The 56,927-nt window shown below is 66.4% G+C and carries 56 protein-coding genes and 1 tRNA gene (1 of these 57 running past the window's edge); 26 read left to right on the top strand and 31 right to left on the bottom strand.

Features of this window, described 5'->3' with window-relative positions; translation table 11 throughout:
• Together ASE69_RS14060 and ASE69_RS14065 are read left to right on the top strand one after the other, a co-directional pair.
• Positions 1-5,026, top strand: partial view of a DUF11 domain-containing protein gene (locus ASE69_RS14060; protein WP_082453127.1) — the 3' portion only. The gene continues 2 nt to the left of window position 1, outside the view; 5,026 of the gene's 5,028 nt are visible here — the last part of the coding sequence; its start codon straddles the left edge of the window (only 1 of its three bases is visible, at position 1); it ends in the stop codon at positions 5,024-5,026.
• Between the two features lie 18 nt (positions 5,027-5,044).
• Positions 5,045-5,296, top strand: a complete 252-nt coding sequence (locus ASE69_RS14065) for a hypothetical protein (protein WP_056487781.1) — start codon at positions 5,045-5,047, stop codon at positions 5,294-5,296.
• Positions 5,297-5,412: 116 nt separating this feature from the next.
• Here the strand turns inward: ASE69_RS14065 and ASE69_RS22615 are convergent, their stop codons facing one another.
• From ASE69_RS22615 to ASE69_RS14075, 3 genes are all read right to left on the bottom strand, one after another.
• Positions 5,413-5,565 carry a hypothetical protein gene (locus ASE69_RS22615; RefSeq protein ID WP_165886441.1) on the bottom strand — a complete coding sequence of 51 codons (153 nt, stop codon included), beginning with the start codon at positions 5,563-5,565 and terminating at the stop codon, positions 5,413-5,415.
• 77 nt (positions 5,566-5,642) lie between these two features.
• Positions 5,643-5,729: transfer RNA gene (locus ASE69_RS14070), tRNA-Leu, on the bottom strand.
• A gap of 167 nt (positions 5,730-5,896) precedes the next feature.
• On the bottom strand, positions 5,897-6,664 hold the full coding sequence (locus ASE69_RS14075) for an MJ0042-type zinc finger domain-containing protein (protein WP_056487783.1): 768 nt from the start codon (positions 6,662-6,664) through the stop codon (positions 5,897-5,899).
• A gap of 165 nt (positions 6,665-6,829) precedes the next feature.
• Between ASE69_RS14075 and ftsE the strand changes: the two genes are divergently transcribed.
• From ftsE to ASE69_RS14095, 4 genes are read left to right on the top strand one after another with little or no spacing between them, the layout of a single operon-like run.
• A complete protein-coding gene (ftsE, locus tag ASE69_RS14080) occupies positions 6,830-7,549 on the top strand; it encodes a cell division ATP-binding protein FtsE (protein ID WP_056487786.1) in 720 nt (239 codons plus the stop codon).
• A complete protein-coding gene (locus ASE69_RS14085; protein ID WP_056487789.1) occupies positions 7,549-8,439 on the top strand; it encodes a cell division protein FtsX in 891 nt (296 codons plus the stop codon). The genes ftsE and ASE69_RS14085 overlap by 1 nt, the downstream gene beginning before the upstream one ends.
• Positions 8,436-8,972 (top strand): YdcF family protein, encoded by a 537-nt coding sequence (locus ASE69_RS14090; RefSeq protein ID WP_056487793.1) that lies wholly within the window; start codon positions 8,436-8,438, stop codon positions 8,970-8,972. The genes ASE69_RS14085 and ASE69_RS14090 overlap by 4 nt, the downstream gene beginning before the upstream one ends.
• Complete coding sequence (locus tag ASE69_RS14095) at positions 8,969-9,649, top strand: lysophospholipid acyltransferase family protein (protein ID WP_056487797.1); 681 nt, start codon at positions 8,969-8,971, stop codon at positions 9,647-9,649. The genes ASE69_RS14090 and ASE69_RS14095 overlap by 4 nt, the downstream gene beginning before the upstream one ends.
• Positions 9,650-9,788: 139 nt before the next feature.
• Here ASE69_RS14095 and ASE69_RS14100 read toward each other — a convergent pair whose 3' ends face one another.
• Positions 9,789-10,697 carry a prephenate/arogenate dehydrogenase family protein gene (locus tag ASE69_RS14100; RefSeq protein ID WP_056487801.1) on the bottom strand — a complete coding sequence of 303 codons (909 nt, stop codon included), beginning with the start codon at positions 10,695-10,697 and terminating at the stop codon, positions 9,789-9,791.
• Complete coding sequence (gene hisC, locus ASE69_RS14105; RefSeq protein ID WP_056487804.1) at positions 10,697-11,806, bottom strand: histidinol-phosphate transaminase; 1,110 nt, start codon at positions 11,804-11,806, stop codon at positions 10,697-10,699. Before hisC ends, ASE69_RS14100 begins: the two co-directional genes overlap by 1 nt.
• 283 nt (positions 11,807-12,089) lie before the next feature.
• On the opposite strand from hisC, the gene metX reads away from it, so the two are divergent.
• The 4 genes from metX (at position 12,090) to ASE69_RS14125 (ending at position 14,743) form a co-directional block, all read left to right on the top strand.
• Positions 12,090-13,241 carry a homoserine O-acetyltransferase MetX gene (gene metX, locus ASE69_RS14110; RefSeq protein WP_056488340.1) on the top strand — a complete coding sequence of 384 codons (1,152 nt, stop codon included), beginning with the start codon at positions 12,090-12,092 and terminating at the stop codon, positions 13,239-13,241.
• Complete coding sequence (locus tag ASE69_RS14115; RefSeq protein WP_056487807.1) at positions 13,238-13,672, top strand: GNAT family N-acetyltransferase; 435 nt, start codon at positions 13,238-13,240, stop codon at positions 13,670-13,672. The genes metX and ASE69_RS14115 overlap by 4 nt, the downstream gene beginning before the upstream one ends.
• Positions 13,669-14,256, top strand: a complete 588-nt coding sequence (gene metW, locus ASE69_RS14120; protein WP_056487811.1) for a methionine biosynthesis protein MetW — start codon at positions 13,669-13,671, stop codon at positions 14,254-14,256. The genes ASE69_RS14115 and metW overlap by 4 nt, the downstream gene beginning before the upstream one ends.
• Positions 14,257-14,359: 103 nt before the next feature.
• The gene (locus ASE69_RS14125) at positions 14,360-14,743 is read left to right on the top strand and encodes a response regulator (RefSeq protein ID WP_056487814.1); all 384 of its coding nucleotides are present in this window, start codon (positions 14,360-14,362) and stop codon (positions 14,741-14,743) included.
• On the opposite strand, the gene ASE69_RS14130 is transcribed toward ASE69_RS14125, so the two are convergent.
• The 6 genes from ASE69_RS14130 to ASE69_RS14155 all read right to left on the bottom strand — a co-directional run bounded on the left by ASE69_RS14130 (position 14,733) and on the right by ASE69_RS14155 (position 20,974).
• Positions 14,733-16,265: a sensor histidine kinase gene (locus ASE69_RS14130; protein WP_235518785.1), complete on the bottom strand. Its 1,533-nt coding sequence runs from the start codon at positions 16,263-16,265 to the stop codon at positions 14,733-14,735. The genes ASE69_RS14125 and ASE69_RS14130 overlap by 11 nt on opposite strands.
• A gap of 5 nt (positions 16,266-16,270) precedes the next feature.
• A complete protein-coding gene (gene ssb, locus ASE69_RS14135; RefSeq protein WP_056487817.1) occupies positions 16,271-16,873 on the bottom strand; it encodes a single-stranded DNA-binding protein in 603 nt (200 codons plus the stop codon).
• A 170-nt stretch (positions 16,874-17,043) separates the two neighbouring features.
• Positions 17,044-18,918, bottom strand: coding sequence for a ferrous iron transporter B (gene feoB / locus ASE69_RS14140; protein ID WP_056487820.1), 1,875 nt, complete (start codon positions 18,916-18,918; stop codon positions 17,044-17,046).
• Between the two features lie 9 nt (positions 18,919-18,927).
• Positions 18,928-19,203: a FeoA family protein gene (locus ASE69_RS14145; protein ID WP_056487822.1), complete on the bottom strand. Its 276-nt coding sequence runs from the start codon at positions 19,201-19,203 to the stop codon at positions 18,928-18,930.
• A 128-nt stretch (positions 19,204-19,331) separates the two neighbouring features.
• Positions 19,332-19,985 (bottom strand): COQ9 family protein, encoded by a 654-nt coding sequence (locus tag ASE69_RS14150; RefSeq protein ID WP_056487825.1) that lies wholly within the window; start codon positions 19,983-19,985, stop codon positions 19,332-19,334.
• The gene (locus tag ASE69_RS14155; protein ID WP_082453128.1) at positions 19,982-20,974 is read right to left on the bottom strand and encodes a DMT family transporter; all 993 of its coding nucleotides are present in this window, start codon (positions 20,972-20,974) and stop codon (positions 19,982-19,984) included. The genes ASE69_RS14150 and ASE69_RS14155 overlap by 4 nt, the downstream gene beginning before the upstream one ends.
• Positions 20,975-21,025: 51 nt before the next feature.
• Here ASE69_RS14155 and ASE69_RS14160 point away from each other — a divergent pair, with 51 nt between their 5' ends.
• Positions 21,026-22,114, top strand: a complete 1,089-nt coding sequence (locus ASE69_RS14160) for an alkene reductase (RefSeq protein WP_056487828.1) — start codon at positions 21,026-21,028, stop codon at positions 22,112-22,114.
• Positions 22,115-22,335: 221 nt separating this feature from the next.
• Positions 22,336-22,830: a hypothetical protein gene (locus ASE69_RS14165; protein ID WP_056487830.1), complete on the top strand. Its 495-nt coding sequence runs from the start codon at positions 22,336-22,338 to the stop codon at positions 22,828-22,830.
• 3 nt (positions 22,831-22,833) lie between these two features.
• Here the strand turns inward: ASE69_RS14165 and ASE69_RS14170 are convergent, their stop codons facing one another.
• The 11 genes from ASE69_RS14170 to gltX form a co-directional block, all read right to left on the bottom strand.
• Entirely contained in the window at positions 22,834-23,208 is a 375-nt protein-coding gene (locus ASE69_RS14170; RefSeq protein WP_056487833.1) for a hypothetical protein, read from the bottom strand.
• A gap of 161 nt (positions 23,209-23,369) precedes the next feature.
• A complete protein-coding gene (locus ASE69_RS14175) occupies positions 23,370-24,191 on the bottom strand; it encodes a DUF1206 domain-containing protein (protein ID WP_056487836.1) in 822 nt (273 codons plus the stop codon).
• A 418-nt stretch (positions 24,192-24,609) separates the two neighbouring features.
• A complete protein-coding gene (locus tag ASE69_RS14180; protein ID WP_056487839.1) occupies positions 24,610-24,810 on the bottom strand; it encodes a DUF4169 family protein in 201 nt (66 codons plus the stop codon).
• Positions 24,803-25,348: a GNAT family N-acetyltransferase gene (locus ASE69_RS14185; RefSeq protein ID WP_056487841.1), complete on the bottom strand. Its 546-nt coding sequence runs from the start codon at positions 25,346-25,348 to the stop codon at positions 24,803-24,805. Before ASE69_RS14185 ends, ASE69_RS14180 begins: the two co-directional genes overlap by 8 nt.
• The gene (gene ribH, locus ASE69_RS14190) at positions 25,345-25,767 is read right to left on the bottom strand and encodes a 6,7-dimethyl-8-ribityllumazine synthase (protein WP_056487843.1); all 423 of its coding nucleotides are present in this window, start codon (positions 25,765-25,767) and stop codon (positions 25,345-25,347) included. Before ribH ends, ASE69_RS14185 begins: the two co-directional genes overlap by 4 nt.
• Complete coding sequence (ribB, locus tag ASE69_RS14195) at positions 25,767-26,903, bottom strand: 3,4-dihydroxy-2-butanone-4-phosphate synthase (protein WP_235518787.1); 1,137 nt, start codon at positions 26,901-26,903, stop codon at positions 25,767-25,769. Before ribB ends, ribH begins: the two co-directional genes overlap by 1 nt.
• 13 nt (positions 26,904-26,916) lie before the next feature.
• Positions 26,917-27,528: a riboflavin synthase gene (locus ASE69_RS14200; RefSeq protein WP_056487850.1), complete on the bottom strand. Its 612-nt coding sequence runs from the start codon at positions 27,526-27,528 to the stop codon at positions 26,917-26,919.
• Positions 27,528-28,511, bottom strand: coding sequence for a bifunctional diaminohydroxyphosphoribosylaminopyrimidine deaminase/5-amino-6-(5-phosphoribosylamino)uracil reductase RibD (gene ribD / locus ASE69_RS14205; protein WP_156362352.1), 984 nt, complete (start codon positions 28,509-28,511; stop codon positions 27,528-27,530). Before ribD ends, ASE69_RS14200 begins: the two co-directional genes overlap by 1 nt.
• Positions 28,508-28,855 carry a hypothetical protein gene (locus ASE69_RS14210; RefSeq protein WP_056487857.1) on the bottom strand — a complete coding sequence of 116 codons (348 nt, stop codon included), beginning with the start codon at positions 28,853-28,855 and terminating at the stop codon, positions 28,508-28,510. Before ASE69_RS14210 ends, ribD begins: the two co-directional genes overlap by 4 nt.
• 55 nt (positions 28,856-28,910) lie before the next feature.
• Positions 28,911-29,576 (bottom strand): TonB family protein, encoded by a 666-nt coding sequence (locus ASE69_RS14215; RefSeq protein WP_056487860.1) that lies wholly within the window; start codon positions 29,574-29,576, stop codon positions 28,911-28,913.
• A gap of 509 nt (positions 29,577-30,085) precedes the next feature.
• Positions 30,086-31,411 carry a glutamate--tRNA ligase gene (gene gltX / locus ASE69_RS14220; protein ID WP_056487864.1) on the bottom strand — a complete coding sequence of 442 codons (1,326 nt, stop codon included), beginning with the start codon at positions 31,409-31,411 and terminating at the stop codon, positions 30,086-30,088.
• Positions 31,412-31,508: 97 nt separating this feature from the next.
• Between gltX and ASE69_RS14225 the strand changes: the two genes are divergently transcribed.
• Positions 31,509-32,447, top strand: coding sequence for a ribose-phosphate pyrophosphokinase (locus tag ASE69_RS14225; protein ID WP_056064113.1), 939 nt, complete (start codon positions 31,509-31,511; stop codon positions 32,445-32,447).
• 182 nt (positions 32,448-32,629) lie between these two features.
• On the opposite strand, the gene ASE69_RS14230 is transcribed toward ASE69_RS14225, so the two are convergent.
• Complete coding sequence (locus ASE69_RS14230; protein WP_056487867.1) at positions 32,630-32,959, bottom strand: PilZ domain-containing protein; 330 nt, start codon at positions 32,957-32,959, stop codon at positions 32,630-32,632.
• A gap of 340 nt (positions 32,960-33,299) precedes the next feature.
• Between ASE69_RS14230 and sucC the strand changes: the two genes are divergently transcribed.
• From sucC to ASE69_RS23235, 4 genes are all read left to right on the top strand, one after another.
• A complete protein-coding gene (gene sucC, locus ASE69_RS14235) occupies positions 33,300-34,502 on the top strand; it encodes an ADP-forming succinate--CoA ligase subunit beta (RefSeq protein ID WP_056053980.1) in 1,203 nt (400 codons plus the stop codon).
• A gap of 248 nt (positions 34,503-34,750) precedes the next feature.
• The gene (locus ASE69_RS14240; protein ID WP_056487869.1) at positions 34,751-35,497 is read left to right on the top strand and encodes an electron transfer flavoprotein subunit beta/FixA family protein; all 747 of its coding nucleotides are present in this window, start codon (positions 34,751-34,753) and stop codon (positions 35,495-35,497) included.
• Positions 35,494-36,423, top strand: a complete 930-nt coding sequence (locus ASE69_RS14245) for an electron transfer flavoprotein subunit alpha/FixB family protein (RefSeq protein WP_056487872.1) — start codon at positions 35,494-35,496, stop codon at positions 36,421-36,423. The genes ASE69_RS14240 and ASE69_RS14245 overlap by 4 nt, the downstream gene beginning before the upstream one ends.
• Before the next feature lie 432 nt (positions 36,424-36,855).
• Positions 36,856-37,617, top strand: coding sequence for an energy transducer TonB (locus tag ASE69_RS23235; RefSeq protein WP_056487875.1), 762 nt, complete (start codon positions 36,856-36,858; stop codon positions 37,615-37,617).
• Here the strand turns inward: ASE69_RS23235 and ASE69_RS14255 are convergent.
• Positions 37,556-38,722, bottom strand: a complete 1,167-nt coding sequence (locus ASE69_RS14255) for an acyltransferase family protein (RefSeq protein ID WP_235518792.1) — start codon at positions 38,720-38,722, stop codon at positions 37,556-37,558. The genes ASE69_RS23235 and ASE69_RS14255 overlap by 62 nt on opposite strands.
• 95 nt (positions 38,723-38,817) lie before the next feature.
• Between ASE69_RS14255 and ASE69_RS14260 the strand changes: the two genes are divergently transcribed.
• Entirely contained in the window at positions 38,818-40,068 is a 1,251-nt protein-coding gene (locus ASE69_RS14260) for a dipeptidase (protein ID WP_056488346.1), read from the top strand.
• 166 nt (positions 40,069-40,234) lie between these two features.
• Here the strand turns inward: ASE69_RS14260 and ASE69_RS14265 are convergent, their stop codons facing one another.
• The 5 genes from ASE69_RS14265 to ASE69_RS14285 all read right to left on the bottom strand — a co-directional run bounded on the left by ASE69_RS14265 (position 40,235) and on the right by ASE69_RS14285 (position 45,254).
• Positions 40,235-41,467, bottom strand: coding sequence for an MFS transporter (locus tag ASE69_RS14265; protein WP_056487879.1), 1,233 nt, complete (start codon positions 41,465-41,467; stop codon positions 40,235-40,237).
• The gene (locus tag ASE69_RS14270; RefSeq protein ID WP_056487882.1) at positions 41,457-42,461 is read right to left on the bottom strand and encodes a histone deacetylase family protein; all 1,005 of its coding nucleotides are present in this window, start codon (positions 42,459-42,461) and stop codon (positions 41,457-41,459) included. Before ASE69_RS14270 ends, ASE69_RS14265 begins: the two co-directional genes overlap by 11 nt.
• Before the next feature lie 90 nt (positions 42,462-42,551).
• The gene (locus ASE69_RS14275) at positions 42,552-43,109 is read right to left on the bottom strand and encodes a 2'-5' RNA ligase family protein (RefSeq protein WP_056487885.1); all 558 of its coding nucleotides are present in this window, start codon (positions 43,107-43,109) and stop codon (positions 42,552-42,554) included.
• A gap of 216 nt (positions 43,110-43,325) precedes the next feature.
• A complete protein-coding gene (locus ASE69_RS14280) occupies positions 43,326-44,891 on the bottom strand; it encodes a lysine--tRNA ligase (RefSeq protein ID WP_056487887.1) in 1,566 nt (521 codons plus the stop codon).
• 57 nt (positions 44,892-44,948) lie between these two features.
• Positions 44,949-45,254: a hypothetical protein gene (locus tag ASE69_RS14285; protein ID WP_056053958.1), complete on the bottom strand. Its 306-nt coding sequence runs from the start codon at positions 45,252-45,254 to the stop codon at positions 44,949-44,951.
• 262 nt (positions 45,255-45,516) lie between these two features.
• Here ASE69_RS14285 and ASE69_RS14290 point away from each other — a divergent pair, with 262 nt between their 5' ends.
• Complete coding sequence (locus tag ASE69_RS14290; protein WP_056487890.1) at positions 45,517-48,216, top strand: ATP-dependent DNA helicase; 2,700 nt, start codon at positions 45,517-45,519, stop codon at positions 48,214-48,216.
• 8 nt (positions 48,217-48,224) lie between these two features.
• Complete coding sequence (locus ASE69_RS14295) at positions 48,225-48,761, top strand: SixA phosphatase family protein (protein WP_056487893.1); 537 nt, start codon at positions 48,225-48,227, stop codon at positions 48,759-48,761.
• A 260-nt stretch (positions 48,762-49,021) separates the two neighbouring features.
• Here ASE69_RS14295 and ASE69_RS14300 read toward each other — a convergent pair whose 3' ends face one another.
• Both ASE69_RS14300 and ASE69_RS14305 read right to left on the bottom strand, forming a co-directional pair.
• The gene (locus ASE69_RS14300) at positions 49,022-49,546 is read right to left on the bottom strand and encodes a YceD family protein (RefSeq protein WP_056487896.1); all 525 of its coding nucleotides are present in this window, start codon (positions 49,544-49,546) and stop codon (positions 49,022-49,024) included.
• Positions 49,543-50,049: a ubiquinol-cytochrome C chaperone family protein gene (locus tag ASE69_RS14305; RefSeq protein ID WP_235518793.1), complete on the bottom strand. Its 507-nt coding sequence runs from the start codon at positions 50,047-50,049 to the stop codon at positions 49,543-49,545. The genes ASE69_RS14300 and ASE69_RS14305 overlap by 4 nt, the downstream gene beginning before the upstream one ends.
• Positions 50,050-50,183: 134 nt before the next feature.
• On the opposite strand from ASE69_RS14305, the gene ASE69_RS14310 reads away from it, so the two are divergent.
• From ASE69_RS14310 to ASE69_RS14335, 6 genes are all read left to right on the top strand, one after another.
• Positions 50,184-50,690 (top strand): outer membrane protein assembly factor BamE, encoded by a 507-nt coding sequence (locus ASE69_RS14310; protein ID WP_056487899.1) that lies wholly within the window; start codon positions 50,184-50,186, stop codon positions 50,688-50,690.
• 251 nt (positions 50,691-50,941) lie between these two features.
• Positions 50,942-52,390, top strand: coding sequence for a glycosyl transferase family protein (locus ASE69_RS14315; protein ID WP_235518795.1), 1,449 nt, complete (start codon positions 50,942-50,944; stop codon positions 52,388-52,390).
• Positions 52,391-52,581: 191 nt separating this feature from the next.
• A complete protein-coding gene (locus ASE69_RS21520) occupies positions 52,582-53,382 on the top strand; it encodes a hypothetical protein (protein ID WP_235518797.1) in 801 nt (266 codons plus the stop codon).
• Positions 53,383-53,430: 48 nt separating this feature from the next.
• The gene (locus ASE69_RS14325) at positions 53,431-54,345 is read left to right on the top strand and encodes a sulfite exporter TauE/SafE family protein (RefSeq protein ID WP_056487904.1); all 915 of its coding nucleotides are present in this window, start codon (positions 53,431-53,433) and stop codon (positions 54,343-54,345) included.
• A gap of 10 nt (positions 54,346-54,355) precedes the next feature.
• Positions 54,356-55,114, top strand: a complete 759-nt coding sequence (locus ASE69_RS14330) for a TIGR02186 family protein (protein WP_056487907.1) — start codon at positions 54,356-54,358, stop codon at positions 55,112-55,114.
• A gap of 124 nt (positions 55,115-55,238) precedes the next feature.
• Complete coding sequence (locus tag ASE69_RS14335) at positions 55,239-56,909, top strand: ATP-binding protein (protein WP_056488355.1); 1,671 nt, start codon at positions 55,239-55,241, stop codon at positions 56,907-56,909.
• Positions 56,910-56,927 lie beyond the last annotated feature (18 nt).

Genomic DNA, 56,927 nt, shown 5'->3' on the forward strand with positions numbered 1-56,927 from the left:
GTCCAGCTTCCTTCGCCTTTCGCGCCTTTGCGCGCTGCTCCTGGTGCTCCTGCTCGGGCTGATCGTCGGCACCCTGCCGGCGGCCGCGCAGACCGGTGTCCAAACGAGTCGTATCCAGAATACCGCGACGCTGTCGCTCGACGACGCGGGCAGCGATTCCGGCTTACGCACCGTTCCGTCCAACACGGTCTCGCTCGACGTAAACCGTGGCAAGCGTCCGACGACGCTCTCGTTCCGGCTGGCGCCCGCGAACTACGCTTTCACTGGAGCGAAATGTCAGACCGCCCCCACGTATCTCTTCACCCCGGCACCAATCGATGGAGCCACCTTCGCGGCGGCGCCGAAGGTCGCCGCGCTCGACGTCAAGGAGGACATGATCCTGGTGCTCGACAACCAGGCCGGCAATCATGACCCCGCCGTCCGCGAAACGTCGATCATCACCGCCAATATCGGCCAGAGCAACGTCACGCTGACGCTGACCGAAACCACGCCCGACAGCGGCATCTTCGCCGGCGGCGTTCCGTCGACCGCAACCGGCCGATACGCCGATCTCGAACCCTGCGAAGTGCGCACGCGCGGCGCGAAGATCACACTCAGCTTCGCCGAGGACGATTTCAGCTTCGCATCGACCACGTCGATCCTGATCGATCCGGCCGGCTATACGTTCGATTCGCGGACTGGTGCGCTGGTCGACGGCGCCACCGTGTCGCTCGTCGACGAGGCAGGCCAGCCGGCGATCGTGTTCGGCGACGACGGCGTCAGCAGCTACCCTTCTACGATGGTGACGGGCGAGAGCGTCACCGATGGCAGCGGGCGTGTGTATCCCGGCGAGACCGGCCGCTATCGCTTTCCGCTGACGGCACCCGGACGCTATGCGCTGAAGGTCACGCCGCCGGGCACCTATGTCGCGCCGTCGACCGTCGATCGCGCAACGCTGGCGGCGCTGAAGGACCCCAAGGGCGCGCTATTCATCCTCAAGGACGCCAGCTTCGGCGATACGTTCACGCTGTCGACGCCGGAGCCATTTTCGGCGGACATCCCGCTCGACGCACCCGGCGCCGGCACGCTGTTGCTGACCAAGGTCGCTTCCGTGCGTGAGGCGGCGCCCGGCGATTTCGTCCAGTATCTGCTCCGCATCACCAACCGAGATTCGGTCCCGGCGCGCGGGCTCCACGTTGCAGACACGCTGCCCAAGGGACTGCGCTACGAACGCAATTCCGCGCGCGGCGGTGACGAGCCGACCGTGTCGACCGACGGCCGCAGCCTCGACTTCGTCATACCCGTGCTCGCGGCGGGTGCGTCTACCGAACTCAAGTACGTCGTCAGCATCGCCCCCGGCGCACCCACCGGCGAAGCGCTCAACCGCGCCCGCGTTGTCGGCCAGGGCACCGTCACCAGCAACGAGGCCGCGGCCTCCGTTCGCCTGCGCCCGCTACTGTTCACCGACGCGATGACGATCATCGGCCGCGTGACCGAGGGGAATTGCGGCGATCCGGTCGACAAGCGCAAGGGCGTGCCCGGAATCCGCCTGCTGATGGAGGACGGAACGTTCGTCTCCACCGATCGCGACGGGCTGTACCATTTCGAGGGCGTCCGCGCCGGGCGTCACGTCGTCCAGATCGACACGTCGAGCATCCCCGCGACGCACGCGCCGGTCGCCTGCGACATCGACACGCGCCAGGCCAACAGCCCGATCTCGCGCTTCGTCGAGGGAGACGGCGGCCTGCTCAAGCGCGTCGACTTCCAGTTGAAGCCGACAGGTAAGGCCGCAGCCGCCGACGCCGGGCTCCCCGTCACGGTCGCCGATGCCGCCGTCGCCGCGGGCAGCCGCGACTGGTTGGCAGGCGAGCAGACGGCCGGCATCGACTGGCTGTTCCCCCAGGCCGACCACAACCCGCGCGCGCCGATCGTTCGCGCGGTCGTCAAGCACGCGCCCGGCCAGCGGGTCGCGCTGACGATCAACGGCAAGCAGGTCGAGCCGCTCGCGTTCGACGGCACCGATCAGCGCGACGGCACCGACATCGCCGTTTCGCGCTGGACGGGTATCCCGTTGATCGACGGCGACAATCGCCTCCAGGCACGCGTGCTCGCCGCCGATGGCAGCGTCGTGAAGACGCTCGACCGCGTGGTGCATTACTCCGGACCCGGCGTTCGCGCGGTGTTCGATGCCGCCAGCAGCCGGCTCGTCGCCGATGGCCTGACGCGCCCGCTGATCGCGGTGCGCGTGACCGACAAGACCGGTCGTCCCGTGCGCGCCGGCACGCTGATCCCCTTCACCGTCGACCAGCCCTATACCGCGGCGGTCGAGGCCGAACTCGAACAGGGCCGCCAGCTTGCCGGTCGCGAGCGGTCGTCCACTACCGCGCAGGTGGTCGGCGACGACGGCCTCGCCTTCATCGCGCTCCAGCCAACCACGCAGGCGGGTGCGGTGCACGCGATCGTCTCGCTGACCGAGGACAAGATCGTCCACAGCAGCGAAGTCCGCGCCTGGCTGGCTGCATCGCAGAAGGATTGGGTCGTCGTCGGGTTCGGCGCAGGCTCGCTCGGCTACGACATACTCAGCAAGCGCCAGTCGGGCCTGCCCAAATCGCAGCGCAACAGCGTGGTCACCGACGGCCAGCTCGCTTTCTATGCCAAGGGCCGCGTCAAGGGCTCGTGGCTGGCGACGATCGCCTATGACAGCGACCGCAAATACGATCCCGACCGCGGGCTGCTCGGCACGATCGACCCCGACCGCTATTACACCGTCTATGGCGACGGCTCGCGCCAGGGTTATGACGCTGCAACCCGCCGGAAGCTGTACCTGCGGCTCGAGCGTCGTGAGTTCTACGCGCTGTTCGGCGATTTCGAGACCGGGTTCACCGATACGCAGCTGACGCGCTACAACCGCACGCTCAACGGCATCAAGACCGCGTACGAAGGCAAGCGGGTCCGCGCGACCGGGTTCGCGGCGCATACTGACACGCTGTATTCGCGCGACGAAATCCAGGGCAACGGCCTCAGCGGTCCCTACCGCCTGTCGGGACGTAACATCGTCCCGAACAGCGATAAATTGCGGCTCGAAACGCGCGATCGCTTCCGCTCCGAGCTGATCGTCGCCAGCACCGAACTCACCCGCCACATAGACTACGACATAGACACGTCGATGGGCACGGTCCGTTTCCGCCAGCCGATCCTGAGCCGGGACGGCAACCTGAACCCCACCTTCATCGTCGCCGACTATGAGGTCGAGGGCGGCAGGTCCGCGAAACTGGCGGCTGCCGCGCGCGTGGCGACCAAGCTCGCGAACGGCCGCGTCGAAGTGGGCGCTGCGGTGATCCGCGACGAGACCGTCGGCAAGGCCACCGTGCTCGGCGCCGATATCAAGGCGCACGTCACCGCCAATACCGAACTGCGCGGCGAGATCGCCAAGGGCGGTCGCGGCGGGCTGGGCCAGGGCCTCGCCTATCTGGCCGAGGTCGATCACCACGGCACCAAGCTCGACCTGCTCGCCTATGCGCGCCAGCAGGATACCGCGTTCGGCGTCGGCCAGCAGAACCTCGTCGAGGCGGGGACGCGCAAGTTCGGGCTCGACGGCCGGCTGCGGTTGACCGACCGGCTGAGCGTGACCGGGGTCGCCTGGTACCAGCAGCAGTTGACCAACCCCGGTACGCGCGCAGCCGGCGAGGCGCGCCTGGAATATCGCCGCGACACCGGCACGATCTTCGTCGGCGGCCAGTTCGCGTCGGACCGCGGCATGGACGGCAAGAACCGCGACAGTCGTCTGCTGACGGTCGGCGGCACGCAAGCGCTGTTCGGCAATGCGGTGACGCTCACCGGCCAGACGCAGTTCGCGCCCGGTGGCGACAGCGACAGCGTCGACTTCCCTATCCGCCACCAGATCCAGCTCGCCTACCGCATCAAGCCCGGCATTCGCCTGATCGGCGGGTACGAGATCGCGAACGGCGACGGCTATGTCGCGCATACCAAGCAGTTCGGCGTCGACGTCGCCCCCTGGACCGGTGCCAAGCTGATGAGCACACTCAACCAGCAGGCGATTGGCGAGAACGGCGCGCGCACCTATGCGCAATACGGGCTCAGCCAGTCGGTGCCGCTTGGCAAGAACTGGACCGTCGATGGCACGCTCGACGCGAGCAACACGCTGAAGGGGCAAATTCCGGACGGCGCGGTCGTCAACGCGTTCCAGCCGGTCACCTCGGGTGGCTATGTAGGGCAGGACCAAACCAATGGCGATTATGCCGCGGTGACGCTGGGGGCGACATACCGCCAGGCCCGCTGGTCGGTGAACGGGCGCCTGGAATACCGCAACGCCGACAGTGGCGATCGCTGGGGGATCACGACCAACTTCCTGCGCACGCTGGGGCAGGGCAAGACGCTCGCGTCGAGCATCAAGGCGTACACGATCAAGGACAAGACCGGCGCGGTCGCGACCTATGCCACCGCCGACGTCGCGCTCGCGCTGCGGCCGCTCGACAGCCGCTGGTCGGTGCTCGAACGGCTCGAACTGCGGCACGAGAGCGCGGATGCCGGGTTCACCGACACCAATTCGCTCGGCGTGCCGGCGTATGGCGGCGGCGATCAGGTGACGTCGCGGATCATCAACAACCTCGCGGTCAACTATCGCACCGGCCCCGAAGGGCTTGGCCACGGTACTGAGGCGACGCTGTATTACGGCGCGAAATACGTCGCCGGACGCTTCGCCGACGATACCTATGACGGGTATATCGACGTGACCGGGTTCGAGCTGCGCCAGGATGTCGGCACGCGGTTCGACATCGGCGTCAGCGGTTCGGTCCAGCATGCGTGGGAGCGTGGTGCGTGGTCGTGGAGCGGCGGACCGTCGGTCGGCGTCTCGCCCGCGCAGAACACGTGGATCAGCGCCGGCTACAACGTGTCCGGCTACCGCGACCGCGATTTCGAGGACGACCGCTACACGCGGCAGGGGCCGTACGTCACGATGCGGCTGAAGTTCGACCAGACGACGATCGGTGGCGCCACGCGCGCCCTGTTCGGTGGTCGACGTTAATTACAGGGAGAGATATATATGCCGATGCCGAACCAGCCCACACCCATGCCGCTGCCACGCGACTTTACCGACCACGGTCCGTGCGTCGAGGACCTCGCACGGGCGTTCGCGGCACAGGATGCGGCGACCAGCGAGGCGCTGATCGAGACGCTGGCGACGCAGGCGATCCGCCAATGGCGGCTCGACGACGCGACGTTCTGGCAGCGCGTAAAGTTCCAGGCGCGGATGATCCGGGCGAGGCAGGGGTCAGGGAGTTCGGGGAAGCACTGACCTTCTCCCCCCCCCTTGCGGGAGGGGTCGGGGTAGGGCGTGGCCGCAAATGCCGTAGCCAAGGAGGCCAGCCCCTCCCCTAACCCCTCCCGCAAGCGGAAGGGGAACAGGCCCCACTACTTCTCGTCGGTGGTCAGCTTCACCTTGTTCGGCAGCTTCTTCCCCTTGGTCCGGCGCGAAGGCAGCTGAACCGGGTTCTTCTTCTTCCACTGCGCAAACGTCATCGGCCCCTCGGGCGTGTCGATGATCGTGTCGTCGATCGAACTCATGCAATGCCTCCGCCAAGCCCAACGCACGGCCGCGAAAGGGGGACCCTCGAAGGGGGTGTTTACTCTAATCTGAAAAATGGTGCGGCCAAGAAGACTCGAACTTCCACGGGCTTTCGCCCACAACGACCTCAACGTTGCGCGTCTACCAGTTCCGCCATGGCCGCCCATGAAACATCACCGGGCGGACCCGGCATCTGGTAGGCGAGCGCCACTAGCAAGGGTTTCTGCATCGTGCAACGCCCTTTGCGAAAAAGCCGCTATCCAAATCCGATCGGCACGTTTTTTCCAGCGCCAACACGATGATTTTCCGCTGGTGGGGGCGAACGTAGACTTAGCGTGTCGCCTCGCCGGCAAAGCTCAACTCGAGGCGCTTCGAGTTCGCGGGCACGTTCAGCGTCGCGGAGTTAAAGTCGATCGCACCGCCCGGCGCCAACGTCCGCTGCTGCGGGGTGATCGTCCAGCTATACACCAGCCGTCCCTGCGCATCGCGGAGTTCGGCGCGGATGTCGGGCACGCGCTGGCGCTGGTTCGACGGGTTGGTGACCTGGCCGCTGACTGCGAACAACTCTGAGCCATTATCCAGTTCGCGCCGCTCGATCGGATTGTCGCGCAACCGCAGAGGTGTCTCGTCGCTGCCGGTCCCAAGACCGAGCTTCGCCGCGACTCCGGGCGCACCGAGATAGACGATCGCTCCCGCCGCGATCAGCATCAGCAGCCCGGCCAGCACCGCGACGATCGTCCAGCGCCGCGTCGTGTTGCGACGCAGGCGAACCGGCAGGTTCTCGATCTGCGGCGTTGCCGGCGGAACGAATGTGGGTGCTACGACCGCAGGCTCGGGCGCGACCGGTGCGGCAGGAGCGAAAGGTGCGAACCGTTCGGCCGGCTCCGCGATCGGCGGCCGCGCCAGAGGGGCGAGCGGTGGCGGCGCAGGTGCAAGCGGAGCAGATTCCGGGATCTCCAGCGCATCCTCGACCTCCGGTGCGGCGGCCTGGAACCAGCTATGCTTGCAATTGGCGCAGCGCACGGTGCGCCCCTCGGTCCCGATCGCGCTGTCGGGGACCAGATAGCGCGTGCTGCACTCGGGACATTGGAGGATCATGGATACGCTTCACCAGCGGTCGCCGGAGCGCGACCGTATCTCGCGCCGAATAAGCACGCGGCCCGCATATGTGGCAAGCTTGAAGCGGCGCGGGCTTTCATGCGAAAGCGCCGATACGGGCATTGGCACGGGCAACAAGCGGGCGAGAGCGGGCGCAACCACGTCATGGCGAATATCGTCCAATTCGAGAATGTCGGGCTTCGCTACGGCACGGGTCCGGACGCAGGGCCGGAGACGCTGGCGGACCTCAGCTTCACGCTGCGCAGCGGCGCGTTCTATTTCCTGACCGGTGCGAGCGGTGCGGGAAAGACCTCGCTGCTCAAGCTTCTCTATCTCGCACAGCGCCCGACACGCGGCGTCATCCGGCTGTTCGGCGAGGACGCTGTGGTGTTGTCGCGCGACCGGCTGCCCGGATTTAGGCGTCGGATCGGCGTCGTCTTCCAGGATTTCCGGCTCGTCCCCCATCTGTCGACCTGGGACAATATCGCGCTCCCCTTGCGCGTGGCGGGGATGCCAGAGGCGGACATCGAGCAACCGGTGCGCGAAATGCTCGCCTGGGTAGGGCTCACCGAGCGTGCGGATGCGCGGCCCGCGACGCTGTCGGGTGGCGAGCAGCAGCGCGTCGCGATCGCCCGCGCGGTGATCGCGCGCCCCGAGATCCTGGTCGCGGACGAGCCGACCGGCAATGTCGATCCCGACATGGCGGAGCGACTGCTGCACCTGTTCGAATCGCTCAACAAGCTGGGTACGACCGTCGTCGTCGCAACGCACGACTTCCACCTGCTGGGGCGGATACCGGGGGCACAGATGATGCGGCTCGATCGCGGGCGGTTGCTCGATCCGACCGGCTCGCTCCGCTATCCGCCGACGCGGCCTGATTCGTGATGCGGTCGAAGGCGCGATCTTCGGCAGAACGCCGCGTGCTCGACGAAGCGGGCGGACTGCGCGCGATGACGTGGGTGATGGCGATCATGCTGTTCCTGACGATGCTCGCTGCGGCGTTGGGTTTGGCGACGGCGGGTGCGGCGCGGTTGCTCGACCGGCAGTTGGCGGGGCGGTTGACGGTGCAGGTCGTCGATGGCGATCCGGTGCGGCGTGACGCTGTCGCGGCGCGCGTGCTGGCTGCGCTGCGGAGAATGCCGGCGGTGGCGACGGCAACGCCGGTCGATCGCGCCGAACTCACACGACTGCTGCAACCCTGGCTCGGGTCCGATGGCGCCGATCCGCAATTGCCGGTGCCGGCGATGATCGACGTCGACCTTGGCAATCAGGACGAGGCGGTCGCGGCGCGGGTCGCGACCAGTGTCCGCCGCCTGAGCCCGATCGTCCGCGTCGACCGCCACGAAAGCTGGATGTCGCCGGTCAACGACGTGATGGGCTCGCTGACGTTTCTCGCACTGGCGCTGGTCCTGCTGATGGCGAGCGCGACAGCCGCGGTGGTCGTGCTCGCCGCACGCGCTGGGTTGGAGACGCACCGCGAGACGATTGCGGTGATGCACATGCTCGGCTCGACCGATCTCCAGGTCGCGCGGCTGTTCCAGCGGCGGATCGCGCTCGACGCGACCATCGGCGGACTCGGCGGCGGTGTCGCGGCGTTGCTGGTGGTCGCGTTCGTCGGGATCCGGTTGCACGGACTGGGTTCGGAACTGCTCGGCGGGGTGACGCTGGGCGGGGTGGACTGGGTGGCGCTCGCGATGCTGCCGATCGCGTTCGTCGTCCTCGCCACGCTCGCCGCCCGCGTGACGATCGTCCGTGCACTGAGGCATATCCTGTGATCGTCCGGCTGTTTGGCATCATGGCGCTCGCCTGGGCGTTCGGGTTCGCGTTGTTCATGCTGTTGCTGCCCAAGCCGCTCGACGGTTTCACGTCCGACGCTATCGTCGTGCCGACCGGCGGGGCAGGGCGGATCGACCGCGGCATCGCGCTGCTCCGCGATCATCAGGCGAAGCGAATGCTCGTGACGGGTGTCGCGCCGGGGGTGCGGCCGATCGATCTTGCGCTGGAATATCGGACATCGCCGGCGCTGTTCGCGTGCTGCATCGATCTCGGCGCAGACGCGGTCGATACGCGCTCGAACGCCGAGGAGACCGCGCAGTGGGTGCGCGTCCACAGATACCGCTCCGTGCGGCTGGTAACGTCGGACTGGCACGTCGCCCGCGCGCGGATGGAGCTGGCGGCGGCGCTCGACAAGAACGTCGTGATCCTCGGCGATGGGGTGCCTGGCACGCCGCGGCTCGGGACCTTGGTCAACGAATATAACAAGTTGATCCTTCGCCGGATCGCATTGTGGATTGGATTTGGCGGATGATCTGGCTGCGCAACTGGGCGTTCATGCTCGTTTTCTACACGATTTCGGTGCCGATCGTGGTGACCGTGCCGATCTCCGCGCTGTTCGGCTCGCGCGCGGTGATCGTGCATTCGACGATCTGGACGCGGTTTCATCGATGGTGCGCGCGGGTGATCCTCGGCGTGCATATCCGGGTCGAGGGGACGCGACCGACCGAGCCGGCGTTCTATGCGTGCAAGCACCAGGCGATGTTCGAGACGCTCGAATTGCAGGCGTTGCTCGACGGCCCCGCGATCGTGTTGAAGCGCGAACTGGCGGATATCCCGGCCTGGGGTTGGGCGGCGCGGCGCTACGGCGCGATCGTCGTCGACCGCGAGGCTTCGGCCAAGGCGATGCGGAACATGATGCGGGAAGCGACCGCGGCGAAGGCGACCGGGCGTTCGATCCTGATCTTTCCGGAGGGGACGCGGGTGTCGCCGGGCGAGCATCCGCCGTTGAAGCCGGGGTTTGCCGGGCTGTACCGTGCGTTGAAGATGCCAACGGTGCCGATCGCGTGCGACAGCGGGCTAGTGTGGCCGAAAAAGGGTCCGAAGCTGCCGGGGGTGATCACCTTCCGGTTCGGCGAGGTGGTGCCGCCGGGCCTGCCGCGCGAGGAAGCGGAGCAGCGCGTCCATGCGGCGATGAACGCGCTGGATTAGACCAAGCAGTCCACCACCCCGGCGAAGGCCGGGGCCCAATTGGGGGACGTTTTTTAATGTGCGTTGCTCGCGGTTACTCGAGCCTACCCAATTGGGCCCCGGCCTGCGCCGGGGTGGTGTTCAGGTAAGTGGAGCGCCCTTACCCGTGCGTTCGCCCAAAATCCTGGACGTCATCGTCCTGCCCCTGCTCGACGATACTCCGCCGGATCGCCCGCGTTCGCGTGAACAGGTCGAACAATGCATCGCCATCGCCCCAGCGGATCGCGCGCTGGAGATGACTCAGATCCTCCGAGAAGCGCTGGAGCATCTCCAGCACCGCCTCACGGTTGTTGAGAAAGATGTCGCGCCACATCGTCGGGTCCGACGCTGCGATCCGCGTGAAGTCGCGAAAACCGCCCGCGGAATATTTGATGACCTCCGACTGCGTCACTTCCTCCAGATCCCCCGCCGTGCCGACGATCGTATAGGCGATCAGATGCGGCAGGTGGCTGGTAACGGCGAGGACGCGGTCGTGATGCTCGGGCGCCATCGTCTCGACCTGCGCGCCGAGCCTGCGCCAGAATTCGGACACGCGCTCGACCGCGACCGGGTCGGCGCCTTCGGGGGGCGTGACGATGCACCAGCGATGGCGGAACAGCGTCGCGAAGCCAGCCTCCGGGCCGCTTCGCTCGGTGCCGGCGACCGGGTGCGCGGGGATGACGGTTGCGTTCGGTAGTGCTTCAGTCAGCGCGCGGACGATCTCGGCCTTGCAGCTGCCGACGTCACTGACGATCGCATCCGCCGGCAGTTCGGCCGCGAACTCGGCGGCGACCTCGCCCATGATGCCGACGGGCACGCACAGGATCACGAGGTCGGCGTCGATCACCGCCGCGCCGGCCGAATCCGCGACGTCGTCGCAGAATTGCAGCCGGTCCGCGGTCTCGCGCACGCTCGCGTCGGCATCGTAGCCGGTGACGCGCACCGTCGGCATCGTCGCCTGCACCGCGCGCGCCACCGACGAGCCGATCAGTCCCAGCCCGATGATCGTGACGCGCGCGAACGGGAGCATCAGGCGGCTTCGACCAGGTTGCGCAGCGCCGCAGTAACGCCGCGCGTTTCCTCCTCGGTGCCGATCGTGATGCGCAGTGCGTTGGGCAAGCCCTGACCCGGCAGCCAGCGGACGATGTAGCCCGCGTCCATGAGCCCGTGATACGCAGCGTCGGCGGTCAGCTTGCCCTCGAACAGCACCAGCACGAAGTTCGCCTTCGACGGTACGGCGCGAAGCCCGGCGTTGCCCATCTGCCCGATCTGCTCGACGAACCAGCCGCGCCAGGTGTCGTTATGCGCCCGCGTCGCGTCGACGAAAGCGGTGTCGCCGATCGCGGCGACCGCCGCCGCTTGGCCTGCGGTGGTGACGTTGAACGGCGCGCGGATGCGGTGCATCGCGTCGATGATCGGCGCGCAGGCATAGCCCCAGCCGATCCGCTCGGCGGCGAGGCCGTGGATCTTCGAGAAGGTCCGCGTAACGAGCACGTTCGCCTCGGTCATCGCCAGCGCGAGGCCGGCATCGTCCTCTTCGGGCGACAGATATTCGGCATAGGCCTGGTCGAGCACCAGCAGCACCGACTTCGGCAGCCCGGCATGCAACCGCGCGATTTCGGCGCGCGGCGTGAACGTGCCGGTCGGGTTGTTCGGGTTGGCGACGAACACGACGCGCGTACGCTCCGTCACCGCGGAAAGGATCGCGTCGACGTCGGTCGCATAGTCGCGGTCGTCGACGATCACCGGCTCCGCCCCCACCCGGCGCGTGGCGATCTCATACACCGCGAAGCCGTAGCGGACGTGGATGATCTCGTCGCCGGGCCCGGCATAGGCGCCCGCGACGAGATGCAGGATTTCGTCCGAGCCTGTGCCGTAGATCACGCGCGCCGGGTCGAGGTCGTAATGCGCCGCCAGCGCCTCGCGCAGTTCGACCGCGCCCGCATCCGGATAGCGTTCCAGCGTGCGGTCGGCGGCATCGAACGCAGCCTTCGCGGCTGGGCTGGTGCCGAGCGGGTTCTCGTTCGACGACAGCTTGATCACCGTGCGGCCGTCGTCGGTCGTCGAACGGCCGGGGGTGTACGGCGCGATCCCCAGGATCCAGGGCTTCGGCGCAGGGGCGGGCGTGATGTTTGTCATGGCCGCGGGACATAGCGGGCGCGGTGGCGCGGTGGCAAATCTTTGTGCGTGGGGGTGTGGGGAGGGCGGCATAGAGCCGGACGACAATCCCATCCGTCATCCTGACGAAAGTCAGGATCCAGAGCCACGGATGTCACCGCTCGTTACCCTGGGTCCTGACTTTCGTCAGGATGGCGGTGTGGTCCGGACGGTCCGCGCCCGACAGGGGTAGGGGTAGGATCGTACCCAAGTCCGGACCACCACCGCGCTGGCATGACGGCGGTAGCCTATGGTAGCGCGCGGCATGCTCGACACGCCTGCCATCGACCCCGAGACCGGCCATGACACCGACCAGCGCTTCGGCCTCGCGCGGCGCGTCACGTTGCCGGGGCCGCTGCGCCTAGACGGTGGCGTCCTGCTGTCGCCAGTCGATATCGCCTACGAGACCTATGGCACGCTCAACGCAGACGCCTCGAACGCGGTCCTGATCTGCCATGCGCTGACCGGCGACCAGCACGTCGCCTCGCATCACCCCCGCACCGGCAAGCCCGGCTGGTGGACGCGGATGGTTGGCGAGGGCAAGCCGATCGACCCCGCGCGACACTTCGTCTTGTGCGCGAACGTGCTCGGCAGCTGCATGGGCACCTCGGGGCCCGCGACGATCAACCCGGCGACCGGACGGCCCTGGGCGATGAATTTCCCGGTCATCACGATCCGCGACATGGTGCGCGCTCAGGCGATGCTGCTCGATCATCTCGGCGTCGGCGTGCTCCACGCGGTGGTCGGCGGATCGATGGGCGGGATGCAGGCGCTGAGCTGGCCCGCCACCTTCCCCGAGCGCGTGAAGGCGTGCGTGGTGATCGCCTCGACCGCGCGCCATACCGCGCAGAACATCGCGTTCCACGAGGTCGGGCGGCAAGCGGTGATGGCCGATCCGAACTGGCGCGGCGGCGAGTATCATGACGATGCGGCACCGACTGCCGGGCTCGCGGTCGCGCGGATGGCGGCGCACATCACGTACTTGTCGGAAGCCGGGTTGACCGAGAAGTTCGGCCGCCGTCTACAGGCGCGCGACGCCAAATCGTTCGGGTTCGATGCGGATTTCCAGGTCGAGAGCTATCTGCGCCACCAGGGGCTCGCGTTCACCGACCGGTTCGACGCGAACTCCTACCTCTACATTACGCGGGCGATGGATTATTTCGACTTGGCTGAGGAGCATGGCGGGCTGCTCGCCAACGCCTTCCGCGCAACGAAATCGCGGTTCTGCCTCGTCAGTTTCGACACCGACTGGCTGTATCCGACCGCCGAGTCGCGTGCGATCGTCCAGGCGCTGAACGCAGCCGGCGCGCCGGTCAGTTTCGTCGAACTGTCGAGCCCGTATGGCCATGACGCGTTCCTGCTGGAGGCGCCCGATCTCAACCGCGTCGTCGACGGCTTCCTGAGGGCCGGCCGATGACGATCATCCTGTCGGACGACGCAACCAGGTTGCAGGTCGACCGCATCCACGGGTGGCTTGCGAGCAGTTACTGGTCGCCAGGGATCGAGCGCGGTCTGGTCGAACGGGCGATCGCCGGCTCGCATTGCCTCGGCGCATACCAAGACGAAGCGCAGGTCGGGTTCGCGCGGATGATCACCGATCACGCGACCTTCGCTTGGCTGGCGGACGTATGGGTCGAGGAATCCGTGCGCGGGCAGGGGCTAGGGCGCCAGATGGTAAGCTGGTTCCTCGAGCATCCGTCGTTTGCCGGGTTGCGCAGGTTCGGGCTCGTCACCGCCGATGCGCACGGCGTGTATGCGGGCCTCGGTTTCCATCCTCTCGTGCGCGCCGATCGCTACATGGAGAGGCTCGCGCCGGGCTTGGCCGAGCAACTGCGGACCGCACCATGAACTTACGTGCCGACCTTGCTGTAATCGCCGAGAACGTCGCGCAGGGCAGTCGGGTGCTCGACATCGGCTGCGGCGACGGCGCGCTCATGGCTGCACTCCGCGATACGCGCGAAGTCGACGCCCGCGGGCTGGAGATCGATGCGCACAACGTGGCGTCGGCGGTCGCGCGCGGCCTGTCGGTGATCCAGGGCGATGCCGATATCGACCTCGCCGGCTATCCCGACGCGAGCTTCGACTACGCGATCCTGAGCCAGACGCTGCAGACCGCACGCGCGCCCGATCTCGTGCTCGATCACCTGCTGCGGATCGGCCGGCGCGCCTTCGTCAGCTTCCCCAATTTCGCGCATTGGCGTGTGCGGCTGTCGCTATTGTGGGGCGGCCGCATGCCGGTAACGCGGCAATTGCCCGAGAGCTGGTACGACACGCCGAACATCCACCACGTCACGATCGACGATTTCCGCGCCTTCGTGAAAGCGCGCGGGATCACCGTCGAGGACGCCTGGTTCCTGTCGGGCGACAAGCGCACCGGCGCGGGCGGTGCCAACCTGCTTGCCGAGCACGCGGTATTCCTGCTGAGACGGTAATCGATTGCGGAAATCGGCAACGATCAGGCCATATCGGGACAAGCGGTTGATCTAAATCACCGATTTGGCGGAACCGATTAGCGGGCGACTGGTTACTTCGCCGATGACCAAGACCGCCCTCATTGTCGAAGACGAAATCTTCGTCGCGCTCGACCTCGAGAGAATCCTCATGGATGCCGGCTACGGCGTCGCGGGGATTGCGGCTGACCGCGACAGCGCGATCGCGGCGGCGCCGGGTTGCAACTTCGCGTTCGTCGATATCAACCTGCGCGACGGCCCGACCGGGCCTGAGATCGCCAGGCGGATGGCGCAGGACTACGGCGTAAAGGTCGTGTTCGTGACTGCAAACCCCGCCCAGATCGGCGATGCGGATTGTCTGGGGTATATTCGCAAGCCGTTCAGCGATGCCGCCATCCTCGCCGCTGCCGCTTTGGCGTGCAACGACGACACAAGCGCGCACGACGACGTCATTCGCGTCAGCGGCTGAACGCGGTCTTCGGAATAGTCAGGGCGACGATCAGGCCGTCGTCGTTCCACGTCCGGTTCACGTTGCCGCCTAACTGACGCACCGCGCTCATTTCGATCAACTGCGTGCCAAAACCCGGTGGCGTCGCAGGCTGGGTGACGGACGGACCTCCCACCTCTCGCCAGTGCAATGTCACCGTATCGGTATTAGCCGCAACGGTGATCCGCACCGTGCCGAGTTCGGTCGCGAGCGCACCGTATTTGGTCGCGTTGGTTGCAAGTTCGTGAAACATCAACGCGAGCGGAGTCGCGGAACGATCATCGATCGTCACATCGTCGCCCACGACGCTGACACGGGCGCCATCGATTCGCTGATACGGCTCGAACAATTCGTGCAGCAAGCCATGCAGGCTATTCTGCGCCATCGATGGTCGTGAGTTGGCGCTATGCGGGCGGACGAAATCATGCGCGCGACCCAGCGCGTTGATGCGGTGACGCAAATCGGTCGCGATCCCGGCAAACTCCGGCTTTCCCCTCGCCGAGAACGCGATGAGTCCGGCGATCACCGCGAAGATGTTCTTGATGCGGTGGCTCAGCTCCTGGCTGATGACCTCGCGCTCCTCATAGGCCAGCTTCTGTTCGTGGATGTCGGTACACGTCCCGAACCAACGCGTAATCGCGCCGCTCGCGTCACGCACCGGCAGCGCACGGCCGAGCACCCAGCGGTACGTGCCGTCGAAATGCCGAAGCCTGTATTCGATGTTGTACGGCTCTCCGGTGTCGAGCGACTGGCGCCAGATCGCCCAGGCGCGATCCTGGTCGTCGGGGTGGAACATGTCGTTCCAGCCTTCGCCATCGGTCGTTCCTACCGGCGTACCGGTGAACTCGTACCAGCGCGCGTTGAAGTAATCGTGGAAGCCGTCGGGCAGCGTCGACCACACCATCTGCGGCATGGTGTCGGCGAGCGTGCGAAACTTGAGGTCGCTCGCCTCGAGCGTACGACGCGCCTCCGCCTCGGCCATAGCCTGCTCGCGTGCGGTGCGGCGATCGTCCAGCCGGCCCATCGCCGCCTTGGCCAGCAGCGTGAGGCCGTCGCGCTGGAACCGGGTCAGGCCTTCGCGAGGCTCGTTCGCGAGCACGCAGAGCGCACCCAGCGGCACGCCCTCGCTGGAGACGAGCGGCGCGCCGGCGTAGAAGCGCACATACGGCTCGCCCGTCACCAGCGGGTTGTCGACGAAGCGCGGATCGGCCTGCGCGTCGGGCACTTCCATCACCTCGTGATGGTGCATCGCGTGCGCGCAGAACGACATGCTGCGCGGAGTCTGCTCCAGGTCGAAGCCGGTCCGCGCCAGGAAACGCTGATATTCCTCCTCGACCAGGCTCAGCAACGCGACCGGGGCGCCGCACAGCTCGGCTGCGAACGCCACGATATCGTCGAGCTGGCCCTTCGCGCGCGCACCGGCGACGTCGTAGGCCGAGATCACGCGGGAGCGCTCGGCCTCGTCGAACGTGGCGGTATTGGGAACGGAATACAGCGTCGTCACGGCAATCAGAACGGCACGTCGTCGTCGAGATCATCCGAGAAGCCGCCGGTCTGGCCGAAGCTGCCGCCGCGTGCGCCGCCACCGCTACCGCCACCCGAGGGTGCGCTGCCGCCGCGACCGCCACCGCCACCGCCGTAACCGCCGCCGCCACCCGACGAACCACCGCCGAAGTCGTTGCCGCCGCCACCGCCGGCCCAGTCGTCGCCACCGCCGCGGCTACTACCTCCGCCGCCTGCGCCGCCACCCTGGCCGCCGTTCGGACCGTCGAGCATCGTCAGCACGCTGTTGAAGCCCTGCAGTACGATCTCGGTCGAATATTTGTCCTGACCCTGCGCGTCCTGCCACTTCCGGGTCTGGAGCGCGCCCTCGATATAGACCTTCGAGCCCTTGCGGAGGTACTTTTCGGCGACGTTCGCGAGACCTTCGTTGAAGATCGCGACCGAATGCCATTCAGTCTTTTCCTTGCGCTCGCCCGACATCTTGTCCTTCCAGGACTCGGATGTCGCGATGCGCAGGTTGACGACCTTGCCGCCGTTCTGGAACGCCTTGCTCTCCGGGTCGCGACCCAGATTGCCGACGATGATGACCTTGTTGACGCTGCCTGCCACGAACCCAGGACTCCACTAGTAAGGTTTGATTGCTCAGACGAGCATGAACGAATATACGGTAGCGGCGTAGGACCTGGGTGCAGATTACCCGGTGGAAGGGATGATCGCTTCTGGGGAGAAGGACCAGGACCTACGCCTTGAACGGATTTGGAGTCCGCTCAGTGCATCACCTACAAACCAGCGGCTACCGCCAGCCAATATGTGATTCCGGCCATGATGTAGGCGGCGGCGAACAAATAGCCAACCATGAAGGCGGGCCATTTCCACCCATTTGTCTCGCGGCGGGTGACGGCGATCGTCGAAATGCACTGCGGCGCGAACACGAACCACATCAGGAAGGCAAGTGCGGTCGGGAGGCTCCAGCGACCGCGCAGGTTCTCGATCATCGCCTTGCCGCCCTGGTTGCTGGCGGGATCGTCGATCGCATAGACGGTGCCGATCGCCGCGACCGCGACTTCGCGCGCGGCCATCGCCGGGATCAGCGCGAGGACGATGTCGCGGTTGAAGCCGATCGGTGCGAATACCGGCGCGATGCCGTTGGCGATGCGGCCGGCGACAGAATAATCGACGGCCGAGATCTTCGGTGCGCCAGCGGGCTGTTCGGGCGGCTTGGGGAAGCTCAGCAGCACCCACAGGATGATCGTCGAGGTGAGAATGATGCCGCCGGCGCGCTTCAGGAAGATCTGCGCGCGGCTCCACAGGCCGATGCCGACGTCGCGCCACTGCGGCCACTGGTATTTCGGCATCTCCATCATGAAGCCCGACGATACGCCCTTGGTGACCGTCCGGCGCAGCACCAGCGCGGCGACGAACGCGCCGACGATGCCCATCACGTACAGCCCGAGCATCACCAGACCCTGCAACCCAACGAAGGGCAGCACCTGCGTGTTCGGGATGAAAGCACCGATGATCAGCGTGTAGACCGGCAGCCGCGCGGAGCACGTCATCAGCGGCGCGATCAGGATCGTCGTCAGGCGGTCCTTCTCGTCGTCGATCGTCCGCGTCGCCATGATGCCGGGGATCGCGCAGGCGAAGCTCGACAGCAGCGGGATGAACGCGCGGCCCGACAGCCCGACGCTCGCCATCACCCGGTCCATCAGAAACGCCGCGCGGACCATATAGCCGCTCGCCTCGAGCACGAGGATGAAGAGGAACAGGATCAGGATCTGCGGCAGGAACACGATCACCGCACCGACGCCGGCGATCACGCCGTCGACCAGCAGCGAGCGAAGCAGCGAGTCGGGCAGTTCGGCGGTCAGGAACCCCTGCAACGCGGTGAAGCCCGCATCGATCGCGTCCATGAACGGCTGCGCCCAGCTGAACACCGCCTGGAACATCAGGAACATGATCGCGAGTAGCAGGATCGGCCCGGCGACGGGGTGCAGCGCGACCGCGTCGAGCATGTGCGTCCAGCGGCGGACCTGCGTCTCGGACACGGTCGCCGAGGTGGCGATCTGGCGCGCGCGACGCTGGAGCGTGACGATGTCGTCCTGCACGCTGCCGTCCGATTTCCGAAGGCGCATCGGGCCGTTGACGACGATGCCGGACAGCGCCGCCTTCAACTCGTCGAGGCCTCGCTTGCGCACCGCGACGGTCGAGATCACCGGCACGCCGAGTTCGCGTTCGAGCACCTTGGGGTCGAGCTTCAGGCCGTCGCGCTCGGCGAGATCGACCATATTGAGCGCGACCACGACCGGCAGGCCGAGTGCGATCAGCTGGAGCGTGAAGCGCAGATGGTTGTCGAGATTGGCGGCATCGACGACGACGACCAGCGCGTCGGGCAGGCGTTCGCCGTCCTGCGTGCCGGTGACGACGTCGCGCGTGACGCGCTCGTCGGGGGAGGAGGGTTCGAGGCTGTACGCGCCGGGCAGGTCGACCAGTTCGATCGGCCGGCCGTCGTCGAGCATCAGCCGCCCGACTTTCCGCTCCACCGTGACGCCGGGATAATTGCCGACCTTCTGGCGCGCACCCGTGAGCGCATTGAACAGCGCGCTTTTGCCGGCATTGGGATTGCCGACCAGCGCAACCAGCGGTGCTGCGTTCATTTTAAAGGATTATTCAGCCGCGGCAGGCATTGGCGAGACGTGGATCGCGCCGGCGACCGCACGGCGGAGCGCGACGGTCATCCGGCCGATCCGGCAGGCGATCGGGCCCTGGCCCAGCGTCGCGCGGTGCAAAACTTCCACATCGACACCCTCGTCGAAGCCCAGTTCGCGCAACCGGCGCGCCTCGGGATCGGCAAGTCGTGCCCATTCGATCGCGGCAACGATGCCATGCTGCTTGCGAGGCAGCGTTTCGAGGCTGACGGAACGATCGGGGCGAGTGTCCATGATGCGAGTGATTATCAGTAACGCCCGGGGAAGGGAAGCCCTAACCGTCGTGGGTTACGACCGTCTCAACGCCTCGCGATCCTGACGAAAGCTTGGCGCCAGAGGTACTTAGCGGATCGTTGGTGGCTTCAGGCAGTCGGATAGCGCAGGCGGCCAACGAATCGCGACAGGCTGAAACCGTGTTCGGTGCGCTTGAGGAACCCGGCCTTGGCCTTCTCGAACTGCATGATCCCGTTGATGCGACGACCGAGGAACGCACGGGTGTCGGCGAGGCTTTCGCTCTCGTCGTCGAGGAAGACCGTGATCGTCGACGCGTACACGCCGAGCAGGATCGTCCGCTTGGTGTAGTAATTATAGTCGGTCGCGACATCGCCGGCCGCGCGCCAGATCGTGTCGACCGTCCGCCAGCCAAGCCGCGTCGCTTTCGCCAGGTTCTGAGGGAGTGCGAGGATCGCGAGCGCACGCCGCAACGATTCGCGATCGATCGACGTTGCGTCGAGCCGCGCCGCGACCAGCGCGGTGATCTTCTCGCGGACCTTCATCAGCGCGAGCCGCTCGGGCGGCACCGCGGCCAGCATCACGTCATCGATGTGCGCGAACCACGCGTCGATCATGTCGACCGGGCCGTCCTTGAACGCGAGCGCGGCGATGTCGGTGTCGACCCCCTCGGCCTGCGCAGCCATGTCGCGCGCGGCATCGCTCCAGCCGTCGAACGCCGCGTTGGCGGCGATGCCGGGTGCCAGCAGGGCGCGGATTTCGTCGAGCGTAAGGTCCTGGGTCATACCGTCTCCTGCCGTTCAAAATCAGGCGTATCAAGCGTGTCTTCAAGGGGGACTTCCGGGGGAGGTCCCCGGCGGACGAGCACCAGCGCGACCCCCACCATCACGACACCGACCAGATCCGCCGCGCCAAGCCGCTCGCCGTACACCAGCCACCCTACCACGCCGGCGACCACTGGCTGGATCAGCAGCGCAATCCCGATCACCAACGGCGAGAAGCGGCCGAGCGCGTAGATCATCAGGCCTTGCCCGAGCACCTGGCTGCACAGAGCGAGCCCGATCAGCGGCCCCCAGTGCGTCGGCATCACGCGCTCGCCCATCGCCAGCGCGAACACGAGCAGCGGCACGATCCCCGCCAGCGTCGACAAGGTCAGCGCGGACAGCGGCGCCAACGTCGCCCGCGCGCGCGCCATCAGGATGAAATAGACGGTATAAAGCAGCCCCGCGAGGATGCAGAGCAGATCGCCCACGAGGTTCTTCGCATCGAGCTGATACGACCGCCCGAGCAACAGCGCAGCGCCCGTCGCCGCCAGTACCAGCGCCCAGCCCTGAGTCCGCGTCGGCCACGTCTTCGCGATCAGGAAGCCGTAGATCGGAAAGATCAGCGTCGCCGCGTTGCCGAACAGCGTCGCATTGGCGAGCGTCGTGCGCCGAATGCCGAGATGCCACGCGCCGAGATCGGCCGCGAAACACACGCCGCCGACGATCAACCCGATCCACACGCCGCGGCTCAACCGGGTCGGCCGCGCGCCCTGCTGGACCGCCAATGCGATCAGGAACGGCACCGCCAACGTCAGCCGCCAGAACCCCGCGGCCACCGGGCCGACCTCGGTCGCACGGACGAACCACGGCCCGAACGCCAGCGCGACATTCGCCACCACCAGCGCGGCGAAGGCGATAAGTCCCGGCGCGGCAACACTTTCCGCAACCGGCGTCAAACCGTGCGGCGTATCGGGCACGCTAGATAATCTTTGCGGGTCGGGGCGATGCATGCCGCCCTGTAGCCTCCTATCTTCCGCCCGTCAGGCCAATAAGGAGCTTCCATGCCTAGCCTTTTCGATCCGATTACCCTTGGTGCCGTCGAAGCGCCGAACCGCATCATCATGGCGCCGCTCACCCGCGGGCGTGCCGACAGGGATGCGGTGCCGTCCGACATCATGGTCGAGTATTACACGCAGCGTGCGAGCGCCGGCCTGATCATCTCGGAAGCCACCGGCATCAGCCGCGAAGGTCTCGGCTGGCCGTTCGCGCCGGGTTTGTGGACCGATGCGCAGGTCGCCGCCTGGAAGCCCGTCACCGACTCGGTTCACGCCGCCGGCGGTCGGATCGTCGCGCAGCTGTGGCACATGGGTCGCCAGGGCCACTCGTCGGTCTACGAGACGCAGCCCGTGTCGTCGTCGGCAACCGCGACCGAAGGCCAGGCGCACACGTTCGAGGGCAAGAAGGATTTCGAGGTCGCGCGTCCGCTCGAGACCAACGAGATCCCGCGCCTGCTGGCCGATTACGAGCTGGCAACAAAGAACGCATTGGCGGCCGGCTTTGACGGCGTGCAGATCCACGCGGCCAATGGCTATCTGATCGACCAGTTCCTGCGCGACAACGCCAATTTCCGTACCGACGAATATGGCGGCTCGATCGAGAACCGCGTCCGCCTGCTCCGTGAAGTCGCCGAGCGCGTGATCTCGGTTGCCGGCGCCGACCGCGTCAGCGTCCGCCTGTCGCCCAACGGTGATTCGCAGGGCGTCGACGACAGCAACCCCGAGGCGCTGTTCACCGCCGCCGCAAAGGCGCTGTCCGATCTCGGCATCGCGTTCCTCGAACTGCGCGAGCCCGGCCCCGACGGCACGTTCGGCAAGACCGACGTCCCGAAGCTCAGCCCGGCGATCCGCAAGGTCTTCAACGGCGTCCTGGTCGTGAACTCGGACTACACGACCGTCGAGGAAGCGCAGGCCGAGCTCGATTCGGGCAATGCCGACGCGATCACCTTCGGCCGTACGTTCATAGCGAACCCGGACCTCCCCGAGCGCCTGCGCACCGGCGCGCCGCTCGCGAAGGACGATGCGAAGACGTGGTACAGCCAGGGCCGCGAGGGCTACATCGACTACCCCGCGCTCGAAACCGCGAACGCCTAAGCTTGATCTTCCCTCGCAAGGGGGATGTGGCAGGCGCCAGCCTGACGGAGGGGGAGGCACGCGAAACGCAGGTTCCGTGTCCCCCCCTCCGTCACCTACGGCGACACCTCCCCTAGGCGGGGGAGGATCGTGAAGACGAATCCCTAGTCACCGGAGATGTCATCGCCTAGCAGCGCGCTTCTGCGCCTCTAGGTGGCGCACCGGTGACGACAGGATCAAACATGACCGACGGCTGGCCGAGCGGCGGCAGGGGAACGGGACCGCTCACGCCGGGCGCCGCCGACCGTGCCGCAAAGCGGGCGGAAGAGCGCGCCAATGGCCGCGAGCAGCGCGCGAAGGAACGGCTTGCCGCGTCCGAACAGCGATCCGAATCGCGCGCCGCGCAACGTGATCTTCAGTCCCAGGAGCGCGAACGTGCCCGCGAAGACCGCCGAATCGAAGAGGATCAGCGGATCAAGGCGCGGCTTGATGCGCCGCCGACCAACGATGTCGAGGCGCTGAAGATCTCCAAACGCCGCCGTTCGGGCGCGCTTGCGCGCAGCGGCGAAGAATCGAAAACTGATCGCGACACGCGTAGCTACAAGACCATCGTCGACACCGTGCGTATTCGCACGCTCGCCGATCGCGGCGCGTCGGTGGCAGGGCTCGCCGGCGCGTTCGGCATCACGATCGAAGAGGTCGAGGCGGCTTTGCTGGAAACGGCCCCGCAGGACTAGGGGTTAGGTGGCGGTACGACCCCCGGCCAGCCACGCCTTAGCCTCGTCGATATCGAGGAACGTCCGGCAATTCTCGGCCTTCAGATAGCGTTCGGTCTGGAGCTTCGCCAAATGCGACGCGACCACCGCCGCGATCGGTGCCGACGTCACCTTGAGCGCCTTGGGCATCATCGCCTCCAGCGCATCGACGACCTTCAACGGCTGGATCGCGGCCTTGCGCAGGTCGGCAAGCACGACGAACCGGCCGTGATACAGCCGCGCTGCCGATCCCCGAGCTAGCAGTTCCGCAGAGAACGTCGCCGTCGTCGCGACCGACCAGAACCCCTCGGTGACGATGTTGAGTGTCTTGGTCGGGACGTCGAAGCTGATCGTGTACATAGTGGTTTCCGGTAACATCAGCGTCTTAACGAGACCCTGATGACTAGGGATCTTTCGCCGCCGGCTATCTTTCTTGTTCTCCCGCGAAGGCGGGAGCCCAGGGTCACGAACGCCGTCGTGTCCCGCCTGTGCGGGGGAACGGATATGGGGATAAGAAAGCTTTAATCCGTACCCGGCAGGTCGACATGGATCCGGCGGAAGCGCGCCTCGACCAGACTGTACGTACCGAACAGCGCCAGCCCGATACCGGTCAGCGCCAGCAGCCACTTGCCGCCCGGTTGTGATTGCAGCCGCTCCAGCGCCTCGGCCACGCCGCCCGCGTCGCTGGCATGTGCGGTCCAGGCAGCCAATCCGAACAGCCCGGCGACGATCAGGAACACTAGCGCCCGCGCACCGTAGCCGATCCGGCCCATCGTGCAGACATAGCCGGGCGCAGGGGCGTCGCCGCGCAGGTCGTGGATGAAGTCGCCGCGCCACGCCTTCTGGGCCTGCTGGAACGCAGCGACGAGCACGCCGACCGCAACCGCGCCAACCAGAACCCGTCCCGCCGGCTGGTCGAGCAGCAACGCGGTCCAATCACGCGCGCTCTCGTCTCCGGGCGAGACGGCGACGTCGCGTGATCCGGTCTTCACGGCCAGCTTGGCAGCGGTCCAGGCGAGGATCAGGTGCGCGATCCCGCTGACGACATGACCGATCCGCTTGAGGCTGCCCTCGACGTCGCTGCCGATCTGCTCGGGGTTCGCCGCCGCCGCCGCCTCCGTCAGTCGCCAGACCGCATAGCCGAGCAGGCCGGCGGCGACGATCGCGAGCAGTACCGGGCCGAACGCCTCGTCCGCCATCGACCCGATCGCGCCCTGGTTGTCGGCGATCTTGCCACCGCGCAACGCCGCGTCCACCGCGAACCACCCGACGAGAATATACACCACCCCGCGCGCGGCGAAGCCGAGTTTGGCGAGCAACGTCGCATTCGCATCCGAAATCATGAGCGCCCCTTTGTTACGGAGGCATAACGGCGCGGCGCGCGTGACGTTCCTGTGGTGAGGCAGTAGAGGACTGTGGGGGGCGGCTATCCCTTCCGAGCAAGCAAGATTTGTTTTCCCGCGAAGGCGGGGATCCAGTCTGGGCTCCCGCCTTCGCGGGAGAACAAGGAAGGGCATCATGCCGCGCAATTACCGACACGTACTTGCTCAACGGACATCGGCACCGTGGTTGTTGCGGGCGGCGCGCCGACCTGCCTTCGGTCCCACCGAAGCTATCACCATTTTCGCCGTTCTAGGGCGCAGACCTGATCGATCCTTCCTGTGGCGCGTCAGGATCGTAAAATCGAACGTTGGTTCGGTCTCACGCTGCCAAGGGAAGGGGCCCCGGGGCGACTTCGCTGTCGGAAGGGTGAGATCGAGGTTACTCATCGGACGTTTCCGTCGTGGGATTATCGAGCTTCGCGCCGTCGAGCGTCCTCTCGATCCGAGTCTTCGCGGCCGCGTCCGCCGCCTTTTCTGCCGTGGTCCGCCCGAACAGCCTGCGGTTCCGATCCGCCTTCGATGAAGCCTCGTCACGAGCCCGCTGCTTCCGAACGAGCCGCAGGTTGATCACGTCACCCACGCTCTGCTCTCCGCGCCCGCCAGTCGGCGAAGCTCTGGCCCCAATCGTCCACCGGCAGCGATTCGAGCGGCGGGGGAAGTGTCGTTCGGCCGCGGTTGGTTGACCCGAGCCGTTGCGCGAGCGCGATAGACTCCACGTTGTCGGGTGCGATGGTGTGGATGATGTCGGCCCAGCCGAGCACATCCACCGCATAGTCGATCGTCGCCGTCGCGGCCTCGCGCGCCAATCCGCGTCCGGCAAACTGCGATGCGAGTCCCCAGCCGATCTTCGTACCCGGCCAGTCTTCGGGCTGCCACGGACCGACGCGGCCAATCCATTCGCCGGTATCGCGCAGCGTCACCGCGAACATCGAGAAGCTGCGGATGCTCCAAGCCCCCGCCATCGCGCACAGCCCGCGCCAAGCGACGCTGCGCGACTGCACGCCGCCGAGATGGCGCATCGTGACGGGATCGGCGTGGAACGCGTACCATGCTTCGGTATCCTCCGGTCCCAAGGGCCGGAGCAACAGGCGCTCCGTCAGGAGCACCGGCGCGGTCATACGATGAAGCGGTCCTTCAGCGCTAGCATCGCCAGCGCCGCATTGGCCGCGCCGCCGCCCTTGTCGCCTTCGGTGGGCTTCGCACGCGTCAACGCCTGTGCTTCGTTCTCGGTGGTCAGGATGCCGTTGCCGATCGGCAGGCCATCCATCGTCAGCTGCATGATCCCGCGTGCGCTCTCGCCCGCGACGATCTCGAAATGATAGGTCTCGCCGCGGATCACGACGCCGAGCGCGACATACGCGTCGAACGTCTCGCTCTCGGCCGCCAGCGCGATCGCGCCGGGGACTTCGAGTGCGCCGGGCACGGTGATCGTCTCGTGCGTGTGGCCGGCCGCTTCGATCGCGGCCTTCGCACCCTCGACCAGCAGGTCGTTGAGGTGATCGTAGAACCGGGCTTCGACGATGAGGAGATGCGCCATCAGTTGCTCTTTTCCGTGTTCAGGGACGCGATCGGGCGCTCGCCGACGATCGACAGGCCGTAGCCGTCGAGGCCGACCAGCGTGTGATGCGTGTTGGTGATCAGTACCATGTCGTGGACGCCGAGTTCGGTCAGGATCATCGCGCCGACGCCGTAGTCGCGCAGTTCCTCCATGTCCGGGGTGATCTCCGCGCCGGCCTTCTTCATCACTGCGGAAGTGAAGGTGTTGCTGCGCGGACGGTTGATCACGACGATCACGCCCGCGCCCTCGTCCGCGATCATCTGCATCGAGCGTGCGAGGATCCGGCCGCGATCGCCCGATTCGCCGAAGATGTCCGCGAACGGCGACAGCGCGTGCATGCGGACGAGCGTCGGCTTGGCGGGGTCGATCTTGCCCTTGACCAGGGCGACCTGCTCGGTGCCGGTCGCCTTGTTCCAGAACGTCAGCGCGCTCCAGTCGCCACCCCATTCGGAGGTGAACTTGGCCTCGGCGCGCTTCTCGACGAGGTGATCGTGGCGGCGGCGATAGGCGATCAGGTCGCGGATCGTGCCGATCTTGACGTTGTGGAACTGTGCGAAGGTGACGAGGTCGTCCATCCGCGCCATCGTGCCGTCCTCGTTCATGATCTCGCAGATTACGCCCGAGGGGTTGAGCCCGGCGAGCCGCGCGACGTCGACCGCGGCCTCGGTATGGCCGGCGCGGATCAGCACGCCGCCGTCGCGCGCGACCAGCGGGAAGACGTGGCCGGGAGTGACGATGTCCGGCTTGCCCTTGGTCGCATCGACCGCCACCGCGATCGTGCGCGCGCGATCCGCGGCGGAGATGCCGGTGGTGACGCCTTCGAGCGCCTCGATCGAGACGGTGAACGCGGTCTCGTGCCGCGTTCCGTTGTTGCGGCTCATCAGCTCGAGCCCGAGTTCCTCGGTGCGCTCCCGGGTCAGCGCGAGGCAGATCAGCCCGCGACCGAACTTCGCCATGAAGTTGATCTTTTCGGGCGTCGCCATCTGCGCGGGGATGACGAGGTCGCCCTCGTTCTCGCGATCCTCGTCGTCGACCAGGATGAACATCCGGCCGTTGCGCGCCTCGTCGATGATCTCTTCGGGGCTGGAGAGGTAGCCGTGCTTGAGACGGGCCAATTCGGAAGAACGTTCAGCTGGCTTTGACACGGTAATGCTCCATGCGTTGGAGATAGCGGGCGAGGACGTCGATCTCGATATTGACCGACTGCCCCATCTGGATCGTCCCGAGCGTGGTGACTGCCCAGGTATGCGGGATGATGTTGAGGCCGAACTCGACCTCGCCGTCGATGTCGCGCACCGTGTTTACGGTCAGCGAGACCCCGTCGATCGTCACCGAACCCTTGGGTGCGATGAACGGCGCGATGTCGGCGCCGGCGCGGATGGTGACGCGGTGCGAGCCGCCTTCCTCCGCCAGCGCGACGACGGTGCCGAGGCCGTCGACGTGGCCCGTGACGATATGGCCGCCGAGCTCGTCGCCGAGCTTCATCGCGCGTTCGAGGTTGAACTTGCGGCCCTCGGTCCACTGGTCCTTGGCGGTGCGGCTGATCGTCTCGCCGGAGACATCGACCGCGAACCAGTTGGGGCCTTTGTCGACCACGGTCAGGCAGACGCCCGAACAGGATATCGACGCGCCGAGATCGACGGTGGCGGTATCATAGGCGGTGCTCACGACTACCCGCGTATCGCCGGGCGATTCCACGGTTGTGACGGTGCCGATGTCGGTGACGATTCCGGTGAACATTATGCCTCGTTTCGTTCGCGCTCGTAGACCTCGAGCCGGTCCATGCCAAGTTGCCGCGCATCGACGATTGCCCATCGACCATGCGCATCGGCCAGGTCGGTGAGGCCGATGTCGCGGAGTGCGGGCTTGCCGCCGCCGATCAGGATCGGTGCGCGGTAGAGAAGAAGCCGGTCGACCAGATCGGCGGCCAGGAACGCCGACGCTACGGCCGCGCCGCCTTCGACGAGAATGTGGTCGACGTTGGGGAGGGTGGCGATGGCGTGCGGAGCGGTGACGACTGTCCAACCGGGCAGGTCTTGGACGGTCGAAGATAAAAGCACGCACATCGGTCCGCGAGCTTCCAGCCCCGGTAGCCGTACGTCAAGTCGCGGTGAATCGGCGTCATACGTGCCGCGACCGACGAGGATCGCTTCATGCCTGCTACGCTCCAGATGCGCGTGGGCGCGGGCCTGCGGGCCGGTAATCCAGCGACTCGACCCGTCCGCCATCGCGATACAGCCGTCGAGCGACGTCGCGAGCTTCAGAGTGACTAGCGGGCGATCAAGTGCTTGCCGAGTGAGAAAGCCAGCCATCGAACGTCTGGCTTCGTTCGCGCGAACACTGCGCGCGACGATAATGCCAGCGACCTCCAGCCGGGTAAAACCCTGGCCTGCCGTTCGTGCGTCGGGGTCTTCGAGGGCGGCAACGACACGCGCAACGCCTGCCTCGATCAGCAGTTCGCTGCACGCGGGCCCACGCGGAGACTGATGCGCGCACGGCTCCAGCGTCACGTAAGCCGTAGCCCCCCGAGCGTTCGTGCCAGCCTCGGTCAACGCCATCGCCTCGGCATGCGGTCGCCCGCCCGCCTGCGTCCAGCCGCGCCCGAAGACGCGGCCGTCGCGCACGATCACGCAGCCGACGTTGGGATTGGGCGCGGTACGCCCTCGGCCGCGCTCGGCGAGTGCCAGCGCGGCGCCCATCCAGCGCGAGTCGGCCTGGGTCAGATCCCCATGGCCTTTAGCTTGTCGTCCAGCCGCTTGAACGACTCGCGCTGCGCGTCCTCTCGGGCCTTTTGTTCCGCGAGCGCCTTGGCCTTGATCGGAGCGTCGATCTTCTGCTGAGCTTCGATCTGCGCATCGGTGCGATCGGCGGGCCATTGCTCGACGTAGATGATCTTCGGGCGGTATTCCTTCTCGACGTACGAATCCTTCATGAACGCGTAGATCAGGAAGCTGGTGACGCCGAGCGCTGCGACGAGAAAGATGAGCTCGTACGGCCGGCGCTGGCTGAGGAAGAGCCGCAGGTCGCGATAGGCGACGATCGGCGTGAAACGACTGAAAAAGCCCATGCGCGCCAAGATAGGGGGGCGGAGCCGGCTAGGCCAGCCCCGCACCCCTCAAGCTTTAGTTCTGGAGCACGAACGTCAGCGCCATCGATCGCCACGCCTCGACCGGAACGCCGTCGCGAGTCGCAGGCTTGAACCGCCATTTCGCCAGCGCGCGGTCGAGCGTCGCGCGGTAGAACGCGTCGGTGGTCGCGCTGACCCGCTCGACCTGCTTCACGCGACCGTCGACACCGACGAGCACGCGCACCACGACCCGGCCCTCGCGTTCGGCGCGGCGTTCTTCGGACGGGTAGCTTGGCTGGAACTCGGCGGCGTATCGTGGGTCAATGCCCGGCTGGACGAATACCGGTGCGGCTTTCGGCGGCTCGACCGCGACGGTGCCTGTTCCAGTGCCTTCGACCCCGATCGGCGGCGTATAGGGGAGCGGATCGGGGGCGACCGTGAAGCCGTCGGTTTGCGGTATCTGCACTACCGTAATCGGCGCGTCGGGACGCGGGGCGGGGCGCGGCTGCTGGCGGACCAGAGGATCGGCGGGCGGCACTGGCTCGGGCGGCGGCGGCGGTGTGTACGGCACATAGGTCACGAGCGGTGGGTCGGGGGTGAAGGGCAGCACGTTAGGCGCCGCGATGAACAAGGCTCCGATCACCGCGCAATTGATCGCCAGCGCGACGCCGAGGCTCCCGGGATTAAATCCGCCCGTCCGGTTCAGTCGATCCGCGTACATTACCGTCTCCTTCGCTTCTCCTTGAGGATGGCGGCGAGATAGGTGCCGCCGGGCTGGGATGGTACATCATTACATTTCGGGGGCAAGGGGTTTGGGGGGTGGGGTGGGCGAGGTGAGCTAACCCCGTTTCGCCGCTCTCGGGCGATGTTTGCCGGTCGGCCCCAATTGGCTCGGCCAACCTACCGTACTGCGCTGGCGGTCACATTCTTCGGCCAAGTGCACCACCCCGGCGAAGGCCGGGGCCCAATTGGAAAGGTTGGAATAATGGAGCGCGGCGCCCGTTCGCGACGTCCCCCAATTGGGCCCCGGCCTTCGCCGGGGTGGTGATTAGGGTGTGGTGCGTTACTTTTTCCGACCGCCGGCCAAGTGACCGCCAGCAAAGTATAGTCTGCAACTATCGGATCGGCCGCAGCCCGCCCTCCTTGTTCTCCCGCGAAGGCGGGAGCCCAGGCTGGACTCCCGCCTTCGCGGGAGAACATGCTTTTTTGGCGACCTTCGGAGAGGCTCGATCAGCGCGCCGCCAACCGCTCCAAAGCCCGCTCCCGCCCGATCAGCGGCAGCAACGCCGCCATATCCGGTCCATGATCGCGGCCTGTCAGCGCGCGCCGCAGCGGCAGGAACAACGCCTTGCCCTTGCGCCCGGTCTCCGCCTTCAACCGAGCGGTCAGCGCGTGCCAGGGATCGCTCGACCAGTCGATCTCCCCAGCCGCCACCAGCGCCTGATCGAGATACGCCGCGTCGATATCACCCTCGACGGCAACCGGCCCCTCGATCACCCCCCACCAATCCGCCGCATCCGCCAGCGTCACGAGGTTTGGCCGCACCGCCTCCCACGCCGCCACGTCCATGCCCCCAGGCAACCGTTCGGCCACCGCATCGAACGGCAGCGCATGCAGAATCCGCGCATTCAACGCCGTCAGTTCCGCCTCGTCGAACCGCGCCGGCGCTCTTCCGAACCGCGCGAAGTCGAACCCGGCGATCAGCGGCGCGGCGTCGGCGATCGGCTCGACCGGGTCGCTCGTCCCGATCCGCGCCAGCAGCGCCCGCACCGCCTGCGGCTCGATCCCGACCTCGCGGAAATGATCGACGCCGAGCGACCCGAGCCGCTTCGATAGCTTGCCCTCCGCTCCCGTCAGCAACGCCTCATGCGCAAACCGTGGCGGCGTCACGCCGAGCGCGGCGAACATCTGCAACTGGAGTGCGGTGTTCGACACATGATCCTCGCCGCGCACGACGTGCGTCACGCCCATCTCGGCATCGTCGATCGCCGACGGCAGCATATACAGCCACGACCCGTCCGCGCGCCGGATGACCGGATCGCTCATCGTCTTCGCCTCGAAGTGCGCGGCGCCGCGGATGAGGTCGTCCCAGGCGATCGGCGCCTCGTGATCGAGCTTGAACCGCCAATGCGGCTTCACGCCGCCCGCTTCCAGCTTAGCCCGCGCATCGTCGTCCAACGCCAGCGCGGCGCGATCGTAGATCGGCGGCAACCCGCGCCCGGCCTGGATCTTGCGCTTCAGGTCGAGCTCCTGCGTCGTCTCGTACGCCGGATACACGTGCCCGCTCGCGACCAGTGCCCCGAACCGCGCCTCGTACAGAGCGAACCGCGCCGACTGCCGCTCTTCCGCATCCGGCGTCATCCCGAGCCAGTCGAGATCGGCGCGGATCGCGTCGACGAAGCGCTCTTCGCTGCGTTCGGGATCGGTATCGTCGATCCGCAGCACGAACTTCCCGCCATTCGCCCGCGCGAACATCCAGTTGTGGAGCGCGGTGCGGATGTTGCCGACATGCAGCCGGCCGGTGGGCGAGGGGGCGAAACGGGTGATTACGGTCATCCTGCCGCTGTACGGAGCGGCGCGGCGGCGGGCAAACCCTTCCACCAAAGGGAAGCTGCGCCTAAGGGGTGCGGAATATCGAGCGGGAAATAGCTTCATGAAACTGATGACCGGCAATTCGAACCTGCCGCTGGCGCAGGAAATCTCCGCCTATCTCGAGATCCCGCTGACCGACGTCAGCGTGCGGCGCTTCGCCGACGAGGAGGTCTTCGTCGAGATCAACGAGAACGTCCGCGGCGAGGACGTGTTCGTGATCCAGTCGACCGGCTATCCCGCCAACGACAATCTCATGGAACTGCTGATCATGATCGACGCGCTGAAGCGTGCGTCGGCGCGGCGTATCACCGCTGTGATCCCGTACATGGGCTACGCGCGGCAGGACCGGAAGCCAGGCCCGCGCACGCCGATCTCGGCCAAGCTGGTCGCGAACCTGATCACCGTCGCGGGCGCCAACCGCGTGCTGTCGGTCGATCTGCATGCCGGGCAGATCCAGGGCTTCTTCGATATCCCGACCGACAATCTCTACGCGGCGCCGGTGATGTCGGCGGACATCCTCGCGCGGTTCAAGGGCAAGAACCTGATGGTCGTGTCGCCGGACGTCGGCGGTGTCGTCCGTGCACGCGTGCTCGCCAAGCGACTCGACAACGCCCCGCTGGCGATCGTCGACAAGCGTCGCGAGCGCGCGGGCGAGTCGGAGGTGATGAACATCATCGGCGAAGTCGAGGGGCGGTTCTGCATCCTGGTCGACGACATCGTCGATTCGGCCGGGACGCTGTGCAACGCGGCGGCGGCATTGAAGGAAGCGGGTGCCGAGGACGTTGTGGCCTATGTTACACACGGGGTGCTGTCGGGTGGTGCGGTAGCGCGAGTCGAAGGCTCGGAACTGCGTGAGCTGGTGATCACCGATTCGATTGGGAACCACGAAGTCATCAAGGACGCGCACGGCAAGATCCGCCATCTCCAGATCGCGCCGCTGCTCGGGGAGGCGATCAAGCGGATTGCGGACGAGACGAGTGTCTCGAGCCTGTTCGACTGAGAGAGATTTGTTTCCTCGCGAAGGCGGGGACCCAGACTGGGCTCCCGCCTTCGCGGGAGAACACATTAAGGCAAGTCACCGTCGGCAAAGCCGCCGTCGGATGGGTTCGCTTGGGCAACCCACCGGCCAAGCCTGCGATTGCGCATCGCTACGCTCGCGCATCGGCGCGGACGTAGCCGCGCCTATCGCTGGCTTAATGCTACAATATGCTCGAACACCGCCGGATGCAGCGGTTTCGCGAACGCGCAGCCGTATTTGAACTTGTCGCGCCAGGCGACCACCGCCTCGAGCGCAGCGAGACCCGGCAACGTCAGCCACACCACAGTTCCCGGCCACAACGTAAAGCTCGTCTCCGCACGAAATCCCGAGAGCGACAAATCCGTCACCTCGATCTCGAATCGCGTCTGGCCCCGATCGCGCAAATGCGCGCGCATCTTGACGGCCTTGCGTAGCGCCTGACGGAGCTCCTCGCCTTTCGGTTCGGCGGGGGGGATGGGGACGGGCTGTGTCATGTCCGGAACACTGCTCCCCAAGTGGTTACTAATCTCCAAACGCCTTACGATTCGGCCGCTTGAGGTTTGGCCGCGCGCGGCTGGACTAATGTACCATTGGCACCGTCGAAGTAGGTTCGGAACGCAATGATGCGGAGTCGGATCGCCATGGTCCTGCTGTAGAGGCGGCGGAGCGCGACGCCAAAGGAATTGCTTTAGATCAGGCCATTCGCAGTCGATAAATCCATCTATTGATAACGACACGCAACTGCAAATGCCTTAAGGGTGGATTTGCTGGCCGCCCTGTGCTTTACGCCCAACCAATTCCCGAGTTTCCTAAAAATTGCGTGGAGCCTTCCCGATGAACATCCATGAATACCAGGCCAAGGAACTGCTGGCCAAGTTCGGCGTCCCCGTGCCTGCCGGTTTCGCGGCACTGACCGTCGAGGAGGCCGTTGAGGCCTCGAAGAAGCTTCCCGGACCGCTCTATGTCGTCAAGGCGCAGATCCACGCCGGCGGCCGCGGCAAGGGCAAGTTCGTCGAGCTCGGCCCCGATGCCAAGGGCGGTGTCCGCCTCGCCAAGACCGAGGATGAGGTTCGCGCGGCCGCGACCGACATGCTCGGCAACACGCTCGTCACGATCCAGACGGGTGACGCGGGCAAGCAGGTCAACCGCCTGTACGTCACCGACGGCGTCGACATCGACAAGGAATTCTACCTCGCGCTGACGCTCAACCGCACCACCGGCCGGGTGATGATGGTCGTCTCGACCGAAGGCGGCATGGACATCGAGGCCGTCGCGCACGACACGCCCGAGAAGATCCAGTCGATCGACATCGACCAGGCGACCGGCTTCATGCCGCATCACGGCCGTGCCGTCGCTGCCGCACTGAAGCTGACCGGCGATCTCGCCAAGCAGGCCGCGAACACCGCGTCGAAGCTGTATGACGCGTTCATGGGCACCGATGCCGAGCAGATCGAAATCAACCCGCTCGCGGTCACCAACGACGGCAAGCTGATGGTGCTCGACGCGAAGGTCGCATTCGACGGCAACGCGCTGTTCCGCCACAAGGACCTGCTCGAACTGCGCGACGAGACCGAGGAAGATCCTGCCGAGCTCGAAGCGTCGAAGTACGACCTAGCCTACATCAAGCTCGACGGCGACATCGGCTGCATGGTCAACGGCGCCGGTCTCGCGATGGCGACGATGGACATCATCAAGCTCAACGGCATGTTCCCGGCCAACTTCCTCGACGTCGGCGGCGGCGCCAACAAGGAGAAGGTGACGGCGGCGTTCAAGATCATCCTCGCGGATCCGAACGTGAAGGGCATCCTCGTCAACATCTTCGGCGGCATCATGAAGTGCGACATCATCGCCGACGGCATCGTCGCCGCGGCGAAGGAAGTGAACCTCTCGGTGCCGCTCGTCGTCCGCCTCGAGGGCACGAATGTCGAGAAGGGCAAGGAGATACTCGCGAACTCCGGTCTCGCGATCGTTCCGGCGAACGACCTTGGCGATGCGGCCAAGAAGATCGTCGCAGAGGTGCAGAAGGTCGCAGCGTAATCGCGACTGACCCACGCATACTGATTCTGCGAAAAACAGGGCTCGGGCGGAAACGTCCGGGCCCTTTTTCGTTGATGTCGTACACTATCCGGCAGGTGGTCCGATCGGCATCTCGCCGTGACGCTACGGCATAGCGATGTTTCCATACCGGACTTGCGAAAACGGCTCGAAACGGCCATCTGTCGCGCCAACGCCGCCATACTGTGACGGTGATCGAAACGAATGATTTCACCTTGGAAGGAACCCCGATGAAGGTGCTGGTGCCGGTCAAGCGCGTGCTTGACTACAACGTGAAGCCTAGAGTGAAGGCGGACGGAACGGGCGTCGATCTGGCGAACGTCAAGATGAGCATGAACCCGTTCGACGAGATCGCGGTCGAGGAAGCGATCCGTCTCAAGGACAAGGGCGTCACCGAGATCGTCGTCGTCTCGATCGGCGAGCAGAAATCGCAGGAAACGCTCCGCACCGCGCTCGCGATGGGGGCCGACCGCGCGATCCTCGTCGTCAGCGAGACCAAGGTCGAGCCGCTTGGTGTCGCCAAGATCCTCGCCAAGATCGTCGAGGAGGAAAAGCCTGACCTCGTCATCCTCGGCAAGCAGGCGATCGACGACGACAACAACCAGACCGGGCAGATGCTCGCTGGCCTCCTGAACTGGGGGCAGGGCACGTTCGCGTCGAAGGTCGAGATCGCCGACGGCTCGGTCAACGTGACGCGCGAAGTCGATGGCGGCGCGGAGACCGACACGCTGAAGCTGCCCGCAATCATCACCACCGATCTTCGTCTCAACGAGCCGCGCTATGCCTCGCTGCCGAACATCATGAAGGCGAAGTCGAAGCCGATGGCGCAGAAGACGCCCGCCGATTTCGGCGTCGACGTGACGCCGCGCCTGACCACGTTGAAGGTAATCGAGCCCGCTAAGCGTTCGGCCGGGATCAAGGTCGCCGACGTCGACGCGCTGGTCGGCAAGCTCAAGGAAATGGGAGTCGCCAAGTGAAGACGCTCGTCTGGGTCGAACATGACGGTCAGGCCGTCAAGGATGCCACGCTGTCGGCGGTCACGGCCGCCTCGCAGCTCGGCGAAGTCCATCTGCTGGTCGTCGGCCAAGGCGTCGACGGCGTCGCTGCCGAAGCGGCGAAGATCGCTGGCGTCGGCAAGGTGCATGTCGCGGACGACGCTGCGTTCGCGCATGCGCTCGCCGAGAACGTCGCGCCGCTGATCGTCGAGCTAATGGGGCATCACGATGCGTTTGTCGCGCCGTCGACCACGCACGGCAAGAACATCGCGCCGCGTGTCGCTGCGTTGCTCGACGTCATGCAGATCAGCGACATCCTGTCGGTCGAGAGCGAAGACACGTTCACGCGCCCGATCTACGCCGGCAACGCCATTGCAACCGTGCAGTCGACCGACGCGAAGAAGGTCATCACGGTGCGCGGCACGGCGTTCGCCAAGGCTGCGACCGAGGGTGGCTCGGGCGAGATCGAGGCAGTCGCATCGACCGGCGACAAGGGTCTCTCGACCTTCGCCGGCTCGGAGATCGCCAAGAACGAGCGTCCCGAGCTGACCAGCGCGAAGATCATCGTCTCGGGCGGCCGCGCGCTCGCCTCGAGCGACCAGTTCCATGCGATGATCGATCCGCTTGCGGACAAGCTCGGCGCCGGCGTCGGTGCCTCGCGCGCGGCGGTCGACGCGGGCTATGCGCCGAACGATTATCAGGTCGGCCAGACCGGCAAGATCGTCGCCCCGGAAGTGTATGTCGCGGTCGGCATCTCGGGCGCGATCCAGCATCTCGCGGGGATGAAGGACTCGAAGGTCATCATCGCGATCAACAAGGACGAGGACGCACCGATCTTCCAGGTGGCGGACATCGGCCTGGTCGGCGATCTGTTCAAGATCGTGCCGGAATTGACGGCGAAGCTGTAGGCGAATGCCGCTGCGCACGGCGAAGCCAAGCGCAACAGCAAGCCTGGCCGGCGGCGCTCCAGCGCCGACCGACGACGCGGGATTTACTCCCGCGTCGCGTGCCACGAACGGGCGGTGTGACTTTGGTCACGCCGCCCGCTATTGTGTCTACCGAACATGCAGGTCTGCCGGCGTCGAACCGATACGCTTACAAACCGCGGTCTATCTGACAAAGGAACCACCTCCCCGGCGAAGGCCGGGGCCCAATTGGGAAACGGCGGTAACGACCAACGGTCCTTCGCTACATCGACCTTTCCAATTGGACCCCGGCCTGCGCCGGGGAGGTGCATCTATCGAAGCGGGATACGTACCGAATACGTCTGGAGTACCGAGATCCTCCTCGTGCCCTCACGCACAGTTGCCGCACAATACCCGCCTCCCCAATTACCCTGCATGTACGGCGTCCACCCGAACCCGCGCGACCGCCTGATATCCGCGGCCAGCGCGGCGATACTCTGCGCCGTCATCGGCTACGCGCTGATCCTCGAGCTTGGCGTCAGCATTCCCACCGCTATCCCCGATGCGCTGAAGACCTTTTCGGTTGGCCCGAATCCCCCTCCACCGCCACCGCTTGAAAAGATCGTTCCCCGCCCCGCGAAAAGCCACCGCCCCGAAGGCGCGGCTTCCCCCGCCAACCTGCGCTCGAAGGCGACCGAACTCGTCGTTCCCAAGCCGATCATCCCTCCGATCGTTCCACCGCCCCCGGTTATCGCTGCTCTCAAACCGGGCCCCGGCAGCGACGCCACCACGGGCGCTGCCCCCGTTCCCGGACCAGGGACCGGCGCAGGTGGCGAAGGGAACGGGACCGGTAGCGGGCGCTCCGGAAATGGCGACGGCGATGGTGGCGACGAGACTCCGCCCCGCCTTCTCAAAGGCCGTTTCAAGAACAAGGATTTCCCCAACGCCGAGGCGGTGATCGGCGCAGGCGGGGTCGTCGGCGTACGCTACACCGTCGAGACGGACGGCGGCGTAACGCACTGCATGGTCACGCGCTCGAGCGGCAATGCGGTGCTCGACGCGACCACCTGCCGCCTGATCGAACTGCGCTTCCGCTACCGCCCCTGGCTCGACGCCACCGGTCGGCCGGTTCGCTCTACCGTCGTCCATAACCAGGAATGGGTGAACCAACTCGATCCGCCGTCACGCGGTAATTGAAGCCGATCGCCCCAGCCGCCCGCCACTGAGCACCCGCGCGACGGTCGGCGAGAGCGCCATCAGCACTCGCCCCAGCACGACCGTGACGCCGAGCACCAGCAGCGGCTGGACCAGCAGATATGCGGGATAGAATCCCGCCCCCAGCGCGCCAGTCGCCAATCCGATCACCGGCCCGAACAGCCACAGCAGCACCAGATGATCGCAGAATGCGAGAAACCCGTAGCGCTCGATCCCGCGCAATCGGTCCGCAACATTGCTCCCAGCCAAGCCGCCAGAACAGCACCGCGGAGGCCAATCGAAACACGATATCGAATGCCGCCATCAGATGCGGATATGCGTCGAAGAACGCGTTCCCCAGCAGCGCGGTCCACAGCCGTGGCGCAATCAGGACGACGAATGGCAGCCCGCATAGGGCGATGGGCCAACCCGCCGCCCGCTCCGCCAGGCCAAACCGTCGCACGGCGACTCCCGCGGTAAAGAACAACAGGATCTGCGGTCGCAGCAATGGCGGAACGTGTACTCCGGACACGCTCCACACGACCACTATCGATGCGACCAGCGCCAGCCAGGCATTCGACGCGCGTACCAGACCGGGCGCGATGACCATGCAGACGAACAGGTCGCGCAGGAATGGCATCTGCACGTTGACGTCGTTTGCCTGCACGAGCGGCACCGGTTCGTTGAGTGTCCAGCCGATGCTGGTCGGCGTCGGCGCTTTCAGGTCGCCGAACGTCGCCGCCGCCCCCACCAGCACAATCGCGATCGCGTTCCACAGAACCATCGGCAGCAGGATCGTCCGCGCCTTGCCGAGCACGAACGCCGCGTAGCCCTGGCGCGTTGCGGTCGAGACGACCAGCCAGCCGGAGATCATCCCTAACAGCGGCACAGCGCTACGTCCGAACACTTCGCCGAGCACCGTTCGCAGCACCGCCTGCCAACTGAACGCCTCCGCCGCCAGTTCCTCGGCAGTGCGTCCGGTCCAGGCGTGGACGTAGACGATCCCCATGATCCCGATCAGCCGCGCGATCGCGATCGCAGTGGACAAGCGCGTGTCGCTGGTCCGGGCACTGCTTCCGACGGGTAATTCGGTCGATCTGGTCTTCAAGTCCGCCACTTCGCTCTGGTTCGGCGCGGCGTACCCGGCTTGTCGCGCGCGAACACCTCCTTCAGGATGAAATGGACGTTACGGGGGACCAAGAGATGATCGCCGCCTTCCTGCTCATCGCCGCGCAGTCGAGCCCCGCCGCGGTGCCGGACCCGAAGATCGCGCAGCGCGTCGCGCGCGTGCTGGAGCGTAGCCCGGTGATCGACGGGCATAACGATCTCGCCTGGGAAATCCGCGACCTGCACGACGCGAAGGTCGAGGCGGTCAATCTCTCCGTCGACACCGCGCGACTGCCGAACCCGTTGCAGACCGACATTCCCCGCCTGCGCAAAGGTCATGTCGGCGGCCAGTTCTGGTCGGTCTACATCCCCGCCGACGCGCCGCGCGCGGTGGAAATGACGCTGGAGGAGATCGACATCGTCCGCCGTTTCGTCGCGGCGAACCCGGCGACATTCGAACTGGCCACCAATGCCGCGGACATCCGTCGGATCGAGAAAGCGGGGCGGATCGCGTCGCTGATCGGCGTCGAGGGCGGACACCAGATCGACGGGCGGCTGTCGGTGTTGCGCCAATATCGCGCGCTCGGTGTGGCGTACATGACCCTGACGCACGGCAAGAGCCTGAACTGGGCGGACAGCTCGACCGACACTCCGCGCGCCAACGGGCTGAGCGACTTTGGGCGGCAGGTGGTCGCGGAGATGAACCGGATCGGGATGATCGTCGACGTGTCGCACGTGTCCGACGCGACGATGGCGGCGGCGCTGGCGGCGGCCAAGGCGCCGGTGATCGCCTCGCACTCCAGCGCGCGAGCGATCGCCGATGCGCCGCGGAATATCCCCGACGACCTGCTCCGCGTGATCGGCGCAAACGGCGGCGTGGTGATGGTGAACTTCTATCCGTCGTTCCTGTCGGGCGAGTGGCGGGCCTGGGATGTGGCACGCTCGGCCTATGCGAAGTCGGTCGGCGTTCCGGCGAGCGTCTATGGCGCCAAATCACCTGCGCCGTTGGTAGCGTGGGATGCCGCGCATCCGGAGCCGCGGGTCACCGCTGCAACGGTGGCAGATCATGTCGAGCATATCGCGAAGGTCGCGGGCCATGATCATGTCGGGATCGGCGGTGATTTCGACGGCATCCAGGGGACCGGGCCGATCGGTCTAAAGGGCGTCGACGGCTATCCGCTGCTGTTCGCCGAACTGGCGCGGCGGGGGTGGAGCGATGGGGATCTGGCGAAGCTGTCGGGCGGCAACGTTCTGCGTGTCATCGAAGCGGTCGAAGCGGTCGAAGCGGTCGCCAAGGGGATGACGGGTGTGCCGCCGGTCGACGCTACCGATTTGGCGTCTCGGTAGGGCAGGTTCCCGACACATACCCGATCGTCATCCCCGCGCAGGCGGGGATCCATATCCTCAGCGCTTTGCGATTCCTTCGTGAAGCCAGCCAATATGGGTTCCCGCCTCCGCGGGAATGACGGTTATCTGCCTGCTGCGAGAGAATACGAGGACCGTTTATCGCGCTTTAAGGATCCGGCATCCGCTGCGGCACCGGCGGCTCCACCACCAGCGGCGGCACCGTGCGCAGAACCAGCCCGATCACCAATGCCGCCACGCCGAGCAACAGGCAGAACGCCGTCACCCCGGGCCAGCCTGCATGCGTCCACGCGAACCCGCCGGCCGATCCCAGCACGCTCGATCCCATGTAATAGAAGAACAGGTAGAACGCCGCCGCCTGTCCCCGCGAACCCTGCGCCCGCCGGCCGACCCAGGCGCTCGCAATCGAATGCGCGCCGAAGAAGCCGATCGTCACCACCGCGATCCCCGCGATCACCAGCATCAGCGGTGTCATCGCGGTCAGCGCGACCCCGTCGATCAGCAGCACGACAGGTATCCAGAACACCTTCCGCCGCCCGAGCCGCCCCGCTAGCGTCCCGAACTTAGCCGAACTCACCGATCCTAGCACGTATAGCAGGAATACCCCGCCGACCGCCGCTTGGCTGAGGTTGTAAGGCGGGCTCATCAACCGGAAGCCAGCGTAATTATAGATCGTGACGAACACGCCCATTAGCAGGAACGCCTCGAGGTACAGCAACGGCATCGCGCGATCGGTGAACAGCGACCCGGCACTACGCAGCAGCGCGCCTGGCCGTCCCACGCTCGGCGTGAAATTGCGCGAGAGCGGCGCAAGCCGGCGGAATGCCTCCGCCATTGCGAGCCCTGCGACGCCGACCGCGGCGAGCGCCCAGCGCCAGCCTTCCAGATCGGCGACGATGCTGACGACAAGTCGCCCAGCCATGCCGCCGAGCGCGCTGCCCGCGATATACAGCCCCATCGCTGCGCCGACCGAGCTGGCGTCGACCTCCTCCGCGACATAGGCCATCGCGACCGCCGGCACGCCCGCAAGCGCTACGCCGGTCAGGAAGCGGAGCACGAGCAACCCGCTCCACCCCGGTACGACCGCCACCGCCAAGGTCAGCGCGCCAGCCGCGAACATCGCCGCGATCATCAGCGGACGCCGGCCGACTCGGTCCGAGACGAACCCTGCGAACAGGATGCCGATCGCCAGTGGCCCCGTTGCCAGCGACACCGCCAGCGACGCTTCTTCCGCCGTCAGCCCGAACTGCGCGGCGAACAGCGGCAGCAACGGCTGTACCGAATACAACAGCGAGAAGGTCGAGAAGCCGGCGAACAGCATTGCCAGCGTCAGCCGGCGGTACGCGGGCGTGCCTAGAGTGATAGGTGCTTCAGAAGCCACTCAGGAAACTCGCGACGTTGTGGCCAAGCGCGTCCACTGCATACCCGCCCTCCATGACGATGACAGTCGGCCAACCGCGCGCGGCGATGTCGTGCGCGAGCACCGCGTAATCGGGCGTGGTCAGCTTGAAGTGGGATATCGGGTCGCCCTCCCACGTATCCGCGCCGAAGCTGACGACCAGCAGGCCGGGGTCGAACGTGGCGATCGCGTCGAGTGCGGTCGTCTGCGCGGTGCGGAAGGCATCGATCCGTGTGCCATGGGGGAGGGGAATGTTCAGTGTCGTGCCGAGCCCTTCGCCTTCGCCCGTCTCGTCGGCATGCCCCCAGTAGAACGGGTAGTCGGTCTTCGGATCCGCGTGGACCGACGCGTAGAACACCTCGCCTCTTGCGTAGAAGATGTCCTGCGTGCCGTTGCCGTGGTGATAGTCGATGTCGAGCATCGCGACGCGGGCGACACCGGCGTCGTGCGCGGCCTGCGCGGCGATCGCGGCGGTGTTGAGGTGGCAGTATCCGCCGCAATAGTCTGCGCCGGCATGGTGGCCGGGCGGGCGACACAGCGCGAACGCCGCGCGGTCGCCGTCCAGTACGGCGTGCGTCGCGGCGAGCGCGGACTGCGCGCTGCCATAGGAGGCGGCCCAGGCCTCGGGCGTGATCGGCGTGGTCGCGTCGAAGCTGTGTGCGCCGATCAGTGCGTCGATCCGGGTGAGATCGAGCGGACGGCGGCCGCGGATCGGGAAGGTGTAGGGGATTGCGTCGCCGTCTCGCCCCGCCTCGCGCCACAGCCGCGCAGCGTTCTTGAGGAACGCGGCATAGGCGGGTGAGTGCACCGCGAGGATCGGTCCTTCACCACGATCCTCCGGCGGCTCGACCGGACCGATTGCACGCAGGATCGCGTCGACGCGCGCGGGCGTCTCGGCATAGGCGGTGAACGCGCCGTTATGGAGTTCGCGCGCAGGGGCGTGGGTTCGCTGGGCGTCGTCGAAGAACAGCCGCATTGTTGCTCCTTGGTGCGCGGTCACGAGGGAAGAACCAACCGAACGCGTCCGGGGTCCTACGGGATCGCGCGGGTACGGCAATCCGAAGGCTCAGAACAGCGCCAGTTGCCGATCGTCGTCGCCGCTCAGCAGCCAGCGCCCGAGTACATCGTGCCGAGTCCGGCCGACATGGCTGTGGACCAGTACGAACGCATCCACGTCCCAGCCGATCGGCGCAATGGGTTGCGTGAACGACACGCCGTCGCGGTAGCCGAGCGTCATGTGCGGACTGAACCGATAGCCTTCGCGGGCGCGTAGCCCTGCCGCCTCGCGTGCCACCGCAATCCGCTGATGCAGTGCCGCGAGCGAGGCGTTCTTGTGGCGCGGACGCAGGGCGATGGAGCGATCGCTGCCGACCGCGGTATCGAACTGGAGTGCGAATGGCGCCCCTTCGACCGCATCGCCGATCGCTTTCAGGTCGCGTTCCAGCGTGGTCGAGACGCGATCATGGTCGTCGAGGATATCGATCGTCACGTGCAGATGCTCGGGGCGCAGCTTGTCCCGGTCGGTTTCGAACCACGACGCTGCAGCGGTGATCTGGCGCGCTAGCGGGAGTGGCGGGCGGAGCGCGAAGAACAGGCGATGACGCGCGAGTGGTCGATGAAACATGCCGGTTTCCGAATCGGGGGAGGCGGACTTGTTGCTAATATGTTCTCGTTAAGCTGTCGAGGCGATACGGCCGCTCGGCCAACCTGAAACCACACCCCGGCGAAGGCCGGGGCCCAGTTGGAAGGGTCGTGGTAACGGCGCTCTGCGCCCGGTTATGAATCTTCCCCGACTGGGCCCCGGCCTCCGCCGGGGTGGTACTTCTTCGAACGCGTCGTCTTACCGGGCGAGCGCTTCCGCGATCAGTTTCCGCGAGTTCGCGACGCCGTACAACGCGATGAAGCTGCCCATTCGCGGACCTTGCTCCGAGCCCAGCAACGTCTCGTACAACGCCTTGAACCAGTCGCGCAGGGTCTCGAACCCGCCGGTCTTGCCGATTTCGTAGACGATGTTCTGGATATCCTCCGCGCTCGCCTCCGCCGGCAACGCGGCGAGCTCCGCATCCAGCCGCTCCAGCGCTGCGACCTCGACACCCTCGGGCGAGCGCCGCTTCAACGTCGGCGCGACGAAATCGCGACTATAGGCCAGCGCATAGCCGATCAGCCGGTCGAGCTCGGGATACTTCTCCGCCGACGCATCGGGCACGTAGTTCGCCAGATAGCCCCAGACCTGCTCCTTGCTCGCATCGCCCATCACGCCGACGAGGTTGAGGAGCAGCCCGAACGTCACCGGCAATTCGCCGGTCGGCAGTTTGCCATCGTGGATGTGATGGACCGGATTACCAAGCTTCTGCTTCAGGTCCTGTCCCGCATAATTGCCGCGGAACTGCCAATACTCGTCCACCGCGCGCGGGATCACGCCCATGTGCAGCGACTTGGCCTTCTTCGGCTCGCGGTACGCGTAGAACGCCAGCGATTCCTCGGGGCCATAAGTCAGCCACTGCTCGAGGCTCAGCCCGTTGCCCTTCGACTTCGAGATCTTCTCGCCATTCTCGTCGAGGAACATCTCGTAGTTGAAGCCCTCGGGCGGGCGTCCGCCGAGCACGCGTGCGATCTTTGACGACTGCGTCACCGAATCGATCAGGTCCTTGCCCGCCATCTCGTAATCGACGCCGAGCGCGACCCAGCGCATCGCCCAGTCGACCTTCCACTGGAGCTTGGCCTTGCCGCCGAGCACGGACTGCTCGATCCGCTGGCCTTCGTCCTCGAACGCGATCAGCCCGGCTTCGGCATCGATCACCTCGATCGGCACCTGCAGCACGATCCCGCTGGTCGGCGAGATCGGCAGCACCGGCGAATAGGTCGCGCGACGCTCAGCCCGCAGGGTCGGCAGCATCACGTCCTGGATACCCTGGAAGTGACGGAGCACGCTCTTTAGCGCCTTATCGAACCGCCCTCCGGTGTAATATTCGGTCGACGACGCGAACTCGTAGTCGAAGCCGTAGCGGTCGAGGAACTCGCGCAGGATCGCGTTGTTATGTGCGGCGAAACTCGAATGCGTGCCGAACGGATCGGGGATCTGCGTAAGTGGCTTGCCGAGATGCTCGCGCAGCATGTCGCCGTTGGGGACGTTGTCCGGAACTTTCCGCAAGCCGTCCATGTCGTCCGAAAACGCGATAAGCCGTGTCGGCGTATCGCTCAGCGCGTGGAAGGCGTTGCGCACCATCGTCGTGCGCAACACCTCGTTGAACGTGCCGATATGCGGCAGGCCCGACGGTCCATAGCCCGTCTCGAACAGCACCGGATCACCCGACTTGCCGCTCGGATACCGCTTGAGGAGTTTACGCGCCTCCTCGTACGGCCAGGCTTTGGTCTCGAGGGCGGCGGTGCGGAGTTCGTCGGTCATAATACAGCGCGACTAGCGCGTGCATTCGTGTCCGTCACCCCCACCGCCGCTCGCGACTCAGCGGCAACGATCCTTCGCGGTGATCGTCCGGTCGACCGCACGGCCACCGAGCGCACCCGCCGCACCGCCTGCCAGCGTGCCGAGCAGCCCGCCGCCGACCGCATTGCCGAGCACCGCGCCGCCGACGCCGCCTGCGACGAGGCCGGTCGTGCCGCTCGAATGGCGGCAACGCTTGGCGCGGTAACGACGGTCATGACCGCGATATTCTCGCTTCGAGCGGGCTTCGGCCTTGCCCGTGGGGATTACGGCGGCGGCCGGGATTGCGAGCGAGAGCGCGCTCAGCGCCATGAGAAACTTCCGCATAATAATCGTCCCTGTTGATCTAGATAAAGCTCGGTGTCGATGAGTGCGCAACGCACGTGAACCGTGCCGGTTGCGTAACGGCCGATATGGGTGAGTTTGTTAGTGAAGGTTTGCACAACCGCGAGGGGTGCAGCACTTCACGCTGAAACCGACGACAGCGTGTTTCCCCGCGAAGGCGGGGATCCAGACTGGGCTCCCGCCTTCGCGGGAGAACAAGCAGTGAGAGGTTGCCCTTTCGTTCTCATTGCAGCAAGGTCGCGGAGTGCTTCGCTATCCTGCCCTCCACGCCAGCCACGCCGGCATCTGGATCGCGAATGCGGACGGTGCGCGTCCGATCGGGCGGGGCGAGGCGATCCGGATCGCCGCCGATACGCCGGTCATCATGCTCAACGCGCCGCTGGTCGGGCAGCGACTTGGGTATCCCGATCTGTCGGGGCTCGACCTGCTCGAACTCTACGCGTTCCTCCGCCCCGCGCAGTTCGCGGTGCCGACGCCGAAGGGGATTGCACGGGTTACCGGGCTCGACGTGCCGACCGAGGACGCGGAGGTTGCGCCGTTCCTGCTGCGTGCGGCCGAAGCGATGCTGGCGCTCACCGATGGCGACTGGCCCGAGCGCGAGGGCGCGTGGACCGCGGCGCAATCGCTGTTTCGGCTGCGTTGGCCTTGGGCGCTGGTCGTTGCCGAGCGGCTGAAGAAGCCGGCGGTCAACGAACGCTGGCTGTTCTCGTCGCTTCCCGAATGGGAGGAGCACGCGCCGCGACCTGCGCCGCGCACCGTGACGATCGAACCTGGTGACGCCGAAGCGCGGCTGGTCGACCTCACCGGCCATGGCGCGGAGGAACGCCCCGGGCAGCGCGCCTATGCCGGCGCCGCCACCGCCGCCTTCGCACCACGGGCAATGCGCGATACGCCGAACCTCGTCCTCGCCGAGGCGGGGACCGGGATCGGCAAGACGCTCGGCTACCTCGCCCCGGCCTCTCTCTGGGCTGAGAAGGCCGGTGGCGCGGTATGGATCTCGACCTACACCAAGACGCTGCAACGCCAGCTCGGCCAGGAAACCGCGCGCCTGTATCCCGACGCCGCGATCCGGAAAGCCAAGGTCGTCACGCGCAAAGGCCGCGAGAATTACCTCTGCCTGCTCAACCTCGAGGATGCGCTGCAAGGCGGGTTCGCCGGCCGCGCGGCGATCCTCGCACACCTCGTCGCGCGCTGGGCGGCGTATAGCGCGGACGGCGACATGGTCGGTGGCGACCTGCCCGGCTGGTTGCCGACGCTGTTCCGGCGCAACGGCTCAACCGCCCTGACCGACCGGCGCGGCGAGTGCGTTTATGCCGGCTGCCCGCACTACCGGAAATGCTTCATCGAGCGCGCCGCCCGCGCCTCGTCCGACGCCGACATCGTCATCGCCAACCACGCGCTGGTGATGGTCAACGCCGCTAGAGGGCGCGAACTGGCAACACGGCCGACGCGCTACGTGTTCGACGAGGGCCATCACATCTTCGATGCCGCCGATTCGATGTTCGCGACCGCGCTGACCGGCGCCGAGACGATCGAACTTCGCCGCTGGATCCTCGGTCCCGAATCGAGCGGTCGCGGTCGCCGGCGAGGGCTCGCCGCGCGCCTGTCCGATCTCGCCAGTTATGACGAACAGGGCGCGCGGGCGATCAGCGATGCGGTCACAGCAGCGGGAGCGTTGGCGTCCGATGGCTGGCTGCAACGCCTCGGCGAGGGGGCGCCGTTCGGGCCGATCGAGACGCTGCTCGCTGCCGTCCGTGGGCTCACCTACGCGCGGGCCGAACAGCCGGGCGACGCGGGGTACGGTCTGGAGACCGAACTGGCCGAACCCGACGCGACGCTGATCGAGGCAGCCGCACCTGCCGCTGCGGCACTCGACGCCCTCGTTCGTCCGCTCGTGACGCTCGGTCGCCGGCTTGAAGCCGTGCTCGCCGAAGCCCCCGACTGGATGGACGCGCCCGCCCGCGCGCGAGTCGAGGGCGCGATCGCCTCGATCGGCTGGCGCGCGGAGACAGTGGCGTCGTGGTTGTCGCTGCTCGCGCGGGTAGGCGGACCGGTCGACGGCGATTTCGTCGACTGGCTCGCGGTCGACCGGATCGAAGGGCGCGAGTTCGACATCGGCCTCCACCGCCACTGGCTCGACCCGACGCGCCCCTTCGCCGAGATCGTCCTGAAGCCCGCGCACGGTGCGCTCGTCACCTCGGCGACGCTGACCGGCGGCGGTGATTGGGAGGTGGCCGAAGCCCGCACCGGCGCGCCGCATCTCCTCCGCCCCGCCGCACGGTTCGAGGCGAAGAGCCCGTTCGACTATACGCGCCAAGCCGAAGTGTTGATCGTCACCGACGTGAAGCGCGGCGATATCGGCGCGCTCGCCAATGCCTATGCGCAGTTGATCGTCGCCAGCCGCGGCGGCACGCTCGGGCTGTTCACCGCGATCCGACGGTTGCGCGGTGTCCACGGCCGCATCGCCGACCGACTCGCCCGCGAAGGCCTGCCGCTCCACGCGCAGCACGTCGATCCGATCGACACCGGCACGCTGGTCGACATTTTCCGCGATGATCCGGGGGCGTCGCTGCTCGGCACCGATGCTCTGCGCGACGGTGTCGACGTCCCCGGCGAATCGTTGCGGCTGGTGGTGATGGAGGGCGTGCCCTGGGCGAAACCCTCCGTTCTTCACGCCGCGCGCAGGTTGGCCGGCGGTGGTTCGGCATATGACGACCGGCTCGTCCGCGCGCGGCTTGCGCAGGCGTTCGGTCGGCTTATCCGGCGCGCCGACGACTCCGGCGTGTTCGTGATGCTGTCCGCCGCGATGCCGTCACGCCTGCTCAGCGCGTTCCCGCCGGGGGTGCCGATCGCCCGCGTCACGCTCGAAGAAGCGGTGGCCCGAGTCGCAAGCCGGCTTTCCTCCGGCCCGTGCGTAGGGCATGAAAGCCGCGAACCGGCTTGAGGATTGCCATGAAGACGTTGACGCTGTTGCGCCACGCCAAGTCCGGCTGGGACGATCCGGTCGCGCGCGATTTCGACCGCCCGCTCAACGCCAAGGGCAAGCGCGCCGCGGCGATGGTCGGTCGGCACATGCGGTCACTGGGTCTCGCGTTCGATCATGCGATCGCGTCGCCCGCGGTACGCGTGTCGGAGACCTTGGAGCAGATCGAATCGGGCTATGGCCGGACGATTGCGCCGACGCTGGACCGGCGGGTGTATCTCGCGTCCGCGGCGACGTTGCTGGATGTGGTGCACGGGTTTCCGGCCGAGGTCGAGAGCGCGTTGCTGGTCGGGCACAATCCTGGGTTGGAGGATCTCGTGCTGATGCTGGTCGCGGATGGGGCCGATCCGCTGCGCGACGCGGTCGAGGACAAGTATCCGACGGCGAGCATTGCGGAGCTTCAGTTCGACGGGGAATGGGCGAGCATCGCAACCGGCACCGCCCGCCTGACCCGCTTCATCCGCCCGCGCGATCTCGACCCTACTTTAGGCCCCGACGCCGACTAAACCATGTTTCCCCGCGAAGGCGGGGACCCAGACTGGGCTCCCGCCTTCGCGGGAGAACAAGTGGACGGCATGCGCCGTCAGACACGCACCACTCAAGTAAGCCGCCACCCCGGCGGAGGCCGGGGCCCAGTTGGGGGGCGTCGCTAACGAAGGACATCGCTTCGTTATTCCCACCTTTCCAACTGGGCCCCGGCCTTCGCCGGGTGGTGCAGGTGTTTGGGGTAAGCTCACTCTCAACAAGACTAAGACCCGGAAGACACTCAGCTCTTCTCAGCCATCCGCGCCTTCAAATCCGAGAACGCATTCGCCGGCCGGAACTCGTCCTCGCTAATCACACCCGCCGCTGCCAACGCCGCCGCCGCATTCGGCCCGCGCGGGAACGGATCGATCGACAGCGCCAGCGTATCCGCCGCCGCTTCGCCAAGATCGATCGTGCCACCCTCGATCGCGACCGTGTCGAGCGCATCGTCGGACAGTTCGACCTCGTCGCCCTCGGACACCAGCTGATCGACGAACAGCAGCGCGACCGGCTCGTCGATCTGCGTATCGAGCGGTTCGTCGGTCACCGAACACGCCTGCACCGCCGCGCCGGTCACGCGGCCCTTCACGACGATGCCGCTGTCGGTGCGCTTGATCCCCAATCGCGCGTCGAGTCGCGTGATCGAGAGCAGCGCGAACCGCTTCGCCAGCGCCGCGCGCTCGTCCTCGGTCGCGACGATCTCGACGATCCGCTCGCGCTCGCCGATCGTGTCGAGGCGTTCGGGGCGGCTGAACTCGGACTTCACGGCAATTCTCCAGATAACAGATTCGGTAGTGGCATCGCTGCCAGCCCGGCATGAAACGCCATCACCGACTCGCGGACATGCGCCAGCGCGGCATCGTCCGGCACCGCGCCGCGATACAGGTTGCGCACCAAAGCCGGCGCGATATCGCCCGCTGCCAGTCCCTCGCGGTACGCGCCGAGGCGGCCGCCGAGCATGCTCATCATCTTGCCGATATGCTTGCCGACGATGATGTCGCCGATCCCGATTTCCCGGAGCTGCCCGTCCATGTCGTCGACGAAGCGCTCGGCCAGACGTGCCGCTGGCTCGCCACCAGCGGGCTCCGTCTCGAGCCGCAGCATCACGATCGCCAGCAACGTCGCGATCATGTCGAAGCGGCCGTCGACCGTGTCCGGCACTGCGCCCTCGCGATACCAATGTTCCGCGCGCGCCCGGCCAACCACGGCGTTGTACAGCGGCAGCGCCTCGTCGGGCTTCTCGCCGAGCAGTCTTCCCAACCAGCTCAAAATCTATCGTCCTCGCCACGAAGCCGCGCTTCGGCTTGTTTGCCCGCGCATCCTCGCATATCGAGGCGATCGGCGGCCGATGCAATCGCGTGGGACCCGTCACGTGTTTTCGCGTGCCCCGGTTGGGAGTTTATATGAGCGTGTTTTCCGCCCGTACGGGTCTCGCCGCCGCACTTGCGGTCGCCGCATTGGCCAGTGGGGGCTGCACCCAGCTGCGCTCGCACCAGGGCTATGTGGTCGATACCGACCTCGTCAACTCGGTCCAGCCGGGCGTCGACAACCGCCAGTCGGTGCTCGCCACGCTGGGCAAGCCGACGCTCGCCGGTCAGTTCGACCAGGGCGACTGGTATTATCTCGCGCGCGACAGCCGCAACCTCGCGTTCCGCAACCCGCGCGCGAATGCGCAGATCACGTTGCAAATCAGCTTTGACCAAAAGGGCACCGTCACCGCGATCCGCCGCGGCGGGCTCGAGCAGGTCGCGTCGATCGCACCTTATGGCAAGAAGACGCCGACGCTGGGTCGCGAACGCGGCTTCTTCCAGGATCTGTTCGGCAATATCGGCACGGTCGGCGCGGCTGGGGCTGGCGGCGGTCAGGGCAATGGCAGCAACACCGGCGGCGGTGGCCGCAATCAGCCGTAAAGCTTAGGCATCCGCTGGACAGTCCGGAGGCCGGTTAGGCCGCACCGTATGCCTGAGCAGCGGTGCGGCCGGGCCGGGCATCATCGGCGCCGATCCCGAAAGGGGGGAAAGGGATCATCGTCGTAACGCACGTTCGACGCGATGGTTCGCCGCGTCAGGCTGTAATTCGCGAAAACGACAAACATCCGTTCTCGATAAGACTATATCCGTTACGACGGTGACTTGCGGTACCCTTGGTTCGGGGGTGTGGCTTGGGCGAGTCGCTGTGGATTATCGACGCGTCCGCGCGCGAGATGCTGCTGTTTGCGGGCGTCGGACTGCTACTCGGTGGTATCGATGATCTGCTGGTCGATCTTGTCTATATCGGTCACCGTATCAGGCATGGCGGCCGGGCTCGCCTGACTCTCGCCACTCTGCCGTCGCCGCGCATTGCAGGACGGATCGCTGTGTTCGTCGCGGCGTGGGACGAGGTCGCGGTGATCGGCGGGATGCTGACGACCGCGCTCGATCGCTACGATCACGATAATTACCGCATCTATGCTGGCGCCTATCCGAACGACCGGGGGACGATCGATGCGATTGCCGCGGTCGCCGAGCGCGACGCGCGTATCCGGCTCGTGATCGGGCCACGCGACGGACCGACGACCAAGGCCGACTGCCTCAACACCCTGTGGCGCGCGCTGTGCCGCGACGATCTGAGCGAGGGGGCAGGGACGGATCGACTGACCAAGGCGGTCGTGCTCCATGATGCCGAAGACGTCGTGCACGCGCAGGAGTTGCGCGTCTTCGACAGCCTGATCGAGCGATACGACGTCATCCAGCTTCCCGTCCTGCCGCTAGTCCACCGCGGTGCGCGGCTTGTGTCGGGGCATTATGCCGACGAGTTCGCCGAATCCCACGCCAAGCAGATCGTCGTGCGGACCGCATTGGGCGCCGCGATGCCGCTTGCCGGCACCGGCTGTGCGATTGCACCCGCCGTCCTCGCGATGATTGCGCAGGCACGGGGCGGTGATCCGTTCGACGCCACCAGTCTGACTGAGGATTACGAGCTGGGTTTGCGGCTCGCCGAGCTTGGCGCACGATGCATCTTCGCGCGTGTCGCGGCGGACGACGCCGGGACGGTGGTCGCGGTACGCGCGTATTTTCCGTGTACGCTCGGCGGCTCGGTGCGCCAGAAGACGCGGTGGATGATGGGTATTGCGCTGGCCGGCTGGGATCGTACCGGCTGGGGGCGGCCTCGCGCGGTCGCCGATCACTGGATGCGAATGCGCGATCGACGCGCGCCGCTGGCCGTCGTGATCCTCGCGGTGGGCTATCTTGCGGTGCCGATATGGGTGTTCTCGCTGCTGGCGCACGGCCAAGCCGGCGGGGCGTCACCCTACGCGAACGGCGCCTACCCGATCGCGTTCTGGCTGCTCGTCGCCAATGGCGCCTTGCTGGCGTGGCGGTTGATCGTGCGGATGATATTCACGGGACGCAGTTACGGCATGCGCGAGGCGATCTGGGCGCTGCCGCGATTCCTGGTCGGCAACCTCGTCTCGCTGATCGCCGCACCGCGCGCGGTGATCGTCTATATCGGCATGCTGCGCGGTGCCGCGCCGGTCTGGGACAAGACACAGCACGAGTTTCCCGACGCGCTGCCCATCGACATCATCACTGACAGCATCAACCATCCAGGCCTCGCCGCCGCGGCACGATGAGTGTCGGGCGCCCGCTGCGCTTTCTTGCATTGGCGTTGGGCGGATGGGTGATGGTCCGCGTGGCGTTGTTGTTGCCGGAGGTAGCCTCGCTTCCACCCTCGGAGATAATCCCGCGGGTTGTCGAAGTGCTCGTGCCGCAAGTCGCCGCAGCAATTCTCGAGCGACCCCGCGTGGCTCCGCGGGTGGTGACTATGCCACGCGTCGCTGTCGCATTGCCGATTTCCGCCAAGGGTCGACCATGGCAGGCACCGACGATTGCGCCGCCGCGCCCCGTAGCGCGCGTTCTTCCCGATTTGCCAGCCGTCGCAGAGCCTCGGACATACCTCGTTCCGTCGCCGGTAGCACCGCCCATGGTCGCCAACGGGCCAAATCGTCTCAGCGGAAGCGCATGGCTGCTCGTGCGTGGCGGTCCCGCCGGTACGGTGTCGGGCGGGCAGCTCAGCGCATCGCAGGGCGGTTTGCGATTAGCCTACGCGCTCGGCAGCCGTCGAAAGGTCGCGCTGGTGGCGCGCGTCGCCACGCCGCTCAAAGGTGCCGGACGGGAGGCCGCGCTCGGGATCGAATGGCAACCAACGCGGTTGCCGATCCGCCTCGTCGCCGAGCAGCGGTTCGCGCTCGATGGCGGACGTGGCGGACCGACGATCGGCGTGATTGCCGGCTATGGTCCGGCCGACGTCGCACCCGGTCTCCGTCTGGAAACGTACGGTCAAGCCGGCGCGATCGGGCGAGGCGGAATCGAAGGTTTCGTCGATGCCTCTGGACGACTTACGCACCCGATCGGGACGCTCGCCGGGGCAAAGGTCGATGTCGGTGTCGGTGTGTGGGGAAGCGCGCAACGCGACGCCGAACGCTTCGATATCGGACCCTCGATCGTCGCTGCGCTACCGGTCGCACGCAAGACGATCCGCCTTACGCTCGACTGGCGCGAACGCATCGCCGGTGGCGCACGTCCGGGCTCCGGACCGGCCCTATCGATCGGTAGCGACTTCTAAGCGGTCGAGCCTAGCCCCGCCCGCGCAATCCGGTGTAACGCAGCCGTCGTGGATCTGTATCTTCCCGTCGCGAACCTGTCGGTCAACGCGCTCGTCATCATCCTGCTCGGCGGGGGAGTCGGACTGTTGTCGGGGATGTTCGGCGTCGGCGGCGGCTTCCTGACGACACCGCTACTGATCGTCTATGGCATCCCACCGACCGTTGCCGCAGCCTCGTCCGCGAGCCAGGTGACCGGCGCGAGCGTCTCCGGCGTGTTCGCGCATTTCCGGCGCAAGGGCGTCGATACCAAGATGGGCGGCGTTCTTGTCGCGGGCGGTATCTTGGGTTCGTTCTTCGGTGCGTGGCTGTTCCGTCTACTCCAGCAGAGCGGCCAGATCGATACGGTGATCGCGATCGTCTACGTGGTCATGCTCGGGTCGATCGGCGGCCTGATGGCAAAGGAATCGATCGGCACGATCGGCCGCGCGCGCACCGGACGCCCTCCCAAGGCGCGCAAGCGTCGCCATCACCCGCTCGTCGCCGCGCTACCGCTCAGGACGCGCTTCTACGCGTCGGGGCTCTATATTTCTCCACTTGCGCCGCTGTTGCTGGGCTTCTTCACCGGCATCCTGACGATTCTGCTCGGCATCGGCGGTGGCTTTATTCTCGTCCCCGCGATGATCTACCTGCTGGGCATGGCGACGTCGGTGGTGGTCGGCACGTCGCTGTTCCAGACTCTGTTCGTGACGGCGGTCGCGACGATGGTGCACGCGACCACCACCAAGGCGGTCGACATCGTGCTCGCCGCACTGCTCCTGCTCGGCTCGGTCGTAGGGGCGCAGGTCGGCGCGCGGTTCGCGACCAAGTTCCGTCCCGAATATCTCCGCCTCGGGCTCGCCGTGATGGTGCTGCTGGTCGGCGCGCGTATCCTGCTCGGCCTGGTCTGGCGCCCCGAGGAAATCTTCTCGGTCGCGCTGTCGTGACGGGCAAGACATGAAGCCGTGGCCGCTTCTAACGCTGACGCCATTGCTGATGGCGCAGGCCAAGCCCGTGCTTGTCCCCGACGTGTCACAACGCAATATCGAGATCGCGTACAGCTTCACCGGCGCCGAGTTGCTGCTGTTCGGCGCGATTCTCTATCCCGGCGGGCGCCTGCCGACCGGTGAGCAACCCACCGACATCGTCGTCGTCGTAAAGGGCCCGACCCAGTCGATCCTGATGCGCGAGAAGGAGAAGGTCGCCGGCATCTGGGTCAACGCCGCGCGCCTGCGATACCGCTCCGCGCCCAGCTTCTACGCCATCGCCTCCTCCAAACCGATCGACCGTCTCGTCGACGACCGGACGCGCGCGATCTACGAACTCGGCCTCGACAGCCTGCAATTGTCGCCAGCGTCGAGCGTACCCGCGCCGATCCAGGACCGCTTCCAGAAAGGGCTCGTCGACCTCAAGCGCCGCGCCGGCCTGTATTACGAGGCGCCGCGTGCAGTCGAGATCACCGACGGCGTGCTCTATCGTGCGCGCGTGTCCATACCCGCCCGCGTGCCCGTCGGCCGGTTTACCGCGGAGACGTTCCTGATCCGCGACGGCCGCGTTCTGGCAGCCGCAGTACGCGACATCGACATTCGCAAATCGGGTTTCGAGCGATTCGTCGCGCGCGCCGCGGATCGCTCGTCGGTAACGTACGGGCTGGTCGCGGTTGCGCTGTCGGTGTTCCTCGGCTGGGCAGCGGGCTGGATCGCGCGCAGGGTTTAGCGCGTCTCAGCGACTAAACGCGTACCAACGCGCCGGTTTTCTCAGCAAGTTCAACACCGTCGTCATCGGATATTTACAATTATCGCGGCAGGGTCGGTCTGAAATGACTGGAGACTTTGCGGCGATGAGCGACATGCCGGGACCTGGCGCATTCTTGCGCGCGGCACCCCTGACGAGCGGATTCGCGAGCGCGAGCACCGCGGCCGCGCCCGTCGGCGTCGTCTTCGCGATCGCCGGATCGAGCAGCCGCATCCTGCTCGATCGCGCTGCGATCGCGGTGCTGCATGACGATGCCGATCCGGTCGTCGTAGCAGCCGGACAAGTCGGCAGCCAGATCAAGATGCGCGTCGGCGCGACGTGGCTGGTCGCCAATATCCGCTCGCTCAAGCTGGAGGATGCCGCCGGGACCTGTGTCGCGGCGGAGATCGACTATCTCGGCGAAGGCGACGAAGAGCAACTCAGCGGCAAACTCTACCGATTCCGTCGCGGCGTCACGCGCTATCCGATGCCCGGCTGCGAGGTGTTCCCGATCACCACGGCGGACCTGCAACAGGTCTATGCCGCCGACGACCGTGCGAACATCACGATCGGCACGGTCTATCCGACGACCGATATCCCCGCCGCGCTGTACGTCGACGCGATGCTCGGCAAGCATTTCGCGCTCGTCGGGTCGACCGGCACGGGCAAGTCGACCAGCGCCGCGCTGATCCTCCACCGCATCTGCGAACTCGCGCCGCAGGGGCATATCGTGATGATCGACCCGCATGGCGAATATGCCGCCGCGTTCAAATCGAACGGTGCGATCTACGACGTTTCGAACCTGCAGATGCCGTATTGGCTGATGAACTTCGAGGAGCATTGCGAGGTGTTCCTCACCAGCAGCGGCTCTGCGCGACAGTTCGATGCGGACATCCTCGCCAAATGCCTGCTCGCGGCGAAGGCGAAAAGCCGCCTCGGACAGGAGATCGCAAAGCTCACGGTGGACGCGCCGATCCCGTATATGCTCAGCGATCTGACGACGATCATCAGCGCCGAGATGGGCAAGATGGACCGCGCGGGCGACACCGCGCCCTATCTCCGGCTCAAGTCCAAGATCGACGAGATCAAGGCCGATCCGCGCTACGGCTTCATGTTCTCCGGCATGCTGGTGGCGGACACGATGGCAAGCTTCCTCGCGCGCATCTTTCGCCTGCCGGGCGACGGCAAGCCGATCTCGATCATCGACGTGTCGGGCGTGCCGTCAGATATTACGTCGGTGGTGGTCGCGGTGCTCGCGCGGATGACGTTCGACTTCGCGATCTGGTCGCGCAACGAACCGCAGCGCCCGATCCTGCTCGTTTGCGAGGAGGCGCATCGCTACATCCCGGCAGGGCGGGAGGCGAACAGCTCGGTCGGGCGCATTCTCGGCCGCATCGCCAAGGAAGGGCGCAAATATGGTGTGTCGCTGGGGCTCATCACGCAGCGTCCGTCGGATCTCGCGGAGGGTGTGTTGTCGCAATGCGGCACGATCATCGCGATGCGCCTTAACAACGACCGCGACCAGGCCTTCGTCCGCGCGGCGATGCCCGAGGGCGCGCGCGGCTTCCTCGATTCGATCCCCGCGCTACGCAATCGCGAGTGCATCATCTGCGGCGAAGGCGTGACGATCCCGATCCGCGTGAGCTTCGACGGATTGGAGGAGGAGAAACGCCCCGCCTCGGGTGATCCGCTATTCTCCGAACTATGGCGCGACGTCGGCGGTGAGGACCAGATCATCGGCCGCACGATCCAGCGCTGGCGAGCACAGGGGAAGTAGGTGCGATCGGTCAGTGCA

The sequence above is a fragment of the Sphingomonas sp. Leaf208 genome (assembly GCF_001421415.1).
Taxonomy (GTDB): Bacteria; Pseudomonadota; Alphaproteobacteria; order Sphingomonadales; family Sphingomonadaceae; genus Sphingomonas.

Coding starts and splice junctions, on each gene's coding strand:
- ASE69_RS14270 (WP_056487882.1), bottom strand. CDS start 42,461: ATGCGGCTGTTCTTCGACGACGCCCAGCGAACCCACGCCCCTGCGCGC.
- ASE69_RS23235 (WP_056487875.1), top strand. CDS start 36,856: ATGTACGGCGTCCACCCGAACCCGCGCGACCGCCTGATATCCGCGGCC.
- ASE69_RS14285 (WP_056053958.1), bottom strand. CDS start 45,254: ATGCGGAAGTTTCTCATGGCGCTGAGCGCGCTCTCGCTCGCAATCCCG.
- ASE69_RS14225 (WP_056064113.1), top strand. CDS start 31,509: ATGAAACTGATGACCGGCAATTCGAACCTGCCGCTGGCGCAGGAAATC.
- metX (WP_056488340.1), top strand. CDS start 12,090: ATGCTCGACACGCCTGCCATCGACCCCGAGACCGGCCATGACACCGAC.
- ASE69_RS21520 (WP_235518797.1), top strand. CDS start 52,582: ATGCCACGCGTCGCTGTCGCATTGCCGATTTCCGCCAAGGGTCGACCA.
- ASE69_RS14230 (WP_056487867.1), bottom strand. CDS start 32,959: ATGACACAGCCCGTCCCCATCCCCCCCGCCGAACCGAAAGGCGAGGAG.
- sucC (WP_056053980.1), top strand. CDS start 33,300: ATGAACATCCATGAATACCAGGCCAAGGAACTGCTGGCCAAGTTCGGC.
- ASE69_RS14065 (WP_056487781.1), top strand. CDS start 5,045: ATGCCGATGCCGAACCAGCCCACACCCATGCCGCTGCCACGCGACTTT.
- ASE69_RS14160 (WP_056487828.1), top strand. CDS start 21,026: ATGCCTAGCCTTTTCGATCCGATTACCCTTGGTGCCGTCGAAGCGCCG.
- ASE69_RS14215 (WP_056487860.1), bottom strand. CDS start 29,576: ATGTACGCGGATCGACTGAACCGGACGGGCGGATTTAATCCCGGGAGC.
- ASE69_RS14095 (WP_056487797.1), top strand. CDS start 8,969: ATGATCTGGCTGCGCAACTGGGCGTTCATGCTCGTTTTCTACACGATT.
- ASE69_RS14155 (WP_082453128.1), bottom strand. CDS start 20,974: ATGCATCGCCCCGACCCGCAAAGATTATCTAGCGTGCCCGATACGCCG.
- ASE69_RS14260 (WP_056488346.1), top strand. CDS start 38,818: ATGATCGCCGCCTTCCTGCTCATCGCCGCGCAGTCGAGCCCCGCCGCG.
- ASE69_RS14115 (WP_056487807.1), top strand. CDS start 13,238: ATGACGATCATCCTGTCGGACGACGCAACCAGGTTGCAGGTCGACCGC.
- ASE69_RS14335 (WP_056488355.1), top strand. CDS start 55,239: ATGAGCGACATGCCGGGACCTGGCGCATTCTTGCGCGCGGCACCCCTG.
- gltX (WP_056487864.1), bottom strand. CDS start 31,411: ATGACCGTAATCACCCGTTTCGCCCCCTCGCCCACCGGCCGGCTGCAT.
- ASE69_RS14240 (WP_056487869.1), top strand. CDS start 34,751: ATGAAGGTGCTGGTGCCGGTCAAGCGCGTGCTTGACTACAACGTGAAG.
- ASE69_RS14175 (WP_056487836.1), bottom strand. CDS start 24,191: ATGATTTCGGATGCGAATGCGACGTTGCTCGCCAAACTCGGCTTCGCC.
- hisC (WP_056487804.1), bottom strand. CDS start 11,806: ATGACAAACATCACGCCCGCCCCTGCGCCGAAGCCCTGGATCCTGGGG.
- ASE69_RS14145 (WP_056487822.1), bottom strand. CDS start 19,203: ATGGACACTCGCCCCGATCGTTCCGTCAGCCTCGAAACGCTGCCTCGC.
- ASE69_RS14100 (WP_056487801.1), bottom strand. CDS start 10,697: ATGCTCCCGTTCGCGCGCGTCACGATCATCGGGCTGGGACTGATCGGC.
- ASE69_RS14125 (WP_056487814.1), top strand. CDS start 14,360: ATGACCAAGACCGCCCTCATTGTCGAAGACGAAATCTTCGTCGCGCTC.
- ASE69_RS14275 (WP_056487885.1), bottom strand. CDS start 43,109: ATGTTTCATCGACCACTCGCGCGTCATCGCCTGTTCTTCGCGCTCCGC.
- metW (WP_056487811.1), top strand. CDS start 13,669: ATGAACTTACGTGCCGACCTTGCTGTAATCGCCGAGAACGTCGCGCAG.
- ribH (WP_056487843.1), bottom strand. CDS start 25,767: ATGGCGCATCTCCTCATCGTCGAAGCCCGGTTCTACGATCACCTCAAC.
- feoB (WP_056487820.1), bottom strand. CDS start 18,918: ATGAACGCAGCACCGCTGGTTGCGCTGGTCGGCAATCCCAATGCCGGC.
- ASE69_RS14280 (WP_056487887.1), bottom strand. CDS start 44,891: ATGACCGACGAACTCCGCACCGCCGCCCTCGAGACCAAAGCCTGGCCG.
- ASE69_RS14310 (WP_056487899.1), top strand. CDS start 50,184: ATGAGCGTGTTTTCCGCCCGTACGGGTCTCGCCGCCGCACTTGCGGTC.
- ftsE (WP_056487786.1), top strand. CDS start 6,830: ATGGCGAATATCGTCCAATTCGAGAATGTCGGGCTTCGCTACGGCACG.
- ASE69_RS22615 (WP_165886441.1), bottom strand. CDS start 5,565: ATGAGTTCGATCGACGACACGATCATCGACACGCCCGAGGGGCCGATG.
- ASE69_RS14210 (WP_056487857.1), bottom strand. CDS start 28,855: ATGGGCTTTTTCAGTCGTTTCACGCCGATCGTCGCCTATCGCGACCTG.
- ASE69_RS14150 (WP_056487825.1), bottom strand. CDS start 19,985: ATGACCCAGGACCTTACGCTCGACGAAATCCGCGCCCTGCTGGCACCC.
- ASE69_RS14330 (WP_056487907.1), top strand. CDS start 54,356: ATGAAGCCGTGGCCGCTTCTAACGCTGACGCCATTGCTGATGGCGCAG.
- ASE69_RS14170 (WP_056487833.1), bottom strand. CDS start 23,208: ATGTACACGATCAGCTTCGACGTCCCGACCAAGACACTCAACATCGTC.
- ASE69_RS14200 (WP_056487850.1), bottom strand. CDS start 27,528: ATGTTCACCGGAATCGTCACCGACATCGGCACCGTCACAACCGTGGAA.
- ASE69_RS14075 (WP_056487783.1), bottom strand. CDS start 6,664: ATGATCCTCCAATGTCCCGAGTGCAGCACGCGCTATCTGGTCCCCGAC.
- ASE69_RS14295 (WP_056487893.1), top strand. CDS start 48,225: ATGAAGACGTTGACGCTGTTGCGCCACGCCAAGTCCGGCTGGGACGAT.
- ASE69_RS14165 (WP_056487830.1), top strand. CDS start 22,336: ATGACCGACGGCTGGCCGAGCGGCGGCAGGGGAACGGGACCGCTCACG.
- ASE69_RS14185 (WP_056487841.1), bottom strand. CDS start 25,348: ATGACCGCGCCGGTGCTCCTGACGGAGCGCCTGTTGCTCCGGCCCTTG.
- ASE69_RS14085 (WP_056487789.1), top strand. CDS start 7,549: ATGCGGTCGAAGGCGCGATCTTCGGCAGAACGCCGCGTGCTCGACGAA.